This is a genomic window from Helicobacter pylori NCTC 11637 = CCUG 17874 = ATCC 43504 = JCM 12093 (genome assembly GCF_900478295.1).
Taxonomy (GTDB): domain Bacteria; phylum Campylobacterota; class Campylobacteria; order Campylobacterales; family Helicobacteraceae; genus Helicobacter; species Helicobacter pylori.
Genome location: NZ_LS483488.1, coordinates 57,672 through 115,342 on the forward strand (window position 1 = coordinate 57,672; position 57,671 = coordinate 115,342).

The 57,671-nt window shown below is 36.2% G+C and carries 43 protein-coding genes and 6 pseudogenes (2 of these 49 cut by a window edge); 32 read left to right on the plus strand and 17 right to left on the minus strand.

The window, feature by feature from the left end; translation table 11 throughout:
• The 12 genes from DQL14_RS00255 to ilvE all read left to right on the plus strand — a co-directional run.
• Nucleotides 1–698, plus strand: the 3' end of a protein-coding gene (locus DQL14_RS00255) for a tetratricopeptide repeat protein (protein WP_108169441.1). The gene continues 1,837 nt to the left of window position 1, outside the view; the window shows 698 of its 2,535 coding nt (coding positions 1,838–2,535); the start codon falls outside the window, past its left edge; it ends in the stop codon at nucleotides 696–698.
• On the plus strand, nucleotides 698–2,743 hold the full coding sequence (gene uvrD / locus DQL14_RS00260) for a DNA helicase UvrD (protein ID WP_162296836.1): 2,046 nt from the start codon (nucleotides 698–700) through the stop codon (nucleotides 2,741–2,743). The genes DQL14_RS00255 and uvrD overlap by 1 nt, the downstream gene beginning before the upstream one ends.
• Nucleotides 2,740–3,396, plus strand: a complete 657-nt coding sequence (gene flgA / locus DQL14_RS00265; protein WP_108169443.1) for a flagellar basal body P-ring formation chaperone FlgA — start codon at nucleotides 2,740–2,742, stop codon at nucleotides 3,394–3,396. The genes uvrD and flgA overlap by 4 nt, the downstream gene beginning before the upstream one ends.
• A gap of 9 nt (nucleotides 3,397–3,405) precedes the next feature.
• A complete protein-coding gene (locus tag DQL14_RS00270; RefSeq protein ID WP_000780122.1) occupies nucleotides 3,406–3,969 on the plus strand; it encodes a UbiX family flavin prenyltransferase in 564 nt (187 codons plus the stop codon).
• Nucleotides 3,969–4,442 (plus strand): pantetheine-phosphate adenylyltransferase, encoded by a 474-nt coding sequence (gene coaD / locus DQL14_RS00275; protein ID WP_108169444.1) that lies wholly within the window; start codon nucleotides 3,969–3,971, stop codon nucleotides 4,440–4,442. Before DQL14_RS00270 ends, coaD begins: the two co-directional genes overlap by 1 nt.
• A gap of 1 nt (nucleotide 4,443) precedes the next feature.
• Complete coding sequence (gene tmk / locus DQL14_RS00280) at nucleotides 4,444–5,019, plus strand: dTMP kinase (RefSeq protein WP_108169445.1); 576 nt, start codon at nucleotides 4,444–4,446, stop codon at nucleotides 5,017–5,019.
• The gene (locus DQL14_RS00285; protein ID WP_108169446.1) at nucleotides 5,007–5,582 is read left to right on the plus strand and encodes a ComF family protein; all 576 of its coding nucleotides are present in this window, start codon (nucleotides 5,007–5,009) and stop codon (nucleotides 5,580–5,582) included. Before tmk ends, DQL14_RS00285 begins: the two co-directional genes overlap by 13 nt.
• Nucleotides 5,583–5,614: 32 nt before the next feature.
• On the plus strand, nucleotides 5,615–7,654 hold the full coding sequence (locus tag DQL14_RS00290; protein ID WP_108169963.1) for an HsdM family class I SAM-dependent methyltransferase: 2,040 nt from the start codon (nucleotides 5,615–5,617) through the stop codon (nucleotides 7,652–7,654).
• The gene (locus tag DQL14_RS00295) at nucleotides 7,651–8,844 is read left to right on the plus strand and encodes a restriction endonuclease subunit S (RefSeq protein ID WP_108169447.1); all 1,194 of its coding nucleotides are present in this window, start codon (nucleotides 7,651–7,653) and stop codon (nucleotides 8,842–8,844) included. The genes DQL14_RS00290 and DQL14_RS00295 overlap by 4 nt, the downstream gene beginning before the upstream one ends.
• Before the next feature lie 65 nt (nucleotides 8,845–8,909).
• Complete coding sequence (gene polA / locus DQL14_RS00300) at nucleotides 8,910–11,585, plus strand: DNA polymerase I (RefSeq protein ID WP_108169448.1); 2,676 nt, start codon at nucleotides 8,910–8,912, stop codon at nucleotides 11,583–11,585.
• A 114-nt stretch (nucleotides 11,586–11,699) separates the two neighbouring features.
• Nucleotides 11,700–12,446, plus strand: coding sequence for an outer membrane protein (locus tag DQL14_RS00305; protein WP_108169449.1), 747 nt, complete (start codon nucleotides 11,700–11,702; stop codon nucleotides 12,444–12,446).
• Between the two features lie 47 nt (nucleotides 12,447–12,493).
• A complete protein-coding gene (gene ilvE, locus DQL14_RS00310) occupies nucleotides 12,494–13,516 on the plus strand; it encodes a branched-chain-amino-acid transaminase (protein WP_108169450.1) in 1,023 nt (340 codons plus the stop codon).
• Nucleotides 13,517–13,520: 4 nt separating this feature from the next.
• Here ilvE and DQL14_RS00315 read toward each other — a convergent pair whose 3' ends face one another.
• Nucleotides 13,521–14,216 carry an outer membrane protein gene (locus DQL14_RS00315; protein ID WP_108169451.1) on the minus strand — a complete coding sequence of 232 codons (696 nt, stop codon included), beginning with the start codon at nucleotides 14,214–14,216 and terminating at the stop codon, nucleotides 13,521–13,523.
• A 133-nt stretch (nucleotides 14,217–14,349) separates the two neighbouring features.
• On the opposite strand from DQL14_RS00315, the gene DQL14_RS00320 reads away from it, so the two are divergent.
• The 5 genes and pseudogenes from DQL14_RS00320 (at nucleotide 14,350) to DQL14_RS00340 (ending at nucleotide 18,355) form a co-directional block, all read left to right on the plus strand.
• Entirely contained in the window at nucleotides 14,350–15,483 is a 1,134-nt protein-coding gene (locus DQL14_RS00320) for an ABC transporter permease (protein WP_108169452.1), read from the plus strand.
• Nucleotides 15,483–16,269 (plus strand): annotated as a pseudogene (locus DQL14_RS00325) (ABC transporter ATP-binding protein). The gene DQL14_RS00320 and the pseudogene DQL14_RS00325 overlap by 1 nt, the downstream one beginning before the upstream one ends.
• A complete protein-coding gene (locus DQL14_RS00330) occupies nucleotides 16,254–17,069 on the plus strand; it encodes an MlaD family protein (protein WP_108169453.1) in 816 nt (271 codons plus the stop codon). Before DQL14_RS00325 ends, DQL14_RS00330 begins: the two are co-directional and overlap by 16 nt.
• Before the next feature lie 2 nt (nucleotides 17,070–17,071).
• On the plus strand, nucleotides 17,072–17,749 hold the full coding sequence (locus tag DQL14_RS00335; protein ID WP_108169454.1) for a hypothetical protein: 678 nt from the start codon (nucleotides 17,072–17,074) through the stop codon (nucleotides 17,747–17,749).
• A gap of 18 nt (nucleotides 17,750–17,767) precedes the next feature.
• Nucleotides 17,768–18,355, plus strand: a complete 588-nt coding sequence (locus DQL14_RS00340; protein ID WP_162296837.1) for an META domain-containing protein — start codon at nucleotides 17,768–17,770, stop codon at nucleotides 18,353–18,355.
• A gap of 180 nt (nucleotides 18,356–18,535) precedes the next feature.
• On the opposite strand, the gene DQL14_RS00345 is transcribed toward DQL14_RS00340, so the two are convergent.
• On the minus strand, nucleotides 18,536–19,588 hold the full coding sequence (locus DQL14_RS00345) for a cytochrome-c peroxidase (RefSeq protein WP_108169455.1): 1,053 nt from the start codon (nucleotides 19,586–19,588) through the stop codon (nucleotides 18,536–18,538).
• A gap of 147 nt (nucleotides 19,589–19,735) precedes the next feature.
• Between DQL14_RS00345 and dnaE the strand changes: the two genes are divergently transcribed.
• The 7 genes from dnaE to DQL14_RS00380 all read left to right on the plus strand — a co-directional run bounded on the left by dnaE (nucleotide 19,736) and on the right by DQL14_RS00380 (nucleotide 27,326).
• Nucleotides 19,736–23,371 carry a DNA polymerase III subunit alpha gene (dnaE, locus tag DQL14_RS00350; protein ID WP_108169456.1) on the plus strand — a complete coding sequence of 1,212 codons (3,636 nt, stop codon included), beginning with the start codon at nucleotides 19,736–19,738 and terminating at the stop codon, nucleotides 23,369–23,371.
• Nucleotides 23,353–24,141 carry a pseudouridine synthase gene (locus DQL14_RS00355; RefSeq protein WP_108169457.1) on the plus strand — a complete coding sequence of 263 codons (789 nt, stop codon included), beginning with the start codon at nucleotides 23,353–23,355 and terminating at the stop codon, nucleotides 24,139–24,141. Before dnaE ends, DQL14_RS00355 begins: the two co-directional genes overlap by 19 nt.
• 54 nt (nucleotides 24,142–24,195) lie before the next feature.
• Entirely contained in the window at nucleotides 24,196–24,510 is a 315-nt protein-coding gene (locus DQL14_RS00360) for a thioredoxin family protein (protein ID WP_000895147.1), read from the plus strand.
• Nucleotides 24,511–24,872: 362 nt separating this feature from the next.
• Nucleotides 24,873–25,505 (plus strand): penicillin-binding protein activator LpoB, encoded by a 633-nt coding sequence (gene lpoB, locus DQL14_RS00365; protein WP_000243401.1) that lies wholly within the window; start codon nucleotides 24,873–24,875, stop codon nucleotides 25,503–25,505.
• A gap of 23 nt (nucleotides 25,506–25,528) precedes the next feature.
• Nucleotides 25,529–26,056 (plus strand): LPP20 family lipoprotein, encoded by a 528-nt coding sequence (locus tag DQL14_RS00370; protein WP_000795968.1) that lies wholly within the window; start codon nucleotides 25,529–25,531, stop codon nucleotides 26,054–26,056.
• Nucleotides 26,057–26,063: 7 nt separating this feature from the next.
• On the plus strand, nucleotides 26,064–26,405 hold the full coding sequence (locus tag DQL14_RS00375; protein ID WP_000824768.1) for a hypothetical protein: 342 nt from the start codon (nucleotides 26,064–26,066) through the stop codon (nucleotides 26,403–26,405).
• Nucleotides 26,406–26,414: 9 nt separating this feature from the next.
• Complete coding sequence (locus tag DQL14_RS00380) at nucleotides 26,415–27,326, plus strand: LPP20 family lipoprotein (protein WP_039088095.1); 912 nt, start codon at nucleotides 26,415–26,417, stop codon at nucleotides 27,324–27,326.
• A 360-nt stretch (nucleotides 27,327–27,686) separates the two neighbouring features.
• Here the strand turns inward: DQL14_RS00380 and DQL14_RS00385 are convergent.
• Nucleotides 27,687–28,391, minus strand: a pseudogene (locus DQL14_RS00385) (restriction endonuclease subunit S); the annotation flags it as partial.
• A gap of 811 nt (nucleotides 28,392–29,202) precedes the next feature.
• Here DQL14_RS00385 and DQL14_RS00390 point away from each other — a divergent pair.
• Nucleotides 29,203–31,237 (plus strand): annotated as a pseudogene (locus DQL14_RS00390) (relaxase/mobilization nuclease domain-containing protein).
• A 1,154-nt stretch (nucleotides 31,238–32,391) separates the two neighbouring features.
• On the plus strand, nucleotides 32,392–33,459 hold the full coding sequence (locus DQL14_RS00395) for a tyrosine-type recombinase/integrase (protein WP_001120380.1): 1,068 nt from the start codon (nucleotides 32,392–32,394) through the stop codon (nucleotides 33,457–33,459).
• A 316-nt stretch (nucleotides 33,460–33,775) separates the two neighbouring features.
• Here DQL14_RS00395 and DQL14_RS00400 read toward each other — a convergent pair whose 3' ends face one another.
• From DQL14_RS00400 to DQL14_RS00410, 3 genes are all read right to left on the minus strand, one after another.
• Nucleotides 33,776–34,579: a nucleotidyl transferase AbiEii/AbiGii toxin family protein gene (locus DQL14_RS00400; RefSeq protein ID WP_108169461.1), complete on the minus strand. Its 804-nt coding sequence runs from the start codon at nucleotides 34,577–34,579 to the stop codon at nucleotides 33,776–33,778.
• Nucleotides 34,551–34,802 (minus strand): hypothetical protein, encoded by a 252-nt coding sequence (locus DQL14_RS00405; protein WP_000006537.1) that lies wholly within the window; start codon nucleotides 34,800–34,802, stop codon nucleotides 34,551–34,553. Before DQL14_RS00405 ends, DQL14_RS00400 begins: the two co-directional genes overlap by 29 nt.
• Before the next feature lie 131 nt (nucleotides 34,803–34,933).
• Nucleotides 34,934–35,614 carry a CAAX protease gene (locus DQL14_RS00410; RefSeq protein WP_108169462.1) on the minus strand — a complete coding sequence of 227 codons (681 nt, stop codon included), beginning with the start codon at nucleotides 35,612–35,614 and terminating at the stop codon, nucleotides 34,934–34,936.
• A gap of 220 nt (nucleotides 35,615–35,834) precedes the next feature.
• On the opposite strand from DQL14_RS00410, the pseudogene DQL14_RS00415 reads away from it, so the two are divergent.
• Nucleotides 35,835–36,864: pseudogene (locus tag DQL14_RS00415) on the plus strand (hypothetical protein).
• Nucleotides 36,865–36,868: 4 nt separating this feature from the next.
• Here the strand turns inward: DQL14_RS00415 and DQL14_RS00420 are convergent.
• Genes DQL14_RS00420 through DQL14_RS08470 form a run of 4 tightly spaced genes read right to left on the minus strand, consistent with a single transcriptional unit; the run spans nucleotide 36,869 to nucleotide 40,780 of the window.
• The gene (locus tag DQL14_RS00420; RefSeq protein ID WP_108169463.1) at nucleotides 36,869–37,498 is read right to left on the minus strand and encodes a hypothetical protein; all 630 of its coding nucleotides are present in this window, start codon (nucleotides 37,496–37,498) and stop codon (nucleotides 36,869–36,871) included.
• A gap of 16 nt (nucleotides 37,499–37,514) precedes the next feature.
• Nucleotides 37,515–39,563, minus strand: coding sequence for a hypothetical protein (locus DQL14_RS00425; RefSeq protein WP_108169464.1), 2,049 nt, complete (start codon nucleotides 39,561–39,563; stop codon nucleotides 37,515–37,517).
• Nucleotides 39,563–40,615: an ArdC family protein gene (locus DQL14_RS00430; RefSeq protein ID WP_108169465.1), complete on the minus strand. Its 1,053-nt coding sequence runs from the start codon at nucleotides 40,613–40,615 to the stop codon at nucleotides 39,563–39,565. The genes DQL14_RS00425 and DQL14_RS00430 overlap by 1 nt, the downstream gene beginning before the upstream one ends.
• On the minus strand, nucleotides 40,616–40,780 hold the full coding sequence (locus tag DQL14_RS08470; RefSeq protein WP_000189763.1) for a hypothetical protein: 165 nt from the start codon (nucleotides 40,778–40,780) through the stop codon (nucleotides 40,616–40,618). It abuts the gene before it with no gap.
• A 637-nt stretch (nucleotides 40,781–41,417) separates the two neighbouring features.
• Here DQL14_RS08470 and DQL14_RS00440 point away from each other — a divergent pair.
• Genes DQL14_RS00440 through DQL14_RS00450 form a run of 3 tightly spaced genes read left to right on the plus strand, consistent with a single transcriptional unit; the run spans nucleotide 41,418 to nucleotide 43,153 of the window.
• Nucleotides 41,418–42,086: a ParA family protein gene (locus DQL14_RS00440; RefSeq protein ID WP_108169466.1), complete on the plus strand. Its 669-nt coding sequence runs from the start codon at nucleotides 41,418–41,420 to the stop codon at nucleotides 42,084–42,086.
• A gap of 46 nt (nucleotides 42,087–42,132) precedes the next feature.
• The gene (locus DQL14_RS00445) at nucleotides 42,133–42,510 is read left to right on the plus strand and encodes a hypothetical protein (RefSeq protein WP_108169467.1); all 378 of its coding nucleotides are present in this window, start codon (nucleotides 42,133–42,135) and stop codon (nucleotides 42,508–42,510) included.
• The gene (locus tag DQL14_RS00450; protein WP_108169468.1) at nucleotides 42,488–43,153 is read left to right on the plus strand and encodes a hypothetical protein; all 666 of its coding nucleotides are present in this window, start codon (nucleotides 42,488–42,490) and stop codon (nucleotides 43,151–43,153) included. Before DQL14_RS00445 ends, DQL14_RS00450 begins: the two co-directional genes overlap by 23 nt.
• A gap of 72 nt (nucleotides 43,154–43,225) precedes the next feature.
• Here the strand turns inward: DQL14_RS00450 and DQL14_RS00455 are convergent, their stop codons facing one another.
• The 7 genes and pseudogenes from DQL14_RS00455 to DQL14_RS00485 all read right to left on the minus strand — a co-directional run bounded on the left by DQL14_RS00455 (nucleotide 43,226) and on the right by DQL14_RS00485 (nucleotide 56,129).
• A complete protein-coding gene (locus DQL14_RS00455; protein WP_108169469.1) occupies nucleotides 43,226–44,017 on the minus strand; it encodes a nucleotidyl transferase AbiEii/AbiGii toxin family protein in 792 nt (263 codons plus the stop codon).
• Nucleotides 43,987–44,457 (minus strand): hypothetical protein, encoded by a 471-nt coding sequence (locus tag DQL14_RS00460; protein WP_000965795.1) that lies wholly within the window; start codon nucleotides 44,455–44,457, stop codon nucleotides 43,987–43,989. The genes DQL14_RS00455 and DQL14_RS00460 overlap by 31 nt, the downstream gene beginning before the upstream one ends.
• Before the next feature lie 54 nt (nucleotides 44,458–44,511).
• Nucleotides 44,512–46,573: pseudogene (locus DQL14_RS00465) on the minus strand (type IA DNA topoisomerase).
• Nucleotides 46,574–46,585: 12 nt separating this feature from the next.
• Nucleotides 46,586–46,969, minus strand: a complete 384-nt coding sequence (locus DQL14_RS00470) for a hypothetical protein (protein ID WP_000410259.1) — start codon at nucleotides 46,967–46,969, stop codon at nucleotides 46,586–46,588.
• 68 nt (nucleotides 46,970–47,037) lie between these two features.
• A complete protein-coding gene (locus DQL14_RS00475; protein WP_108169470.1) occupies nucleotides 47,038–47,289 on the minus strand; it encodes a hypothetical protein in 252 nt (83 codons plus the stop codon).
• The gene (locus tag DQL14_RS00480; protein WP_000462384.1) at nucleotides 47,286–47,495 is read right to left on the minus strand and encodes a hypothetical protein; all 210 of its coding nucleotides are present in this window, start codon (nucleotides 47,493–47,495) and stop codon (nucleotides 47,286–47,288) included. Before DQL14_RS00480 ends, DQL14_RS00475 begins: the two co-directional genes overlap by 4 nt.
• A 120-nt stretch (nucleotides 47,496–47,615) precedes the next feature.
• A complete protein-coding gene (locus DQL14_RS00485) occupies nucleotides 47,616–56,129 on the minus strand; it encodes an SNF2-related protein (RefSeq protein ID WP_108169471.1) in 8,514 nt (2,837 codons plus the stop codon).
• Between the two features lie 154 nt (nucleotides 56,130–56,283).
• On the opposite strand from DQL14_RS00485, the gene DQL14_RS00490 reads away from it, so the two are divergent.
• Nucleotides 56,284–57,321: a hypothetical protein gene (locus tag DQL14_RS00490; protein ID WP_108169472.1), complete on the plus strand. Its 1,038-nt coding sequence runs from the start codon at nucleotides 56,284–56,286 to the stop codon at nucleotides 57,319–57,321.
• A pseudogene (locus DQL14_RS00495) lies at nucleotides 57,322–57,671 on the plus strand (hypothetical protein); it runs 1,045 nt beyond the window's last position.

The following is a 57,671-nucleotide window of genomic DNA, read 5'->3' on the forward strand; positions in this document are numbered from 1 at the left end:
TCGCTAAAGAGAGCAAGGATAAAAAATTGATGGTGCAATCTTTTGGGCATTTGAAAAAAATGCTCCCTAAAGATCTCATCTCTAATATTTTTTATGAAATCGTTTCGTATTATGATGCGAGCATCCGCCACACTTTAAGCATTTACACCCTTTTAGATTCGCGTAAAATCAGTTGGGATCAAACCATGCAAGGGCCCATTTTGGGGCGTCATTTCTACACTTACATGGGGTTTATGGTCAATGATTTGGATCATCAAGAAAGATTATTAGAGCAAAAAATCGCCAGTTTAGAAGAGGGCGAAGCCCCTAACGATTGGTTGGAAAATTTAGCGCTAGTGAGTTTGTTTCAAGGCCAGTATGAAAAAGCGAGCGCGTTGTATCAAAACTTAATTAGCGATCTTAAGGACAATGAGGTGCGCTTAAAAATCCTAGCGGGTTTGACTTATATCGCGCAAAGTAATTACAATAACGCCGCTTTATGGCTAGAGCTTGGGAAATTAGACGAACCGAATAATGAAAATATCCGTTACGCTTTAGGGTTGTTGTATCAAAGAAAAGGGGACTTGAAATCAGCATTAAACCATTTTTTAGCCATTAAAACCTCTGATTTTTCGTCGCCTTATTTTGATTTTGAAATTGATGCTAACCTTTTAAAAGAGCGTTTAAACCAAGAAGAAAAGGGCGAGTTTTTAGAATAATGGGTTTTGAAAAAAGCATTTTAGACAATTTGAACGGGGTGCAAAAAATCGCTGCAAGCCACATTCAAGGGCCATTGCTCATTTTAGCGGGAGCTGGGAGCGGTAAGACTAAGACTTTAACGAGCCGTTTAGCGTATTTGATTGGCGCTTGTGGCGTGCCTAGCGAGAACACTTTAACGCTCACTTTCACCAATAAAGCGAGTAAAGAAATGCAAGAAAGGGCTTTGAAATTGTTGAAAAACCAAGCCCTTATCCCCCCCTTGCTTTGCACTTTCCATCGTTTTGGTTTGCTGTTTTTAAGGCAACACATGAGCCTTTTAAAAAGAGCATGCGATTTTTCGGTGCTAGATAGCGATGAAGTCAAAACGCTGTGCAAACAGCTCAAAATTTCAAACTTTAGAGCCAATATTTCTCAAATCAAAAACGGCATGATGGATTTGAGCGTGCAAGATAGCGAATGCTATAAAGCGTATGAGCTTTATCAAAACGCGCTTAAAAAAGACAATTTAGTGGATTTTGACGACTTGCTTTGTTTAAGCCTTAAGATTTTACAAGATAATGAAAAACTCGCCAAAGAGACTAGCGAACGCTACCATTACATTATGGTAGATGAATATCAAGACACGAACGCCTTGCAATTGGAATTTTTAAAACAATTGAGTTGCACGCATCATAATTTGTGCGTGGTGGGCGATGACGATCAGAGCATTTATGGTTTTAGGGGGTCTGATATTTCTAATATTTTAAATTTTTCCAAGCATTTTAAAGGGGCTAAAATAGTGAAATTAGAGACCAACTACCGCTCCAGCGCTGAGATTTTAGCGTGTGCTAATTCTTTGATTAGCCATAACCAACACCGCCATATTAAAACGCTTCAAAGTTTCAAAGGCTCGCATAAAAGCGTGATTTGTAAAGAATATTTGACGCAAAAAGAAGAGAGTTTGGATGTGGCTTATCAAATCAAAGCCCTTTTAAAGAAGGGCGAAAATTTAGAAAATATCGCTATTTTGTATCGCTTAAACGGGCTTAGCCGCAGCATTGAAGAGAGCTTGAACGCTTTGAATATCCCCTATAGGCTCATTGGAGCGGTGAGTTTTTATGAAAGAGCCGAGGTTAAAGACGCTTTGGCGTTCATGCATTTAGTGGCTAAAAAAGACGATCGCTTTTTTATCAAGCGCGTTTTAAACAAGCCCCCAAGAGGCCTTGGCAAGATCACTCAAGAATGGATTTTTTCTCTTTTAGATGAAGAGGATTTGAATTTAGAAGAGGCGTTAAAACTTGGGGCGTTTAAAGACAAATTAAACCCTAAAAACGAATACGCTTTGAACAAATTTATCGCTATGATAGGGCGTTTGAGGGAGGCTTTTGAAATTTCAGTAGAGGAGTTTTGCGCTCGGTTTTTAGAAGAGACTAACCTTTTAAAAAGCTATGAAAAAGAAGACAATTACGAAGAAAGAGAGGGCTTTGTTAAAGAGCTTTTAAGTTTAGTGAAAGAGCATTTTAAAACTAACCCCACGCATTCTTTACTGGATTTTTTGAATGAAAGCGTTCTGGATGCCCATAATACAGAAAACGCGCAAAAAGTGAGTTGCATGAGCGTGCATATGAGTAAGGGGTTAGAGTTTAAGCATGTGTTTGTGATCGGGTTAGAAGAGGGGTTTTTCCCGCATAGGGGGTTCAATCAAGAAAGCGATTTAGAAGAAGAAAGGCGCTTGGCTTACGTAGCGATCACTAGGGCTAAAGAAGGATTGCAGCTCTCTTATGTGAAAGAGCGTTCGTATTTTGGGAGGAAAATTTCTTGCTCGCCCTCTGTGTTTTTAGAAGAAGCCAAGCTGCTCAATCAAGACAACCCCCCTAAACAGGATCACCAAAAAGACGCGCCCATTAAAGTGGGGGACTTGATTAAGCATAAGATTTTTGGCACCGGGAGGGTTTTAGGCGTAGAAAAAGGCTTGAGCGGTGTGTGCTTGAAAATCAATTGCGGAGGGAATGTCTATGATAAAATCTCAGAAAAATTTGTAGAAAAAGTGGATAACGAGTTTTGAAAATTTTAATCCTTTTTTTGATAAGTTTAAACGCGCTCTTCGCCCTAGATTTGAACGCGCTTAAAACAGAGATTAAAGAAACTTACCTTAAAGAATACAAAGACTTGAAATTAGAAATTGAAACCATTAATTTAGAAATCCCAGAGCGTTTTTCTCACGCTTCCATTTTAAGCTATGAATTGAGCGCTTCTAACAAGCTTAAAAAAGATGGGGTCGTGTTTTTAAGGTTGGAAAATGAGCCTAATTTACGCCTACCGGTGCGTTATAGCGTGATAGGCAGCATGCAGGCTTTTAAAAGCATAGAGGCGATTAAAAAAGACGAAAACATCACCGCTAACAACACTCAAAAAGAGCGCATTCCTTTTGGCGTGCTTTCTAACCCCTTATTAGAGGGTGCGATTGATAGAGTGAGCGCGAAAAATTTTATCCCCCCTGACACGCTTTTAAGCGTGGATAAAACCCAAGCTTTAATCATCGTGCGTAAAAACGACATTATCACTGGGGTGTATGAAGAGGGGCAAATCAGCATAGAAATAAGCCTAAAAGCCCTAGAAAATGGCGCGCTTAATCAAATCATTCAAGCCAAAAATTTAGAAAGCAATAAAATCTTAAAAGCAAAAGTGTTGAGCGGCTCTAAAGCGCAAATCTTATAAAGGATATTCATGAAATTAGTTTTAGGCATCAGCGGAGCGAGCGGGATACCCCTAGCCTTGCGGTTTTTAGAGAAATTACCTAAAGAAATTGAAGTTTTTGTCGTGGCGTCTAAAAACGCGCATGTCGTGGCGTTAGAAGAATCTAACATTAACCTTAAAAACGCCATGAAGGATTTACGGCCTAGTGGTACTTTTTTCAACGAGCAAGACATTCATGCGAGCATCGCTTCAGGGAGTTATGGTATCCATAAAATGGCGATCATTCCAGCGAGCATGGACATGGTGGCTAAAATCGCGCATGGCTTTGGAGGGGATTTGATTTCTAGGAGCGCGTCTGTGATGCTTAAAGAAAAGCGCCCCTTACTCATTGCCCCTAGAGAAATGCCTTTAAGCGCTATCATGTTGGAAAATTTGCTCAAACTCGCCCATTCTAATGCGATCATTGCGCCGCCGGTGATGACTTATTACACCCAGAGCAAGACTTTAGAAGCGATGCAAGATTTTTTAGTGGGGAAGTGGTTTGACAGCTTAGGGATAGAAAATGACTTATACCCACGATGGGGAATGAACTGATGCAAAAAATCGGCATTTACCCAGGCACTTTTGATCCGGTCACTAACGGGCATATAGACATTATCCATCGATCCAGCGAATTGTTTGAAAAGCTCATTGTCGCTGTGGCGCATTCAAGCGCTAAAAACCCCATGTTTAGTTTAGATGAGCGCTTAAAAATGATGCAACTCGCCACTAAAAGTTTTACAAATGTAGAATGCGTGGCGTTTGAAGGGCTGTTAGCCAACTTGGCTAAAGAGTATCATTGTAAGGTGTTAGTTAGGGGCTTAAGGGTGGTGAGCGATTTTGAATACGAATTGCAAATGGGTTATGCGAACAAATCCTTAAACCACGAATTAGAGACCTTGTATTTCATGCCCACTTTACAAAACGCTTTCATAAGCTCTTCTATCGTGCGATCCATTATCGCGCATAAGGGCGATGCGAGCCATTTAGTGCCTAAAGAAATTTATCCTTTTATTTCAAAGGCTTAAAATGTATGTGGTGTTAGAAGGCGTTGATGGCGCGGGCAAAAGCACTCAAATAGGATTATTAAAAGACCGGTTTAAAAACGCCCTTTTTACCAAAGAGCCAGGGGGGACGAGAATGGGCGAGAGTTTAAGGCGTATCGCTTTAAATGAAAACATCAGCGAATTAGCCCGAGCGTTTTTATTCTTAAGCGATAGGGCTGAGCATATAGAAAGCGTGATCAAACCGGCATTGAAAGAAAAAAGACTCATTATTAGTGATAGGAGTTTGATTTCTGGCATGGCTTATAGCGAGTTTTCAAGCTTAGAATTAAACCTGCTCGCTACTCAAAGCGTCTTGCCTGAAAAAATCATTCTTTTAGTGATAGACAAAGAGGGTTTAAAACAGCGCTTAAGCCTTAAAAGTTTAGACAAAATAGAAAACCAAGGCACAGAAAAATTGCTCACCATCCAGCAAAAGCTCAAAACCCACGCTTATGCGTTAAGAGAAAAATTCGGGTGCGAAGTTTTGGAATTAGACGCTCAAAAAAGCGCTAAAAACTTGCACGAAAAAATCGTAGCCTTTATTGAATGCGTTGTTTGACTTGTTTGAAGCTTTCTTTTAAGCCCCTTTGTCCAAATTGCTTGAACGATTTGCCCTTAAGCTTAAAAGTAAGGGTTTTAGAGGGCGTGAGCGTGTATAGTTTTTACGCTTATAGCGAAATAGAAGAGCTCATTAAAAGCAAATACGCGCTGATTGGCTCTCGCATTTTGCCCTTGCTTTCTCAAAAAGCCGGTGCGGAATTTGTGAAAATCCTGCAAGAACAAGGTTTGAATATTCCCTTTTATGGCATCGCCATTGATGATAAAATCAAATCCTTTTACTCGCATTCCGCCGCGCTTTTAAAAGGCTTTTGTCAAGGCAATTTAAAGCCCACTTATGGGACTTTAAGGGCTAATAATGCTGTTTCGTATGCCGGGAAAAGCCTGGAATTTCGCGCCAACAACCCACGGGATTTCACTTTCAAAGGCGATGAGAATTTAGATTATTTTTTATTAGATGACATTATCACCACCGGCACCACCCTAAAAGAAGCCCTAAAATACCTTAAAACCCTAAACATCAAAGCCCACTTTGCGATCGCGCTTTGCAGCGCGGATGAATGAGTTATAATTTTATTTTTAAAAAGGATAAAACCATGCAAGCTTTTCGGTTAGAAGATGATGTTGATGACTATGTTAAAAAAGAATTGATTAATTTAGGGCTTATGAAAAATAAGGATTTTAACGTTAAAAGCCAAATGAGTCCTAGCCTTAAAAGCGCCCTTTTGAATGCGAGTAAAACTAAAGACAAAACTTCTTATGGCGAGCCAGATTTCAGCTTAGAAAAATACACGCACCCTAAAAATAAAGGAAGCGTTATCCCTATAATCATAGAAAACAAACTCTACGCTAAAAATTTGAAAAAGCTCAAAAACAGCACGCTTGCAAACGATGATCATTCCATTTCAAAATTCGCCGTGAATGGGGCTTTACATTACGCTCAAAATATCCTAAGAGACAAAGAAAAATATAAAGAATGTATCGCCATAGGCATAGCCGGCGATGATGAAGAAAACCTTTTGATAGAAGTGTATTATGTTTTTGCAAGCGGGATCAATTCGCACAAGCTCACTAGCGCTAAAAACCTGCATTTTTTAGAAAATCAAGAATCGTTTAACGCTTTTTATAAAGAATGCACGCTCACTGAAGAAGAAAAGCATTTTATCTTAATCAAAACCAAAGCCGAGTTGAACGAAACCGCTAAAAAACTCAACCGCCTGATGCATAACCACAACATCACCGCGCCTCAGCGCGTGCTATACGTGAGCGGCATGCTTTTATCCATGCAAGAAATTAAGGGCAAAAAAGGGGGCTTAAAACCAAGCGATTTAAAAGGCGAAATAACCGACACTAGCCGTGATGGCGTTTTAGTGTTTAACCAAATTAGCGAATTTTTAAAAACCAAAAACTTGAGCGAAGAAAAACGAGAATTAATGCTCGCCAGTTTTAAAGAAATCAGTAAAGACCCGCAGCGCGATAAAGAAACGAGCCTGGATAAAGCCATAAGCATGCTTTTAGAAAAAGATTCAAGCATCACCAAGCAAATTTTTACCTTTCTTTATGAATTTGTCCATAAGCCCATTAATGAAAGCGACAATACCGGTCATTTAGACATCATGGGCGAACTTTATAGCGAATTTTTAAAATACGCTTTAGGGGATGGTAAGGAATTAGGCATTGTTTTAACCCCGCCTTATGTAACTAAAATGATGAGTGAGCTTTTAGGGGTTAATGCGAAATCCTTTGTGATGGATTTAGCCGCAGGGAGCGCGGGATTTTTAATTTCTTCTATGGTGCTAATGATTGAAGACATTGAAAAAACCTATGGTAAAAACACCACTAAAGCGAATGAAAAAATCAAAGACGCAAAAACCACGCAGCTTTTAGGCGTGGAGCTTAACGCTGAAATGTTTTCGTTAGCCACCACGAACATGATTTTAAGAGGCGATGGCTCAAGCTTGATCATCAAAGGCAACACTTTTGAAACCAATAAAAAGATTTATGAAGATTTTAAACCCAATATCCTTTTATTAAACCCTCCTTTTAGCTACGAAGAAAACGGCATGCCTTTTATCAAGCTTGGATTAGAGTATATGCAAAAAGGCGCTTTAGGAGCGATCATTATCCAAGATAGCGCAGGGAGCGGGCAAGCGTTAAAATCCAATGTTGAAATTTTAAAAAAACATTCGCTTTTAGCGAGCGTTAAAATGCCCACCGATTTATTCATGCCTCAAGCCGGAGTGCAAACAAGCGTCTATATTTTTAAAGCTCATGAGCCGCACGATTATGAAAGGCCCGTTAAATTCATAGACTTTAGAAACGACGGCTTCAAACGCACCAAAAGAGGCTTGAATGAAACCTCTAACCCCACCAAACGCTATGAAGAAATCATTAAAATTTACAAAGCCGGCTTAAACGCTAAGGTTTCTAAAGAGCTGTGGGGCGATTTAGAAACAATCTATATTGAAGACTTTATCGCTAAGCCGCACGAAAACAAGCATGCTAAAGACTTTAATTTTGAAGCGCACCAAAAGAATGAGACTAAACCCGAATTAGAGGATTTTAAAAGAACGATAGCCGATTACCTTTCTTATGAAGTGGGCTTGATTTTAAAAAACCAAACGCCCCCAAAGTGATTGGCCCCCTTAATAGCCAACTCAACGCTATTAAGTGGGGCGAGTTCAGATTGGGGGATTTGTTTGAAGCGAGTAACGGCGATTTTGATATTCAAAAACGCCACATCAATCATAAGGGCGAATTTGTCATCACCGCAGGGCTTAGCAATAATGGCGTTTTAGGGCAAAGCGATATAAAAGCAAAAGTTTTTGAAAGCCACACCATTACTATTGACATGTTTGGTTGCGCGTTTTATCGCAGTTTTGCTTATAAAATGGTAACACATGCTAGGGTATTTTCTCTCAAACCTAAATTTGAAATCAGCCATAAAATCGGCTTGTTTTTATCCACGCTATTTTTTGGTTACCCTAAAAAATTCGTCTATGAAAACATGTGTTCATGGGCAAAAATTAAAAACGATAAGGTCATTCTACCCCTAAAACCCACCGCTAACGCTCAAACCCTTGAGAATATTGATTTTGATTTCATGGAAAAATTCATAGCCGAACTTGAGCAGTGTCGGCTCGCCGAACTTCAGGCTTATTTAAAAGCTACAGGGCTAGAAAACACCACCCTTTCTAGCGATGAAGAAAACGCCCTTAATGTTTTCAATAATTCTATTGGGGGTAATACCCCATGCGGCTTAACATGGCAAAGCTTCAAAATTGTAGATATTTTTGAAGTCAAAAACACAAGAAATATTTTAGCAAGGGATGTTGTCAAAGATAGTGGGACAACCCCCTACTTGTGTGCTAGTAAAGAGAATAATGCTGTAAATTCTTATATTAATTACAACGCGGATTTTTTGGATAGGGGCAATTGTATTTTTATTGGTGGTAAAACTTTTGTTGTTACATATCAACAAAAAGACTTTTATTCAAACGATAGCCATAATTTAGCTTTGTATCTTAAAGACACACATTCAAAAACCAAACTTAACCAACTATTTATTATTACTTGCATTTATAAAGCTTTAAATAATAAATATTCTTGGGGTGATAGCATAAGTAACGCAAAGATACAAAATGATAGCATTCTACTCCCCACCAACCAACATGGTAAAATTGATTTTCATTTCATGCGCACCCTCATCAACGCCCTGATGAAGCAAACCATTCAGGGCGTGGCTCAATACTGCGACGCTAAAATACAGGCCACAAAAGAGATTATCAGACAAGAAACACCCATTCAAAAAGACTCGTTGTTTTGAAAGAGATGAGGTCCAGCTTGTGTTACAATAAACTTAAAATTTGCTTGATTGAAGAGGGTTGAACCATGGAGCAGCCAGTCATTAGAGAGGGGACTTTAGCGTTAATTGATACCTTTGCGTATTTGTTTAGAAGCTATTACATGAGCGCTAAAAATAAGCCTTTAACCAACGATAAGGGCTTTCCTACAGGGCTTTTAACGGGGCTTGTGGGCATGGTTAAAAAATTTTATAAAGACAGAAAAAACATGCCTTTTATCGTGTTCGCTCTAGAAAGCCAGACTAAAACTAAAAGAGCTGAAAAATTGGGCGAATACAAACAAAACCGCAAAGACGCCCCTAAAGAGATGCTTTTACAAATCCCTATCGCCTTAGAATGGTTGCAAAAAATGGGTTTTACTTGCGTGGAAGTGAATGGGTTTGAAGCTGATGATGTTATCGCCACTCTAGCCACGCTAAGCCCTTATAAAACCCGCATTTATTCTAAAGATAAGGATTTTAACCAGCTTTTGAGCGATAAAATCGCACTTTTTGATGGCAAAACGGAATTTTTGGCGAAAGATTGCGTGGAAAAATACGGGATTTTGCCGAGTCAATTCACGGATTATCAGGGCATTGTGGGGGATAGCAGCGATAATTACAAGGGGGTTAAAGGCATTGGGAGCAAGAACGCTAAGGAATTGTTGCAGCGATTAGGGAGCTTGGAAAAAATCTATGAAAATTTAGACTTGGCGAAAAATTTACTCAGCCCTAAAATGTATCAAGCCTTGATACAAGACAAAGCAAGCGCGTTTTTAAGCAAAGAATTAGCCACTTTAGAAAGAGGATGCATTAAAGAATTTGATTTTTTAAGTTGCGCTTTTCCTAGCGAAAACCCCTTATTGAAAATCAAAGATGAATTGAAAGAATATGGTTTCATTTCTACCTTAAGGGATTTAGAAAATTCCCCTACGCCTTTAATTTTAGAAAACACGCCCGCATTAGAAAACGCCTCCGCATTAGACGGCGCCCCTAAAAAATCGTGCTTAATCGTTTTGGAAAGCGTCGCGCTTTTGAGCGCGTTTTTAGAAAAGTTAGAAAAAACTAACGCTAGGATTTTTGCGCGTTTGGTGCTGAATAAAGAAAAAAAAGTTTTGGCCCTAGCGTTTTTATTACAAGATCAAGGCTATTTTTTACCCCTAGAAGAGGCGTTATTTTCGCCTTTTTCTTTAGAATTTTTGCAAAACGCTTTTTTTAAAATGTTACAGCATGCGCAAATCATTGGGCATGATTTAAAGCCCTTATTGAGCTTTTTAAAAGCCAAATACCAGGTGTCTTTAGAAAACATCCGCATCCAAGACACTCAAATTTTAGCGTTTTTAAAAAATCCGGAAAAAGTGGGGTTTGATGAAGTTTTAAAGGAATATTTAAAAGAAGAATTAATCCCGCATGAAAAAATCAAAGATTTTAAGATTAAAGCGGAGAAATTAGAACTTTTAAGCGTGGAATTAAGCGCTTTAAAGCGTTTGTGCGAATACTTTGAAAAAGGGGGGCTAGAAGAGAATTTGCTTATTTTGGCTAGAGAGATTGAAACGCCGTTTGTGAAAGTTTTAATGGATATGGAATTTCAAGGCTTTAAAATTGATGCGCCTTATTTCAAGCGCTTAGAGCAGGAGTTTAAAGATGAATTAAAAGTTTTAGAGCGCCAAATTTTGGATCTAATCGGCGTGGATTTTAACCTCAATTCGCCTAAGCAACTTGGCGAGATTTTGTATGAAAAATTAGAGCTTCCTAAAAATAAAAGCCATTCTACTGATGAAAAAAGCTTGTTAAAAATCCTAGACAAGCACCCAAGTATCCCTTTGATTTTAGAATACAGGGAATTGAATAAGCTTTTTAACACTTACACCACCCCCTTATTGCGCTTAAAAGACAAAGACGATAAAATCCATACCACTTTCATCCAAACCGGCACAGCTACCGGGCGTTTAAGCTCGCATTCGCCTAATTTGCAAAATATCCCAGTGCGATCGCCTAAAGGCTTACTCATTCGTAAGGGCTTTATCGCTAGCTCTAAAGAATATTGTTTATTAGGAGTGGATTATTCGCAGATTGAATTGCGCTTATTAGCCCATTTCAGCCAGGATAAGGATTTAATGGAGGCGTTTTTAAAGGGGCGAGACATCCATTTAGAAACTTCTAAGGCGTTGTTTGGAGAAGATTTGGCTAAAGAAAAACGATCCATCGCTAAAAGCATTAATTTTGGGCTGGTGTATGGCATGGGGAGTAAGAAATTGAGCGAAACTTTAAACATTTCTTTAAATGAGGCTAAAAGCTACATAGAAGCGTATTTCAAGCGATTCCCTAGCATCAAAGATTATTTAAACCGCATGAAAGAAGAGATTTTAAAAACTTCTAAAGCCTTCACTTTGCTTGGGCGTTATCGGGTGTTTGATTTTACCGGCGCAAATGACTATATCAAGGGCAATTATTTGCGAGAGGGCGTGAATGCGATTTTTCAAGGGAGTGCCAGCGATTTATTGAAATTAGGCATGCTCAAAGTGAGCGAGCGTTTCAAAAATAACCCTTCGGTGAGGCTGCTTTTGCAAGTGCATGACGAATTGATTTTTGAAATTGAAGAAAAAAACGCATTAGAGTTGCAGCAAGAAATCCAACGCATTCTTAATAATGAAGTGTATCCTTTGAGGGTGCCACTAGAAACGAGCGCGTTTGTGGCGAATCGTTGGAATGAACTAAAAGGTTAGTTTTTTAATTGAGTTTAAGAAAAAATATATTATTATTTCTTTATAAGTAATACTTAGCTATTTTAAGCTAATATAATATAGAGCGATTATCAAAAAATAAAGGGAAAAGACTGAATGTTGAAAAGAATTATATTATTAGGGGCTTTGGGTGTTTTAGCGAACGCTGAAGAGAGCGCGGCTTTTGTGGGAGTCAATTACCAGGTGAGCATGATACAAAATCAGACTAAAATGGTGAATGACAACGGCTTGCAAAAGCCTTTGATAAAGTTCCCGCCTTATGCAGGAGCGGGTTTTGAAGTGGGCTATAAACAATTTTTTGGCAAGAAAAAATGGTTTGGTGCGCGTTATTATGGGTTTTTTGACTACGCGCACAACCGCTTTGGCGTGATGAAAAAGGGTATCCCGGTGGGCGAGAGCGGGTTTATTTACAATAGTTTTAGTTTTGGAGGGAACACTTTAATGGAAAGGGATTCCTATCAAGGGCAATACTATGTCAATTTATTCACTTATGGTGTGGGGCTAGATACGCTGTGGAATTTTGTGAATAAAGAAAACATGGTTTTTGGTTTTGTGGTAGGAATCCAATTAGCTGGGGATAGTTGGGCAACGAGCATCAGTAAAGAGATCGCCAGCTATGCAAAACACCACAGCAATTCCAGTTATAGCCCGGCCAATTTCCAGTTTTTATGGAAGTTTGGGGTCCGCACCCATATCGCTAAACACAATAGCCTAGAATTAGGGATTAAAGTGCCTACGATCACGCACCGGCTTTTCTCTCTTACCAACGAAAAGGGATACACCTTACAGGCTGATGTGCGCCGAGTTTATGCGTTTCAAATCAGTTACTTGAGGGATTTTTAACCCCTTTTTAGATACAATCGCACCTAAAATCAATTTAAAGGTGTGAAATGGTGAATTTAGAAAATTTAGACTGGAAAAATTTAGGCTTTAGCTACATTAAAACGGATTTTCGCTTCATCGCTACTTATAAAAACGGCTCTTGGTCGCATGGCGGATTGGTGAGCGAAAATGTGCTACAAATCAGCGAAGGCTCGCCGGTCTTGCACTACGGGCAGGCTTGTTTTGAAGGCTTGAAGGCTTACCGCTCTCAAAAGGGGAAGGCTTTACTTTTTCGCCCTTTAGAAAACGCCAAACGCTTGCAAACTTCATGCGAAAGACTGCTCATGCCCAAAGTGAGCGAAGAGCTGTTTTTAAGGGCATGCGCTGAAGTAGTCAAAGCGAATCAAAAATGGCTCGCTCCTTATAAAAGCGGGGCGAGTTTGTATTTGCGCCCTTTTGTCATAGGCGTAGGGGATAATTTGGGGGTGAAGCCGGCTAATGAATACCTTTTTATCGTGTTTTGCGCGCCTGTGGGGGCGTATTTTAAGGGGGGTATAGAAAAAGGAGGGGCTAGGTTTATCACTACGATTTTTGATAGGGCCGCGCCTAAAGGCACCGGAGGGGTGAAAGTGGGGGGGAATTACGCTGCAAGCCTGTTAGCCCATAAAATAGCCACAGAGCAGGGCTATGATGATTGCATTTATTTAGATCCTGCCACGCACACTAAAATTGAAGAAGTGGGGGCGGCGAATTTTTTTGGCATAACGCATGATGATGCCTTTATCACCCCGCATTCGCCAAGCATTCTGCCAAGCATTACCAAAAAAAGCTTGATGGTTTTGGCTAAAGAGTATTTGAATCTCAACATAGAAGAGAGGGAAATCCTAATGGATGAGTTGGGCGCGTTTAAAGAAGCTGGAGCGTGCGGGACAGCTGCGATCATTACGCCCATTAAAGAAATCGCGCACAATAACAAGTCTTATTTTTTTGAAACGCCGGGCAATATTACTAAACAACTCTATGATTTGCTTTTATCCATCCAGCAAGGCGAACAAGAAGCCCCCAAAGATTGGATTTTTGAAGTTTGCTAAAAGGTTAAAATTTATAGCTGTATGCCGCATAAAATAAGGGCGAAGTCTCAAAGCGTTTGGAGCTAGAAAGCAATCTGGCGGTGGGTAAGATTTTAAACCCTAATTCAATGCGGTGTCTTAAAAAAAGCGTGAGCATAACCCCTCCATTAATCGCTAAACCCCCTGAAACCACCGAATGTTTAAAAAATTTGAAATTTTGCTTGTCCGTATAAACGACTAAAGCCCCCCTAGCTCCTCCAAACGCCCCCAAATAATGCTTATAACTCCCTAAAGGAAATTCCATAATCACATCCAAACCCACCGCAAGCATGGTAAAAAAAGAGTTGGTAGGATCTTTATGGCTTTGGTAATTCACTTTTCCTGACCCAAGATCCCATGCAAAAACCCCCCTAATCCCGATGTATTTTTTAAAAAAACTTTGCACGCCGGTTTTTAAATTGAGCGTTGCGATCCAATCTTTCATTTCTTGGCCTTGATAGTCCTTAATGGCCTCTACAGCGCCAAACCCTCCTAAAAAATACCACCCGCTTTTTTTACGAGTGAGCTTTTGGCGGTTAATGATGCTTCTATAGAGCTTTTCATGGGCTTCTTGGTAATTTTTTTTAGGGGTTTTATCGTGCAAAATAGGCATTGCATCAAGGGGAAAGACAGCAAAACCCCCCATTAAGAAAACACAAAAAAAAATGATTTTTTTAAACATTTTAAAAATAATTAATCCTTTATTAAACAGAATATTGTTTAACCTTTTGTTTTATCATTGTGTTAAAATAGTCGTTTTAACAAACAAAATTTTGTTAATAGATTTTACCTAATCTGAGAGAGAATATATTTTAATGAAGACAGAGAAACAAAAATTTTTAGAGATGCGTAAAGATGGGGCGAACTCTGTGCTGATTTTAAGAGGGGATTGGGATTTTAAAACGAGCGTGTTTCGTTTAGATGAGTTGAAAAAAAATTTATTAGATCATCAAGGGTCTTTAAAAGTGGATTTTTCAGAGTGTCAAAAAGTGGATTTTGTTTTTGGCATGTTTTTATTTGATTTAATTAAGGAGCGTTCTTTAAACATTGAATTGTGCAATGTGAGCGAGAATAACGCATGCGCTTTGAAAGTGGTTAAAGACTGGCTTGAAAAAGAAGAGGATTTAGAGTCTAAAAAAGCGGGCAAACACTACGAACTTTTGATCACTAAATTGGGTAAGAGCATCGTAGAGACTTACAACACCTTTTTAAACGCGTTCAATTTTTGCGGCATGATTTTATTTTACTTCATTAAAAGCGTTTTCAACCCCAAACGCTTTTGCATCACTCCTTTGCTCTATCACATCAATGAATCCGGGTTTAAGGTTTTGCCAGTGAGTATTTTAACGGTGTTTATCGTGGGGTTTGCCGTTGCTTTACAAGGGGCTTTACAATTACAAGACATGGGCGCACCTTTGATGTCGGTGGAAATGACGGCTAAACTCGCTTTAAGAGAGATCGGCCCTTTTATTTTAACCCTTGTGGTGGCTGGGAGGAGTGCGAGCAGTTTTACCGCGCAAATTGGGGTGATGAAGATCACTGAAGAATTAGACGCGATGAAAACCATGGGCTTTAACCCTTTTGAATTTTTAGTGTTGCCTAGGGTGTTAGCCTTAGTGATTGTTTTGCCTCTATTGGTGTTTATTGCCGATGCGTTCGCCATTCTTGGGGGCATGTTTGCGATTAAATACCAATTGGATCTAGGCTTCCCAAGCTATATAGACAGATTCCATGACACAGTGGGCTGGAATCATTTTTTGGTAGGGATTGTCAAAGCCCCTTTTTGGGGGTTTGCGATTGCGATGGTGGGGTGCATGCGCGGGTTTGAAGTCAAGGGGGATACTGAGAGCATTGGACGCTTGACCACTATTAGTGTCGTGAACGCGTTGTTTTGGATCATTTTCTTAGACGCTGTTTTTTCTATTATCTTTTCTAAGTTGAACATATAATGAACGCTACTAACAATCAAGTCTTAATTGAAGTGAAGGATCTCCATAGCGCTTTTGGGAGCACCATTATTCACAGGGGCGTGAGTTTTAGCGTGCATAAGGGCGAAGTGATGGCGATTTTAGGGGGTTCAGGGAGCGGTAAAAGCACGCTTTTAAGGTGCATGATCTTACTCAATCGCCCTACAAAGGGGGAAGTGTTGCTTTTTGGGGAAGATATATGGAAACTCAAAGAAACAGAGCAGCAAAAGATTTTTAACCGCTGTGGGATTTGCTTCCAGTTTGGCGCGCTCTATAGCTCTTTAACCGTTTTAGAAAATGTGGGCGTCATGCTAGAGCAATACGGCGCTTATTCTAAAAAAAATTGTTGAAGAAATTTCTAAAATGTGGATTGAAAAAGTGGGTTTGCCCCCTAGGGCTTACCACCTTTACCCCTATGAATTGAGCGGGGGGATGAAAAAGCGCGTGGGTATAGCAAGGGCTATGGCGACTAACCCAGAGATCTTATTTTTAGACGAGCCAACAAGTGGACTAGATCCTTATAGTGCGGGCAAATTTGATGAATTGATTATGACGCTCAAAGAGAGCTTGCAGCTTACGGTGGTGATGATTACGCATGATTTAGACTCCGTGCATGATTGCGTGGATCGATTCATCATGCTCAAAGACGGGCTATTAGAGTTTAATGGGGATTTAAAAGATTTTATTAAAAAAGCTCAAACTCAAGGGCTAGATGAGGGCAATTTATTCAATTCAACACGAGGAGAGAAATTTTGGAAAGGCATGTGAATTACACTTTAATCGGCGGGCTCTTCTTTTTATGCTTGGTTTGCATGGTGGGTTTTATTTTATGGCTAGGCCATTTGGGATTAGATGATGGGAAGTATTATGAATACGTGGTCTATACGGACAAAGACTTGGGAGGCATTGCGACCAACTCGCCTGTTAATTACAAAGGGATTCAAGTGGGTAATGTCATCAAAGTGGGTTTTGCAAAGGATAAAGTGGGGGTGGTCCGTTTGGATTTGATGATTAAATCCAGCGTTAAGATCCGCAAAGACTCCAAAGTGGCGGTTTCTTCTAGGGGGCTTATGGGGTTAAAATTTTTAGCCTTAGAGCAAAGCCACAATGAAGAATTTTATGGCAGTGGCGATAAAGGGGAGCGGATTTTGATCTTTAAAGAAGGGCTTATGGATCGCTTGAGCGTGGATGCTAATCAAGTGATGCAAGAAGTGATGAGAGCGATTAAAAACGTGAATAGGATTTTAGACGATGAAAATGTGGAAAAATTCAAGCACATTCTCGCCTCAGTAGATGATCTCATCGCTAACTTGGATTCAAGAAAGACGCAATTTGACGCCTTGATTGGCAACGCTAACAATCTTGTTTCTAATGTCAATAATGTGGCTTTAGATGTGGATAAACGCATCAAACAGGGGCAATACGACTTTAAGGCGATGTTCACTCCCTTGATCATGCAAGCGCAGTTGAGCTTAAGAAACATTGATAATTTTGTGGAAAAAGGCTCTGCTTTGATAGATAAATTTGACGCTAACCCCTATAAAACGATTTTTGGAGAAAGGAAATAATCATGAGAGCTACGGCGGTAAAAATCTTTTCACTCTCATCAGCATTAGCGTTGTTGCTTCAGGGTTGCTTGAGCATCAATTTAAAACAAATGCTACCAGAGATCAGAACTTATGATTTGAATGCGAGTTCTTTTGAAATCACGCAATGCCCTAAACCTTTGACTGAAGTGAGGCTCATTAGTATTTTGAGCGCGGATTTATTCAACACTAAAGAGATCGTGTTTAAAGCCCAAGACGGGCAGATCACGCATGGGAAGCACCAAAAATGGATAGACTTGCCTCGCAACATGTTAAAAACCATGTTCATGCAAGAAGCGCAAAAAGCATGCTTAGGCGTGGCTTTGCCCCCTTATGGTGCAGGCGCGCCCACTTATGCGGTTCGTTTTACGATTTTATCGTTTTCTCTTTTAGAAAAAGAAAATTCTACCTATAGGGCGGAATTTGCGCTAGGCTATGATATTAGCGTGAAAGGCGATTCGCATTCTGGGGTGATCATTAAGCATGAAAATATTTCTAGCTTGGAAAATAAAACGACCAAAACGAGTAAAAATGGCAATCAAGATTTTCAAGAAAGCGCGATACAATCCCTCCAACATGTAAGCATGCAAGCGATGCAAGAAGCGATTTCTTTGATTAAAAAAGCCATTGAAGCGCAAAGCGTAAGCCCGTTAAAAAAATAAAACATCAGGAGGAATTGTTTGAACTTGCGATTGGCTGGAGCAAGCGTTTTAACGGCTTGTGTCTTTTCGGGGTGTTTTTTTTTAAAAATGTTTGATAAAAAACTTTCTAGCAATGATTGGCATATCCAAAAAGTAGAAATGAACCATCAAGTGTATGATATTGAAACCATGCTCGCTGATAGCGCTTTTAGAGAGCATGAAGAAGAGCAAGATTCCTCTCTAAATACCGCTTTACCTGAAGATAAAGCAGCGCTTGAAGCCAAAGAGCAGGAGCAAAAGGAAAAAAGAAAACACTGGTATGAGCTTTTCAAAAAGAAGCCAAAGCCTAAAAGCTCTATGGGAGAGTTTGTGTTTGACCAAAAAGAAAATCGTATTTATGGGAAAGGCTATTGCAACCGGTATTTTGCCAGCTATGTATGGCAGGGCGATAAGCACATTGGGATTGAAGATAGCGGGATTTCAAGAAAAGTGTGTAGAGATGAGCATTTGATGGCGTTTGAATTGGAATTTATGGAGAATTTTAAGGGTAATTTTACGGTAACTAAGGGCAAGGACACGCTCATTTTAGACAACCAAAAAATGAAAATTTATTTGAAAACGCCTTGAGTGGGTTTTTGATTTCAACAATCTAAAACCACTAAATTAGGGATTAAAAAGAAAATTTTAAGTGCTTTTTAAGAGATTACCGCTTGGCTTTTCGCGAGCTTTTTGATTATTGATCGCAAAAGATGCTTTGAGCGTTTTTAGATTTAGCACCAAAAGCCCCCCTAAAAGGACTTTTTAAAATCAAAAAGAGGGTTTAGGGGTTTTGTCTGTCATTACAGGGAGTTCTGGATAGAGTATTTTAGGTTTTTTACCCTTTAAGGCTTCAAAGAAGGTTTCAATTTTTTTCGCTTCTTCATCGCTGATTTCAATGCCTAACTGGATAGAGCCCATTTCTTTAATCGCATCCTTGACATCCCAAAATTGCCCGTTATGGAAATAGGGCATCGTTTCGGTGATATTCCTTAAAGTAGGCACTTTCACAAGCCCGTTTTTATCGCCTTTGAAATCGCCCACATTAGCGAATTTATAAGGTTTGACCACCCCAAAAGGCTGCATCGTTCCCCCAAGATTGATGCCGTTATGGCAAGCCACACAGCCTTTAGAAATGAATAAATTCAGCCCTTCTTTTTCGGCTTTACTGAGCGCTTTAGGATTGCCTCTTAAAAAATCATCATAACGGCTTGGGGTGATGAGCGTGGCTTCAAACATAGCGATACTATCAGCGATCAATTTAAAATCAATTTTGACTTTAGAGCCATAAGCTTTTCTAAAGAGCTTGACATAGCCTGGCATGGAATTGATTTTTTCTACCACCACTTTAGGATCAGCCCCCATTTCAAAAGAAGACTGGATGGGTCCTTGTGCTTGTTCGTTTAAATGCGTAACCCTCCCATCCCAAAACTGCACATCGTTAAACACAGAGTTATACACCGTTGGGGAGCTTAAAAGGTGGGGGTTTTTCTTCCATTGAGAACCTATAGCGCTTGGGACTAAATCCACCCCGCCTAAGCCCAGATTATGGCATGTATTGCAAGACACAAGATAGGAAGTGGAAATCCTAGGGTCAAAATAGAGCATTTTGCCTAATTCCACTTGAGCGGAGGTCATGATCTCGCTGTTTTTGGTGCCAATACCCACATCTCTGGTTTTTTTGATCTGGTATTCTTTGAGCGCTTTGCCCATAGGCATAGGCTCTAATTGGCTTTCCCTAGCTTTCTTGATCAAATCCATATCGTTTAAAGCATGAGTGCAAGAAAAAGCCAAGCAAACGCCCAATAAAACGGATTTTTTCATGATGAACTCCTAAAATAGCATTAAAAATAATAAAAACTTTCTTATTATAACCACCATTTTAAAATAATTTACCACTAAATGAATTGATAAAGAGTTTTTTAAAGAGCGATAGGTATAATGGCATTAAATCCAAATAGGGGTTATACAATGAAAGAGAATAAAGCCTTCACGCATTTGCACTTGCACACGGAATATTCGCTTTTAGACGGAGCGAACAAGATTAAAATCCTAGCCAAACGCGTTAAAGAATTGGGCATGAAAAGCGTGAGCGTAACTGATCATGGGAACATGTTTGGAGCGATTGATTTTTATACGAGCATGAAAAAAGAAGGCATTAAGCCTATCATCGGCATGGAAGCGTATATCCATAATGATGACAACCTTTCTAGCAAAGAAACCAAGCAACGCTTCCATTTATGCCTGTTCGCTAAAAACCAAGAGGGCTATGAAAATTTGATGTTCTTAAGCTCTATGGCGTATTTAGAAGGGTTTTATTATTTCCCGCGCATCAATAAAAAACTTCTAAAAGAGCATTCTAAAGGCATTATCGCTTCTAGCGCGTGCTTGCAAGGGGAAGTCAATTACCATTTGAATACCAATAATGAGAGAAACCGCAAGTATGGGGCTAAAGGCTATGATGAAGCTAAAAGAATCGCTTGCGAATACCAAGAGATTTTTGAAGACGATTTTTATTTAGAGATCATGCGCCATGGCATTTTAGATCAGCGATTCATTGATGAGCAAGTCATTAAAATGTCTTTAGAAACGGGGTTAAAAATCATTGCCACCAACGACACCCACTACACCATGCCTAATGACGCCAAGGCTCAAGAAGTGGCGATGTGCGTAGCGATGGGTAAAACCCTAAACGATAAGGGGCGCTTGAAACACTCCGTGCATGAGTTTTACATTAAATCCCCCGAAGAAATGGCAAAGCTCTTTGCAGATATTCCAGAAGCTTTAGAAAACACCCAAGAAATCGCTGATAAATGCGTTTTAGAGATTGATTTAAAAGACGATAAAAAGAACCCCCCAACCCCCCCAAGTTTCAAATTCACTAAAGCTTACGCTCAAAATGAGGGGTTGGATTTTGAAGATGACGCTTCTTATTTCGCTCATAAGGCCAGAGAGGGCTTGAAAGAGCGCTTAATTTTAGTGTCAAAAGAAAAGCATGATCAATACAAAGAGCGGCTAGAAAAAGAAATTGAAGTCATCACGAACATGAAATTCCCAGGGTATATGCTGATTGTGTGGGATTTTATCCGTTACGCTAAAGAAATGGGCATTCCTGTAGGGCCTGGTAGGGGGAGTGCGGCCGGGAGTTTGGTGGCTTTTGCTTTAAAAATCACGGATATTGACCCTTTGAAATACGATTTGCTCTTTGAAAGGTTTTTAAACCCTGAAAGAGTCAGCATGCCTGATATTGATACGGATTTTTGCCAGCGCCGGCGTAAGGAAATCATAGAATACATGATTGAAAAATACGGCAAATACAATGTGGCTCAAGTCATCACCTTTAATAAGATGTTGGCTAAAGGCGTGATCAGAGATGTCGCAAGGGTTTTGGACATGCCCTATAAAGAAGCCGATGATTTTGCCAAACTCATACCCAACCGCTTAGGCATCACGCTTAAGGGCTATGAAAAAAATGGCGAGTTCATAGAGGGGGCGTGGGAATTAGAGCCTAAAATCAAGGAATTAGTAGAGAGTAATGAATTAGCCAAACAAGTGTGGGAGTATTCGCTCAATTTAGAGAATTTAAACCGCAACGCAGGCGTGCATGCCGCAGCCTTAGTGGTGGATAGCCAAAAAGAGTTGTGGCACAAAACCCCCTTGTTTGCCTCTGAAAAGACCGGCGGTATCGTTACGCAATATTCCATGAAGTATTTAGAGCCGGTGGATTTGATCAAGTTTGACTTCTTGGGGCTTAAAACCTTGACCGTGATTGATGATGCGCTTAAAATCATTAAAACGCAACACAACATTGATGTGGATTTTTTAGCGTTGGATATGGACGATCCGAAAGTGTATAAAACGATCCAAAGCGGGGATACGGTGGGGATATTCCAAATTGAATCCGGAATGTTTCAGGGGCTTAACAAGCGCTTAAGGCCTTCAAGCTTTGAAGACATTATCGCCATTATTGCGCTAGGGAGACCGGGGCCTATGGAATCAGGCATGGTAGATGATTTTGTCAATAGAAAGCATGGCATTGAGCCTATCGCTTATGCGTTTAAAGAATTAGAGCCGATTTTAAAGCCCACTTACGGCACGATCGTCTATCAAGAGCAGGTGATGCAAATCGTGCAAACTATTGGCGGTTTTAGTTTGGGTGAAGCGGATCTCATCCGCCGCGCTATGGGGAAAAAAGACGCTCAGATCATGGCGGACAATAAAGCTAAGTTTGTAGAAGGCGCTAAAAATTTAGGGCATGATGGCCAAAAGGCGGCTAATTTGTGGGATTTGATCGTTAAATTTGCCGGCTATGGTTTCAACAAATCGCATTCGGCCGCTTATGCGATGATCACTTTCCAAACGGCGTATTTAAAGACTTATTACAAGCATGAGTTCATGGCAGCGATGCTCACTAGCGAATCCAATAAAATCGAATCCGTGGCGCGCTATATTGATGAGGTCAGGGCTTTAGAAATTGAAGTGATGCCCCCACACATCAATTCTTCCATGCAAGATTTCAGCGTGGCGGAGTTTAAAAATCAAAAGGGCGAGTTAGAAAAGAAAATCGTGTTTGGTTTGGGAGCGGTTAAAGGGGTTGGAGGTGAGCCGATTAAAAACATCATTGAAGAAAGGGCTAAAGGGGATTATAAGAGTTTGGAAGATTTTATTTCACGGGTGGATTTTTCTAAACTCACTAAAAAATCTTTAGAGCCATTAGTGAAATCAGGGAGCTTGGATAATTTAGGCTACACTAGAAAAACCATGCTCGCTAACTTGGATCTGATCTGTGATGCGGGGCGCGCTAAAGACAAGGCTAATGAAATGATGCAAGGGGGTAACTCCCTTTTTGGAGCCATGGAAGGCGGGACAAAAGAGCAGGTTATTTTGGATATGGTTGATTTGGGCGAACATGACGCTAAAACGCTTTTAGAATGCGAATACGAGACTTTAGGCATCCATGTTTCAGGCAATCCCTTAGACGAGTTTAAAGAAGAAATTAAGGGCTTTAAAAATTTAGTCAAAAGCATTGATATTGAAGAATTAGAAATCGGCTCGCAAGCTTATTTGCTGGGCAAAATCATGGAAGTCAAAAAGAAAATTGGCAAACGAAGCGGTAAGCCTTATGGCACAGCGGACATTTTGGACAGATACGGCAAGTTTGAGCTCATGCTGTTTGAAAAGCAATTGAGCGCTTTAGAAGAGTTGGATATTAATAAGCCTTTAGTGTTTAAATGCAAGATTGAAGAGCAAGAAGAGGTGGCGCGATTAAGGCTTTTTGAAATCTTGGATCTAGAGAGCGCTAGGGAGGTTAAAATCCCTAAAGCCCGCTATAAAGACCCTGAAAAGCAAAAAGAAGAGGTGCGCGAAATCCCCCCCATGGAAATACTCGCTTCCAGCTCTTGCTCTTTAGCGATCGTGTTAGAAAACGATGTGAAAAAAGAGTTTTTAAGACAAATCAAAGAGAGCGCTTTAAAACACCAGGGCAAACGCCCCTTGTATTTGATCATCAAAGATAAGGATAAGCAATTCAAAATCCAAAGCGATTTAATGGTAAATGAAAAGATTAAGGACGATTTTAAGGGGTTAGAGTGGAGGGATTTAGCTTGAGGATCAACCAGTTTTTAGCCCACTACACCAAGCACTCAAGAAGAGAGGCTGAAAAATTGGTTTTAGAGGGGCGGGTGAAAATCAACCATGAGCATGCCAAACTCACTAGCGTGGTTAAAGAAAACGACAGGGTGTTTTTAGACAAGCGACTCATCAAGCCTTTAAAAAACAAAAAATTCAGCGTGCTGGTCTATCACAAGCCAAAGGGCGAATTAGTGAGTAAAACCGATCCCTTAAAACGGCGCGTGATTTATGAAAGCTTGGAGAAAAAATACGCCCATTTCGCGCCGGTGGGGCGTTTGGATTTTGCGAGCGAGGGGGTGCTATTATTGAGTGATAGTAAGGCGGTGGTGAGCGCTTTAATGCATGCGAATTTAGAAAAAGAGTATCTCATTAAAATTCAAGGCTTTGTTACAAGAGAGATGGAAAACGCCATGCAAGAGGGCTTGAAATTAGAAAACGCTACTAAGGGAGCGCACCAAAAAACCCCCATTAAAAGCATGGAATTTGCCCCCTTTATTGGTTATGAAATCATCAAAAACCATGCCAAATACTCCAAAATTAGAGTCGTTATCAATGAGGGGAAAAACAGAGAATTGAGGCGTTTTTTTGCGTTTTTTAACGCTGGGGTGTTGGATTTAAGGCGCGTTCGTTATGGTTTTGTGAATTTGAATGCCTTGCCGGTAGGGAAAATGCGGTTTTTAAACCGCCAAGAATACAATGAGTTGCATGCGTTTATGGCTAATAGGGCTAATACTAAAGGGGATTAGCGCTTGAGTTATGCTATACTTCAAAGTTGGGGGAAATAAAAATTAAGGATTATCATGTTAGAAGTGATTAACGGGAAGAATTACGCAGAAAAAATCGCTCATCAAGCGGTAGTGGTCAATGTGGGGGCGAGTTGGTGCCCAGATTGCAGGAAGATTGAGCCGATTATGGAAAATTTAGCCAAAACTTACAAAGGCAAGGTGGAATTTTTTAAGGTTTCTTTTGATGAAAGCCAGGATCTCAAAGAGAGTTTAGGCATCCGCAAGATCCCTACTTTGATTTTTTACAAAAACGCCAAAGAAGTGGGTGAAAGGCTTGTAGAACCTAGCTCTCAAAAACCGATTGAAGACGCTCTAAAAGCGTTATTATAAAAGACGCTTAAAGAGCCTTGTTATTAAAATAAGAACCCATAGAAATCTTTTTTAGCCCCTTTTTTGATAAAGGGGTTAACTTCAAATAGCTTTTATATTGTCTCTTTATCATAAAAATCGTTTTTTATCGTTTTTAAATAAGCATGTTTGTTAAAAAAGTTTCTTTAATTAAGCTAAAAATGAGCGAATTTGTGGTACTAATGCTTGCAGTGTGAAATTTGTAGGGCTAGAACTTGTAAAATGTGAAAAAAAAGACGCATAAAATGCTAAAATCCGCAAAAACACTGTGTGTTTAGATTAGAAGTTTAAAATTAGGAACGGAAGTATCTGTTTTAAATTTTGAATAGGGAGTTTCTATCACTATGGTATTGAAAACAAAATTAAAAATTATAAGCTCGGTGATTTTGAGCACTTTATTGTGGGTGGGTTGCTCAAGCGAGATGGCGACTTATCAAAATGTGAATGATGCCACTAAAAATACGACTGCAAGCATTAATAGCACGGATTTATTGCTAACCGCTAACGCGATGTTAGATTCCATGTTTAGCGACCCTAATTTTGAGCAACTCAAGGGCAAGCATTTGATTGAAGTTTCAGATGTGATTAACGACACCACGCAACCCAATTTGGACATGAATCTTTTGACGACTGAAATTGCGCGGCAGTTGCGGTTGCGATCTAATGGGAGGTTCAATATCACAAGGGCGAGCGGAGGGAGTGGCATTGCAGCGGACAGCCGAATGGTGAAGCAGCGCGAAAAAGAACGAGAGAGTGAAGAGTATAATCAAGACACCACTGTAGAAAAAGGCACTTTAAAAGCCGCTGATTTATCTTTAAGTGGTAAAGTATCTAGTATCGCAGCCTCTATTAGTAGTTCTAGGCAGCGCTTGGACTATGACTTCACCCTAAGCCTTACCAACAGGAAAACGGGTGAAGAGGTATGGAGCGATGTTAAGCCTATTGTGAAGAACGCTAGCAATAAGCGTATGTTTTAAATTTATATTTGAAAGGATGAGAGATGAAAAATCAAGTTAAAAAAATTTTAGGGATGAGTGTGATAGCAGCGATGGTGATCGTAGGTTGTAGTCATGCCCCAAAATCAGGTATCAGTAAAAGCAATAAGGCTTACAAAGAAGCGACTAAAGGCGCTCCTGATTGGGTAGTAGGGGATTTAGAAAAAGTGGCGAAGTATGAAAAATATTCAGGGGTCTTTTTAGGAAGGGCTGAAGATTTGATCACCAATAATGATGTGGATTATTCTACTAACCAGGCTACAGCGAAGGCTAGGGCTAATTTAGCGGCGAATTTAAAATCCACTTTACAAAAAGATTTGGAAAATGAAAAAACCAGAACGGTAGACGCTTCTGGTAAAAGGTCCATAAGCGGCACTGATACTGAAAAAATTTCTCAATTAGTGGATAAGGAATTGATCGCTTCTAAAATGCTTGCCCGCTATGTCGGTAAAGATAGGGTTTTTGTTTTAGTGGGCTTGGATAAGCAAATTGTGGATAAAGTGCGCGAAGAGTTGGGCATGGTTAAAAAGTAGGGTTTTAATGAAACGCCTTGCTATTGCGCTTGTTTTGGTGTTGGGAGTGGCGTGGGGGAAGTCCTTGCCTAAGTGGGCAAAAGATTGCTCAAAAGAAGTGCAGATTGAAAAGACCCAAACCAAAGACGAAAAAATTTTAGTGTGTGGGGTGAGCGATATATTGCTTTCAGATATGGACTATAGCTTGTCCTCAGCCAGACAAAACGCCTTAGAGAAAGTGATGGAAGCTTTCAAGGGGGATAAAATAGAGATTAAGGCTAGTGAGCTAAAGGCCACTTTTATTGATACGGATAAAGTTTATGTGCTTCTAAGAATCACTAAGAAGCATGTCGCTTTAATGAACGAGTAAGGATTAATAATGAAAAAGATTATTCTTGCATGCCTTATGGCTTTTGTGGGTGCTAATTTAAGCGCGGAGCCTAAGTGGTATGGCAAGGCCTATAACAAAACAAACACCCAAAAAGGCTATCTTTATGGGAGTGGTTCAGCCACTTCTAAAGAGGCTTCTAAACAAAAAGCGTTAGCGGATTTAGTGGCGTCTATTAGCGTGGTGGTTAATTCCCAAATCCATATCCAAAAAAGTCGTGTGGATAATAAGTTAAAATCCAGTGATTCGCAAACGATTAACTTAAAGACCGATGACTTGGAATTGAATAATGTAGAAATTGTCAATCAAGAAGCGCAAAAAGGGATCTACTACACCAGAGTAAGGATCAATCAAAACTTGTTTTTGCAGGGTTTAAGGGATAAGTATAACGCTCTTTATGGGCAGTTTTCCACCTTAATGCCTAAGGTTTGTAAAGGGGTTTTTTTACAGCAATCCAAGAGCATGGGGGATTTATTGGCTAAAGCGATGCCTATAGAAAGGATTTTAAAAGCGTATTCTGTTCCGGTGGGTTCGTTAGAAAATTATGAAAAAATCTATTATCAAAACGCTTTCAAACCTAAAGTGCAAATCACTTTTGATAACAACAGCGATACAGAGATTAAAAACGCTCTCATAAGCGCTTATGCCAGAGTGCTAACCCCTAGCGATGAAGAAAAACTCTATCAAATCAAAAATGAAGTTTTCACAGACAGCGCTAATGGCACCACACGCATTAGAGTGGTTGTTAGCGCGAGCGATTGTCAAGGCACGCCCGTATTGAATAGAAGCCTTGAAGTGGATGAAAAGAATAAGAATTTTGCTATCACGCGCTTGCAATCTTTGCTTTATAAAGAACTGAAAGATTATGCCAATAAAGAAGGGCAAGGCAATACGGGGTTATAAGCAGGATATTAATCTTGCTTGCACTTTTGGTTATTGATTCAGTTTGGTAGCGTTATCATTTTGTTTGGCGTGGCGTTTTCGCACCCATTAAAATAACTCTCTAAAGGTTTGTGGCTTTTGTTCTCGCCAAATAAACTAAATATCATTCAATACTCTTTATCCCACAAGCTCATCTAAAACCACACCCGCTAAAAACTAAAATTAACAAAAACTAAAATCTTTTTTAAGAGCCTACACGAGCGAGCAAAAAGAATGACAATCAATAAAAACGAATTTTACAACAATTTTAACAACTTGGGTGCTCTCACAATCTATTACGCTTTGCATGGATTGCATAAAGAACCTCTCTTAATACAATCTTTATTTTTTTAAAACCCTGATTTTAGCGCTCATTAAATCGTGGTTTAAAGCTTTTTTGATGTTTTCAAATTGGCGTTTTTTGTTTTTAAGGCTAATGATCTCATTATCCAAACCGCTTAAAATGTTAGCGATAGCGATTTGTTCGTTTAGGGGGGGTAAAGAAAGACAAACATTATTAAAACCACTCTTTGATAAATTGTATCGTGTTGAACCTTGCGCTAAATTTTCAAAAGCTTTTCTGCCTATTTCGCTATTAATTAAGTATGATAAAAACAAGTCATCAACTGCCTTGTCAAATATTCTAAAACCAAAACAAAAACTATTCAAAAAAACTTGGTCTATATCATCTAAAAGCACGGCACACATGCCTACTTCTTTTGGAGTTTCTGAAGAAGTATTAAAAAATAAATCATATTTTTTAAAGGAATTTTGTTTTTCATTTGGGTATATTTTTACATTTTCTAGTATAGAAGTATCTATTATAACATTATTTAAAACATTCAAAAATGTAATATATTTAGCATTGCCATTGATAAAATCTTGCTTTGTTTTTCCTACTAATCCGCTTATAGTTATTCCTATATCCCCAAGCCTCACTCTTTGCCAAGCTTGATTGAAGCCTTTTAAGCGTTTTCTTTGGCTCAATAGTTCAAAGCTTAAAGCTTTTTTAACGCTTTCTTTTTTAAGTATGTAAGTTTTAAGTGTTCTCTAAGTTTCAATCTAAGTCAATTAAAAAAATCATTGAAAATGTAGCATAAATTTTTTAAACAAAAGCTTAAAGAATAATTTCATTCCTTTAATATTGATTGTGAGTTCTTATGAAATGGGCTGGTAGTTCTTATATGAGTTGCTAGAGTTTTAATGGTGTTTTGCTCCTAGTTCTTAATCATACAAGCAACCTAGTTCATATCATTAGAGCAGATAAGTTCTTAATCTATTTTCCCCTTAGTTATTTGCTTAATGTGAGCTATTAGGTTCTAACTTGTGGATTTTAGTTTTTATCGTGTAGCCCTTAGTTCCCTAATTGTTGCCTACAAGTTCTTTCAATAAAAATCTCTAAGTTTTTATAGCGTTTCTAACAAGCCCTTGCCTAAAAAATTGAGTAATGGGGTTAAAGCTTTTGAATGAAATTTTTCTCTCTTACTAGATTAAAAATTTAATTCATCTATCAAAGCACTTTTTAAAAACTTTTTAGGCAAAAAGTTAGCAAAAACCCTTATTTTTTAAAAATCTAGCTCTAAGTCCCTTGAATACGAAGTTTTAATCATATGTGTACGCACACATGGTGTTATCCTGCACCTTTTTAATTTAGTTCTAATTTCAATTCTTTGTGCTATGCTATAAAGAATTGAAAAATCGCTAGATTTAAAATCAAAAGTCTAGCTCTTAAATTAGCGTTAGCTTGAATAAAATTTGGGCGTTTTAAATGCCTTGTTAGTAAGGGAAAGAAGTTTAGCTTGAAAGTGTGCGAATTAGATAAAAATTTAGCAATGTTGTTAAGTCTTAAAGGGTTTGTATGCTAGATAGGGCTATATTAGATACTAAGCTAGATAGTCGTCCTATTGACTTATCTTTCTTAGATGATATTTTAAAGCATATGCAAAAGCCTAGATTTAGTGATAGCGATAAAGTAGATAAAAGATTGCTCATTAAGTTCAATCAATTTAACCCTAACTCAAAGTTTATTAAATCTAATCTAGTTGGCACAAAAACAGCTAGTCCTGTGCTTATTAAAAACATAGGGCAAATGAAACGCTCCCACTTAGAAAATGCCCTAAATTATGCTTTAGAAAATAGCGAAACAGCTTACAATGAAATGTTTTTAGAATGCGATAAGCAATTCATCTTAGAGAGTTGGCTCAATGACTTTGATTTGACTAAAGATTATAACGAGACTATGCACTTAGTTTTTTCTATCAAAAATAAGCCAGATGAAGAGACAATGCAAGGGCTTTTACATTCTACTTGGGAGAGCTTAAAAATAAGATTGCCTGAATACAAGTTTGCCCTTGTGCCACACGCTCATCAAGACCATGCCCATATCCATTGTTTTATCAATAAGACTAATCAGCTCACACGAAGAAGACTGCGTTTTAAGGGGCATGAAGATTGTAAAGAATTTTTTAATGAATTAAGAAGTGAGTTTGCTTATAGGTTGAATGACCACTTATTGAGCGAAGAATACTTGTGTGTCAATGAGCCAAAACTTAAAGAGCTAGACAATATCAAACAACAATTACAAGACTTGGAAAAAGAAGAAAAAGCCTTAGAACAAATCAAATCCCCACAAGATGAGTGGGACTTAAACAAGGCTTTACAAAGCGAGTATTTACAAGAACTCAAATATAAAAACAAAGCAAAAGCCCTAGACATTCAAAATAACCACAGCACCCCTTTAAAACAAAAGATTTCTGAATTTAAAATCGCTCTGTTTAATCACAAAGACACAAGCGATGATGAAAAAGAACAGCTAGATATTGACAGGATAGATAAGAGAAAACCAGTAAGCGAACACTTAAAAAACACTAACAAACACGAGCTATACGAACTCTTAGGCTTTTATCAAAAAGAATTAGATAAAAAACAAAACCATTCAGCCTTTAAGAATTTTGCTATTCTCAATGGTTTAGACAGAGACTTTGAAAGAGAGACTAATGGCTATTCTGTTTTAAAGAAAAAAGAAATGCTTTTAAATAAGCTTGAACACCTAGACAAACGCCTTTTAGATAAAAACTCACACTTACTATTAGCCCAGCTAAGAAATGAAGTTAAAACCAAGCAAAACACCCAATACAACACTCTAACTAATCCTATTTTTTTAGCCAAAGCCTTAGAACTTTCTAAAGATAAACGCCCCACTCTCAAAACTTTTAAAAACGCTTATTTTAGTGCTAGAAAATATCAATTCATGCTAGAGAGCTTTAAAACTAAGCAAAATGACCCCACTTACAAGCTTAATGATAACACTTATGAGCTAGTGAGTAAGCAACTACAAGACTATCAAAACACCATGCTTTTATTAGCCAAAGAGAGATTACTTTTTTTAGAACAAGATTTAAAACAAAAAGAAGAAGAGTTTGAAAGAGCCAAAGAACATTATGTGAAATTTTTAAAACATTATAGAGAAACTTCATTGTCTCCAAAAGAAAAACAAGGCTTTCTCAAACAAATTAAACAATTTTCTAAAATTTCTAAGGATATTCTCTATACTTGTAATGAAATCATAGGAGCTAATAGGTTTTTAACCCACTATGACAACCTAAACCTTGAAAAAGTCCTAGAACACGCTTAAAGATACTAAGCTAGAGCAAAAAGAAATTCAAGCTATCACAAAAGAGCCTAATAACGATGAGCCTTGGATTGAGTTTGGTAAAAAAGAACAAGCTAGAGCTAAAGCACACTATCAAGCTATGCTAGAAAAAGAAAAAGCTAAAGAATTAGCTAAACAACAAGCTAACACCTTGCACTCTAATGAGCTTGATGATGACCCTAAAGATCATGTTGGATTAAAACAAAATGACAACACAAACTTTAAAGGGCGTAATAGATAATGCTCTCAAGCGATGATTGCCTTTAATGTTCTTAATAAAGAATATACCCTTTGATTAAAGGGGTTTATTCTTGTTCTTTTCACAAATTAGCTTATTTAAACAGATATACAAATAAAGCACTCTAAAATGCCCCACAATCAAAATAAAGCCATAAGATAAGACAAACTATTAACCTAAAAACAAAAACGCTTTAAAACGCCTTGTAGAGCTTAAATTTTTCTTAAGTAGCACGCAAAAATTTAAAACTTTAAAGTTTTCTTAAACATAATCATCAAGCAAGTTTAAACCTAACCCTTGAACCTACTATCAAATCAAACTTAACTCTTTTAATACTAAGAGCTAGAAACAAACCTTAACACTACACACTCTAAACAAAAACCTTTCTAATCCTAAATGCTAATGAGACAAACCGCTTACAACCTAACTTAAATAACACAAGCCTTGACTAATCATTCCTCCCACAACTAACATGTCATTGATAGGTAATTCCTATTTTTCTTTTATTTTGATTTTGTTCTTATTTTTACTAATAAAAGAAATTAAAAACTTTCCTTAAACTAAACCTAGCCACAACTAACCTTATGGCTCTTTCAGTCAGTTTGTCTCTTTTAATCAAAAGTTCTTTTTTTTATTTTTCTTTTTTTTCCTTTAGCAAGTTCCTAGTTGTCTAATTTAATCAAGTTTTTTAAAAAAAAGAAATCCCCCTCATGACATGATATTTACTAATAACATGTTTGCTCAATAGGTTAGGAAAGAAAGGTAAACCTTTCTTTCCCTTAATATTTTTATAACTATACGGAACTTAAGTTCCGCTTTCATATCTAATACCCATAAACACGCACTTCTTAACCTTAAAAAGCGCTTAAAGCTTACTTTCAAAAACTATTTAATCGTTGATAAATTCAATTTTTGTATTTAGTGAGTAATGCAAATAACTATGAATTTGATTATTTACTTTTAAGGGGGCGAAATTTTGCTTTTATGCATTAGTTAAAAGCGGAACTTTTTAGAGATTTAGATTTAAAGGCGGAATTTCAAATCTCTAAGGAGCCATGCAAAATTTTTAAAAATACCGCTTTTAGAACCTAACAAACTAAAAAACATAAAACTCTCATTCTTTAAGATTTCTTTTTATATTTTAATAAGGGAGCAATATGCCACATAACAAACTCACTAAATCTCAGAGAGAACTCTTTTGTAATCTCAAAGCCTTTTTATACACTAAGGCTAAAAACTTCACGCCCATTCAAGATGTGAAGGATATGGCTTTAATCCTAGACACACAAGATAAAATCTTAAAATGTCATAATATAGAGCAATTAAAACAACTCTGTCATATTCTTTATAATCAAGGCATTAAACACACTATAATGATGCAAGGCTTGTTTTTATTCTTTAACTATTTTAAAGATAATCTCAAATTAAGAAGTTTTAGAATGCTTAGCGAAGAGCAAGTGATTAACTTTCTCTTTGAACTCGCTCAAAATAGAAAACCCAGCTCTATGGCTAAGTATGTGATGTATTTAAGACAATTCTTTGATTATTTGGATAGAAAAAGGCGTTATAGCTTTGATTTTACGCTTAAAAACCTAGCCTTTGCTAAGACCAAAGAAAGCTTACCCAGACATTTAAACGATAAAGACTTAAAGAGTTTTTTAAAAACACTCTTAGACTATAAGCCAGCTACAAGCTTTGAAAAACGCAATAAGTGTATTCTACTTATTGTAATACTTGGGGGACTTAGAAAATGCGAAGTGTTAAACATAGAATTAAAACACATTCAAGTAGAAGAGCAAAACTACTCTATTTTAATTCAAGGTAAAGGTAGAAAAGAGAGAAAAGCTTATATTAAAAAGAGTTTGTTAGAACCAAGCTTGAATGCTTGGCTTAGTGATGAATATAGACTAAAATATTTTAATGGGGCATATCTTTTTAAAAAAGACAAACAAAAAGCACAAAATTCTTTAACGCTTTATAACTTTATCCCCTTAATCTTTAAACTAGCTCAAATCAAACACTATAAGCAATATGGCACAGGCTTACATCTATTTAGGCATAGTTTTGCAACACTCATTTATCAAGAAACCCAAGACTTAGTTTTAACTTCAAGGGCGTTAGGGCATAGCTCCTTACTCTCTACTAAGATTTATATTCATACCACACAAGAGCATAACAAGAAAGTGGCTCTTGTGTTTGATAGTTTGATAGAGAACAAGAAGTAAGGTGGTTAAAATTGATTAGGTAGTTTAGTGTAATTAGTTTAAATAATCTTATTAAGATAAATAATCTAGCATTAGATAGTTTTAATTAACTATTTAATGTTTTATTGCTAATTAAAAATGATTAGTTTTATAAGGGTTGTTAAAATCATTGAGATTTTATATAGTTAGCTTAAATTACAAAATATTCTAAAAATAATGTAATTATAGATTATTGTTACTCATTAATAATATATTTGATTAACAATACAAATAACTAAATTCTATTAAATACTGATAGATTAACTAAAGCTATTAAATACCTACTTAACAAGATTATTTATCGTCTACGCTTAGGTGTGGGGGTGTATTCATTGGAATTGTCTAAATCATCTGCGTTGTCATGGGAATTTGAGTAAGTCGCTGTTTTAATTTGGTCTATTTTGTCTATTAAAAAATCATAAGCACTTAAAGAAAGGTCTTTATAATGTGAAATGGGTTCTACCATATCTATTTCTATGCTATAACGCTTTTTATCTAACTCTTGCAAAGAATTTTGAAGAGTTAGTAAGTCTTGCTTAGTTATTTTTTGAGAACTTAAAAGCTTGTCAAATAAATTATTGTCATTATGCAAAGCCACTGCTATATCAAAAATATCTCTTGTTTTATTATCAGTTTTTCTAAAAGTAATCTTTTTAGCGATAATATTTTCTAAACTTTCTATATGAATATCAAAAGCAAAAATCTTTTTAGAATTATCTACATATCCCTCATTACTAGCATAATCCACTAAAACATCTATTTTAATGTTGTCTTTATTCGTTACGCCTATATGATTATGTTGGTCTATGTATCTTGTGCTATCAAAATGACTGCAATTATCTATCCATAATTTAGGGCTAAAAAATCCCAAACATTGAGCATCATTGACAAACAAATCAATATCAAAGCTTAATCTATGCTGGAAGTAATACATGCTCAAAGCTGTGCCTCCTCCAAACTTAATACTACTAGGATTAAGCCCTAAATTCAAAGCATTTTTAATAATGGGATAAAATTGTTCTAGGGCTTGAATTTGAGCTTGAAAGTTGTTTTTGATAAAACTAAGGCTCTTTTCATTGATAGGGATTGATAGAAAGGACATGTAAAATATTCTCCATAGGAATGTGATAGTCTTGTGAAAACCATTCTATTTCTTGCTCTAGTGCCTCTGTTTGAATTGTGCCTATAATATACTTGTCAGTATTGCTTAGATTAGTTGTTTTTTTATCCATAAAAAGCCCTATAAGATACTCTAAACTCACATGCTTATCTTTATTGCCAATAGAGTTATTGATTGTAGCTAATAACATAGGAGCAAATGACATTTTTATTCTCCCTAAATTGATTTGATTGTAGTTTAGCAAATTTTGTGTTGGTTTTGGTTTGACTTATAATGATTGTTTAGCTATAATACGCCTACATTCGTAGGGCTGACCGAAGCCCACTTTCTTATAGCTTATAGACTACTTAGTTTTTCCAAGTCTTTGTTTCCAACACTTTTGATTAAATCATCTAAAAATGAAACAATTTTGTTAGGCATGATACCAAAGTTAAAACTTTTACTTGTAGGCTTTTCTAATTCTCTGATAAAGCGTGTTGTAATGCGTGGGCGGTTGTTTGCCCTTAGCTTTAGTAAATTTTCCCAATGATACGCACGATTTCTAATTGTCCATAGTAAGTTTAAAGCAATATAGGCTTTAGCATAATTAGAAAGATGTTGTTTTCTACCCTTAATAAGCAAAGTATCCTTATTATCTTTGTAATAAGCCTTAAGACTATAGGCTCTCAAATCTAATGCTACCCCCTCTAATTTGTAAAAAAAGATAAGCTTAATCACCGCTTCTAAAGACATTTTAGACAAGACCAAAGAATGCGTGATTTCTTTTTTCTTGTCTTTCAATTCTTCTATTAAGGGGATTAAAGAAACTTCATCAAACACCCACTCATTCCCTTTAATTTGAGTTAGGCAATAATCTAGTGCGTTGCGTAAGTAAATCTCTAAATTAGAGATTTTAGGTGTGATTAGACTAATGAGCTTTAAATTTTCTTTGTATTGCTCTAGGTTGTCATAAGTCTCTAGTCTGTCTTTGGATAGAATGAGCGTAATATCGTTTTTGAAATCTTGTAAATCTTGCATAGTGTCTCTTAAAATAATTGTTAAACCAAATTATAACACAAACAAAATTAGTTATAAAAGATTGTTATTGCTTGTTAAGATAATATATAGTGAGTAATTAAAATAACCAAATTCTGCTAAATACATACAAAATAACTTAATATTTAATTGTTATTAGTATTTCTTTAAATTTCTATGTTATAATGATTACAATTCAAGTTAAGTTAAAAGGAATAGAAAAATGATTAAATTAAATGGTTTGAATAAAACTTTAAAAACAAGCTTATTAGCTGGGGTTTTACTAGGTGCTACTGCTCCCTTAATGGCAAAGCCTTTATTAAGCGATGAAGACTTATTGAAACGAGTAAGACTACACAATATCAAAGAAGATACGCTGACTAGCTGTAATGCTAAGGTGGACGGCTCTCAATACTTGAATAGTGGTTGGAATTTATCTAAAGAATTTCCGCAAGAATATAGAGAAAAGATTTTTGAATGCGTAGAAGAAGAAAAACATAAACAAGCCCTTAATTTAATCAATAAAGAAGACACTAAAGATAAAGAAGAACTTGCAAAAAAAATCAAAGAAATTAAAGAAAAAGCTAAAGTTTTAAGGCAAAAATTTATGGCTTTTGAAATGAAAGAACACTCTAAAGAATTCCCAAATAAAAAGCAACTTCAAACCATGCTTGAGAACGCTTTTGATAATGGAGCTGAAAGTTTTATTGATGATTGGCACGAACGCTTTGGGGGTATAAGTAGAGAGAATACTTATAAAGCACTTGGCATTAAAGAATATAGTGATGAAGGAAAGATATTAGCCTTTGGCGAAAGAAGTTATATTAGACAAAAGTTATATTAGACAATATAAAAAAGATTTTGAAGAAAGCACTTATGATACTAGACAAACCTTATCTGCTATGGCTAATATGAGTGGCGAAAACGATTATAAAATTACTTGGTTAAAACCCAAATATCAGCTCCATAGTTCAAATAATATTAAACCCTTAATGTCAAACACAGAGTTGTTAAATATGATAGAGCTAACCAATATCAAAAAAGAATATGTTATGGGCTGTAATATGGAAATAGATGGTTCTAAATATCCCATTCATAAAGATTGGGGATTTTTTGGTAAGGCAAAAGTCCCAGAAACTTGGAGAAATAAGATTTGGGAATGTATTAAGAATAAAGTAAAGTCCTATGACAACACTACCACTAAAATAGGAATAGTTTGGAAAAAAAATACTTATTCTATCTCTCATCACTAAACCCTTAATCCCATATACTAAAAATGGGAAAACCAAATTGGTCAAATTTAACATTAGGGTTTTGAAAGTATATTCTAGCTCTTTCTCTTTCGTTTATTCTTTTTTGCGTTAATTGTTTGTCTATATGGTTTTCTTCTTTCCCAAAGCCATCATTATTTTGCCTAAAATAATCATCTGCCATAATCTCGCTTTGCATTGCCATTGTTTGATTTAAAAAGAGCATTTGATTGGTAATTTCTTTTAAATATTTTAGAGTAAGTAATTTAATCCTTTGATTGAAATTTGCGTAGGCTTGGCTTTGAGCGTCTTTATTGGGGGCTTTGGTTAAATCAAGTGTGAGCGTTTGGATTTCTTGTTCTAATTCGTTATCTAAGCGAGTTGTCCTAAATACATTTTTAATAGGGTCGCATTTACCTGTCTCTTTATTTTCTGTGCAATAAGGTATCCCTTGCTTATTATGGTTAGCTGTAGGGTCAGTTACACCAAACTCAGTTTGTAGGACATCAAGTCTTTTTAGAAATGGGTCAAGTTTCTTTTTTAACTGCCTATTATCATTAACCTTTTTCTTTACTCTAAGCAAAAATCTTCGTTTTTGCTCTTCTGAGCTAAGGCAAGGCAGTGAGATTAGGGATATAACTCATAGGATTTTCCTAACGCCTTCTGCTCTTAGAAAGCGTATTTTGTGTGTAGCCATAATCTATTATAGTTGGCATTTCTTTTTTCACTTCTTTTTGAGCGTTATTTTGCTCTTTAGCTAATTCTTTAGCTTTTTCTTTTTCTAGCATAGCTTGATAGTGTGCTTTAGCTCTAGCTTGTTCTTTTTTACCAAACTCAATCCAAGGCTCATCGCTGTTATTACTCTGTGCTTTCTCTTGGATTTCTTCTTTTTGGCGTTCTTGTAAGCATTTGTGAGCTTTAGAGTCATAATCTAGCCATGGTTCATCAGGATGCAAGGTTTTTTTTGGCTCTTGCTTAGATTGTGGCTCTTTTGCTTGAGTAGTGCCATTTTGCTCTATAGCTTGGTTTTGTTTTGTGTTTTCTTGTTGTGTAGCGGTGCTATTAGTTTGAGCGTTAGTAGTCTCTTGTCTTGGCTCATTTTGTGAGTTTTTAGGTTGCTCTGAATTTTTATTAGCCTTATTTTGCTCTTTAATAGCATTTACCCCCACACTTTGAGTGGCGCTATCTAAATTTTTGAGTGTTTTTGCTTGTTGCTTGTCTAAATGCTTTCGCATCACTTCATACACTCTATTATCCATAGGCTCTAAGCTATCTTTAGATTTAGCTAAATAATCTTTTAAGACTTCGTGGTGTTCTTTTTCTAATTGGTGTCCCAAGATAGACTTAACGCTTAATTGCAAGCCCTTATCTTGCATGTGCTTATTACCATGCGCTTGTTCTAAGCAATCCTTAATCAAATTGATATGCTCTTTAGTGAGCTTGGTTGGCTCTTTTTGGCTTACCACTAATAAGACTTTCAATTCATCTTCATTCATGTGGTTTTTAGCGTAATTTAAAAAGCTCTCTTTAAAATCAAGCTTAGTCTTAATGCGTTTTTGCTTAATATCAAGCTCAGTTTGTTTAAAGAAACTATGCAAACTAGCGTATTTGTCTTTAAGGTCTATATCATTGCTAGGTGTTTTCTTTTCTTGCTCTTTTTGTGCGTATTCGCCTTGTTCTTGTGTGTTAGGCTCTTTTTCATTAAGCTTATTGCTTTCTTCTAAAGCAATAGAAGCGATTTTACTTGTAGTATTTTCTCCTGTAGGTCTTAGCAATTCAAGCTCATTAGGATTTAAAAAAGTGATAACTTCGTTTGTTTCATCTCTTATAACTTGCAAACTCTCTAAAAGTGTTGCACTTTCATTATCCAAACCTTGCTTGGTATTATTATCTCTTAATGTCTCTAATTCTAAGCCTTGCTGGTTTAAAAGCTCTTTTTCTTGATCTTGAAAAACTTGTTGCTCATAGAGAGTATCAGGGTTTTGGCTCTCATAATATTGCTCTAGGGCTTTATTTTCGCCCTCTAGGGCGTATCTTTCTAGCTCTTCTTTTTCAAGCTTATTTTCATGCTCTGCAATACTAATTTCTCCAGCTCTTTGAATTTGATTTTCTTCATAATCTTGTAGTGCCTTACTTTCAAGCTCAGCCTCTTCTCTTTCAAGCTCTTGTTGTTCTAACTTGGCACTAACTCGTGCAATGCCATCATCTTCATTCATTTGTATGTATTGCTCTTGTTGGTATTCATAATACTCATCTTCGCTCATTTCTAAAAAGCTTTTTTCTTCTGTAAGCTCTACTTCATTTTCGCTAGAATTTTGTATCTCATGTTTATTAGCATTTTGTGTCTCAACAATCACTTTTTCTAAACTTTCTACAAACTCGCTTGGATTATCATTAGAGATAGATTGCTCTTCATTGATTTCTTGTTGGAACGCATTAAAAAAATCGCTTACATTTTCATTGTCTTTTGTATTAGAGATTTCATTTTTCATGCTCTCAATGACTTCTAGCATAGAAGAAATGTCATCTTTTAAGCCCTCTTGGCTTAAAGACTTGATTTCTTGTTCTAAAATGCCTAAAAAATTGGTGGGGTCATTTTTAGAATTTTTAACTTCATCTAAAAAACTCTCTAAAAAAGCGTCCTTTCCATCATCACTCCAAGCTTTCCACGCCTTTAAAAATCCATTGATAAAATCTTGCATTATCTGCCCCTGCCTTTAGATTGAGTAGGCACTACTTCATCATTAGCAAAGTAGTGGTCATACTTTTGTTGCTCTGCTCCTTTATTAAGAGTTTGTTGCAACATCGCTAACATTTGGGGATTGTTTTGAGCCATTTCAAGCATTTTAGAAAACTCTGCCATATTCATTTCATTGTTGTTTGGCTCTTTAGTGTTGTTTTCTTTGGCATTGTTGTCTGTATTAGGTGCAATTTGTTGCTGTGGTTCTTGATAGATTTTGTGTTGCTTTCTTTTTTCATGATGGGTTGCCCCATATTGATTGACATAATCTAGCACTTTGTTATACTGCTTTTCATTCAAATGCTTGGATAAATCATAAATCACCAAATTTTGATTATTCATAGAGAAAGTATTGCTAATGTATTGTGTTCTTAAAGTTTTAGGGTCTAATTCTTTAAGCTTAGTTTTGTCTAGCGTTTGAAAAACATTGACATTGTAGAGATTTTTAATCTCTAAAGTCGGCTCTATGTCTATCTTTTCTTTTTTAAATTCGTAAAAGGGCGTTTTGCCATCTTGCATATACTTGATATTGCCCTCTTTGTCTCTTTGAGGAACTTTTTCATTCTCATAAATCACTTCGCCATTAGAATAATGCTTAAGATTGCCCTCTTTGTCTTTAAGGGGGATTAAATTACCCTGTTCATCTCTTGCTTTAACATAGTGCATTTCATAATCTCTAATATAAGCAATACTTGCCTTATCATAAAAGCCATTAGGATTATTTTTACTCTTAGTGTTGTTTTTAATATGCTCCACTTCTTTAGGGTTTGCCCCAAGTTTTAAGGCATCATCTAAACCTACCCAAACATTACTCTCATAGCCATTCTCATGTTGCTTGGCATCTAAAATAAGAGAATTTAAGCCATTATAGGCATTGCCAGCATTACCATTATAAGCTCTATTATTTGGCTTAAACTCTAATCCAGATTCTAAACTTTTAGCAATTTCGCTCGCTAAAAACCTAGCAAAAACCTCTTTTTGCTCTTTAATATCCATTTCATTCCACGCTTTCATTTAATGCTCCTTGTTTTTATTGACTTCATTTTCTAAGGAATGTTCTAACTCTATTTTTGTTTCTTGTTCGCTTTTAGGCTCTACTCCCATTTGCATAAACTCTATCATTTGCCATTCATTCATAGGGTATTTTCCCTCTTTAAGTTCTAAAAAATCTTGTGTCATTTTTTCTGTCCTTGTTTTTAAAAAATCTTTTTAGAATGCCATTAAAATTACAAGGAAATCAAGGTCTTGACTTATTTACTTTTTCAAAGTGTGTGCGTACACATATGCCACTTTTTAAGCTATTTTTAAGCAAAAAACACAAGTGTGTACGCACACATTTTTTAGTCTCAAACCATGCAACCCCCTAAAATGCGTAACTTAATCTAAAAGTAAATGAAAAGTAAATAAACCTAAAAATTTAATGAAAAAAAGTTAAAATTTAAGCTAATCTTAAGCTAAAATGATAGTTTTTTGCTCCTTTTTAATGTTTAAAAAAACTTTTTTTAAAAATGAAAAAGACAAATTAAACCTTAGAATTTCTTGAGAAAGTTCGCTTAAAATGCTTTAAATTTAATTGATAATTTAATTTCTTAATAGTTTAATGATATAAGCTAAATAAGAATAAATTCTTTTAACATTGTAATATTAAATTAAATACTAAATACTCTTTAAATAACATAGTTTTATTATCCATTACTAAGTTTAATTATTTACTATGTTTATATAAACAATCTTAAACAATCAAATTGTTTAAAGTTAATTCAAAATCTATATAATTGTGATATACTTTTAAAACAACTAAAATAAGGAAAATAACATGACCATTTGCATTGCTAATGAAAAGGGTGGCAGTGGTAAAAGCACGCTTTGTTTAAACTTAGCCGTGCAATTACTCAAAGACAATAAAGAAGTGGTTGTTTTAGATACAGATAGCCAAAAGTCTATGGAAACTTTTGCTGCAATTCGTGCTGAAAAAGAACGCCCCACTTTTAGCTTATTTAATCGTAGTAGTGGCTTTAGCGATACTTTAAAGCAAATGGTATCTAAGTATGAAAATATCCTTATTGATACTAAGGGGGAATACAGCAAAGAAACCCAAAAAGCTATGCTTTTAAGTGATATTGTGCTAGTGCCAACAACTCCTAGCCAATTAGACACTGAAGTCTTAGCTAATATGCTAGAAAGAATTGAGCAACTCCAAGAGCTTAATGAAAATCTAAGAGCCTTAATTGTCATCAATAGAATGCCTACTATTCCTACCCTTAAAGAAAGACAAGCCTTAATAGAGTTTATTAAAGAAAATAACCCTAGCAATAGGATTACACTTTTAGAAAGCTCTTTGAGTGAGCGCATTGTTTATAAGCGCAGTGTAAGCGAAGGCTTAGGGGTCATAGAATACAGCGATAAAAAGGCTATCAATGAGTGGGTTAATTTTTATAACGAATTAAAAAGCCATTTAGAAAAAGAGAAAATACATGCGGTTTAGAAGAGTTAAAAAGCACAAAAATAAACACAATAAGGAGCACACAAGTATGGATTTACAACAAATTGATGAGCTAGAAAAGAAGTTTGAAGAACAAGAAGAACAAGCCCAAGATACCTCCCTAAAACAAGAGCCTAGCACAAAGGAAGTAAAAATCCCTAAAAAAAGGGGGCGTAAAAAAAGTTTGTTAGATGAAGATAAGAAAAAGAGCTTTAACATTACCTTTAGTCCTTGTATGATAAAAGAACTTGATGAATTTTTGCTAGAATTTGGCTCATTTAAAGAGACACGAAGCACTTTTATTGAAGAAGCGCTTATTAGGCATTTAAAACACAGAAAAAACACCCAAGAGCAAAAGCTTTTAAAGCAACTAGAAAGATTACAAAACAAAGAAAAGGGCAATAATGAAAACAATGAACTTGAATGAATTTTTTACGCATAAGACAATCTATAAAGACACCCCTTTAAAGTTTAAGGATACACTAGAACAAGAAATCAGCCAAGCTGGTTTAGTAGAGAAGTTAATCTTAGCTAATATCTTAGCCAATATGGTGTTTGCTAAGATAAGCAATGAGAATGCCCCTAAAATTCTTATTTCACGCTTGATGTGTAAGTTTAGTCCTATTGATTATGAAAGCACTATTCCTAGTGATTTTAAGCCTATAGATGAAGAAGAATATGAAGATGATTTAGAATGGCTAAATGAAGAAAAAGAAGATAGGCTCTTTAATTACTATCTATTTTTAAATGGTATTAAAGAAAGTGATGTAGAAGAAGTGTTTAATGAAAGTGTAGAAATCTATGATGAGTGCTTAATAGAAATCGCTCAAAATGTCCTTAAAGATAAATTTTCTTATGACATTGACTTATTGCAAGTTTTAGTAAAAGGTTATGCTAAAGAGATTAGAGAATTTTTGAGTTATAAACTTGCAAAAAAAATCAAAGACTTTAAAGACAAAGACACCGCACTTTATATCAGCTTAGGAAAAGACTATGACAAAGAAAAAGAGCCATTTTCTAAAAAATTGCAACAATGTTTTAAAGAGATTTTAGAGAGCAAGGGTATTTAAGTAGTTTTAAATAGAATTAAATTAACAAGACAAAACAACTAAAAACTATCAAATACCCACTCAATAAGGTTACTATCGCCTACGCTTAGGTGTGTAGGTGTTTTCATTAGAATTGTCTAGGTTATTATCATTATTGCTATAGCCTTGTTGCTCTTGCAAGGCATTAAGGGAATGAGATTGTTTTTCAAGTTTTTTATGTATTAGTTGAGCCATTACCCCTAATTCTAGGGCTGTTTCTTCTAAGTCCATAATTTGATTTAATAAAGCATCTAGTTTTACATCTACTAAATAATCGCTCACTAATTTATCAGGGTCTTTGCTAAAATCTTTTAAGCGACTTGCTAAATCTAAGTTAAAATGTTCTTCATAATGCTTGGCTAAAAAATGCAAATCAAATAAATCTCTAGCTTTAGTTCTTGTATGCTCCCCATCAAAGCAAGCACAGAGTTTGTTATCAATAATACGCTCTATTTTAGCAATTCGCATTCCCTCAATCACATTGACTTCGCTCTCTTTTGGTGCGTCTCTATAAGATATTTCTAATTTTAAAGTTTGTTCTTCTTTATTGTCTTTGGTAGCATAACGCACCACACTATCAGTGTCTTTTTTAATATGAATATCATTTAAGATAATGCCATTAGGAATAGTACTCTTTACTCTGCCTAAGAGATTGATTTTTTTATGACAATCAAAGTCTAAATCTTCTGAAAAACGATTTAAGCCATAGCCTAGATACAAAGCTGTTCCGCCTTTTAATACCATAGGGGTGTCGGCTAGATTTTTAACAATGGCTCTCATCAGTTTTTCATGATTAAGAGCTTGTTCGCTTAAACTCACTCTATAATGGGGTTTCTTGCTATCCATTTATCCAAATTCTCTCTTTCTTGCTTGTTTAATTTGGGTTTCATCACTTCTATAAGCGCATAGACACTCTCTTTATCTTCAATACTAGGAAACCATTCATCTAGCATAACAACCCCTAGCTTTCCAGTTTGCAATACAGAAACATAGAGACAATCTACACAAGCTCTTGGATGCTCTGCAATATAAGTGGGAGTATGTTTAGGGTAATAGCCCATTTTATTGAGCCTTGCTGTGCCATCTATAATGCCTAGATTGCCTAGTAGTTTATTAGTATTATGAGCTTGTTTTTCACCATAGATATAAACCCCTATATCATCAAACGCATTCTCCATTAAAGTATAGCTACTATGCCAATCTCCTGTGCCTTGTGGGCTATGGATATTTAAAGCCACAATAGAGCTAACATAGACTTCTTTTGAAGTGGGTGGAATATAAAGCATGCTAAACTCCCTCATTAGTTTTAATTAGGTTCTAGTTTAGCAAAATTTCACTTACTACTTCTTATGATACTCATTGATAAAATCCCCACACACTTTCATACTATATTTAAATCCTTTGGGGAGCTTGACATTATGCTTTTTAGCTAACATCTCAGCAAAGCTAATTTGTTTAGGCGTAGCGGGTCTATTTTCATCATTATTAGAGCTACTAGCCTTTTTGTTGTTTTTCTTAAAAAACTCATGCTCTTTAATGTATCGGTCTAAAAACGCCTTAGCCACTCTGTTGTCTTCTTTGTAGTTTTTAAACTCTTCGCTTAAATTTAATTGCAAATCTCTTAAAATATTTTCTATATAAGTGATTTGTCCTTCACTGCTAGGTTTTATCTCATCATCATTTCTTTCTAGCTTTTCAATCTTAGGGCATTTAGAATTTAAATTGCTGATAAAATCCACATAAGAGCTTTTATTTTCTACAATCTCATCTAGCACTTCTTCCATTTGTTTAGTATAGGTCAAATCAATAATGAATTGATAAGCATTTTCAAACACTTCTACCACTCTTTTACCCTTATGTGTAGGCGTAATAATGTGTTTTTTATCTTGGCTAATGCTGATATATTCTCTTTTTACAAGCGTAGGCAAATAGCTCGCATAAGTGCTAGGTCTGCCTATGCCTTTATTTTCTAAAAGCTTGACAAAATCTGCCTTCTTTATAAGCACTTGGGGCATTTCTTTTAATGGTGGCTAAAACTAAGTCATTTAGACTTAACACATCATCAATTTTTAGATTAAATTGTGCGTTTTGTTCTTTTTCTTTATTGTCTTTATCATCATTACTTTCATCATTTTCTAGCTCTTTTTTAGAAAACATTGCTAAAAATCCAGCACTTTTTAAACCCTTTACAGAACATTTAAAATACTCGTTTTTGATTTTAAAGAGCAAATCTTGCTTGTCATAAATGGCATTCTTGCCTTGACTTTCAATAGTCCTTTCAAAAATGAGTTGATAGAGTTTTAAAGCGTCTTGATTAGTAATATTAGCATTATAGACTATGCTTTCTAAATCTTCAGTAGTATGGGGGTGTGTGATGCGAATTGCTTCATGGGCTTCTGCTTGGCTTTGCTTGCCAGCCTTGTATTCTCTTTTTAAATACAAGTCCTTATAAATAGGTGCATAAAAGCTCTCTGTCTCATCTAAAAACTCCACGCTCAAACTTTCCGCATCTGTCCTAATGTAAGTAATCAGTCCAGCCTCAAAGAGACTTTGAGCTAAAGATTGCACTTCAGCGATACCTAAACCTAACTCAGAACTCGCTCTTTCTAAAAGCGTAGAAGTGATAAAGGGCTTTTTAGGTTTAGTCTCTACAACAGAGTTTTTTAAATCTTTTAAAAGACAAGCTTTATTATCCTTTAAGCTCTCAAAGAGTTTTAAAGCCCCTTCTTTATCATTGAATTTAATCTCTTCGCCCTTTTCATCACAATGCTTAATGATGACTTCTCTATTAGCACTATCGTTAATCTTAGCTTGAATTTGATAGCTTACTTTCTCATTTTCAGGTAAAGCCTTAAATTTTTCAATCTCTCTGTCTCTATCTACAATGAGTTTTAAACAAGGGGTTTGCACTCGCCCAGCACTACTACCTTTCATTTGTCCTAAAGCCTTACCTAAATAAGGGGATAGCGTAAAACCTAAGAGCATATCTGCAACTCGTCTTGCTAAAGCGCTTTGATACATTTGCTTATTGGTGTTTTCAAATAAAATGGCGTTTTGTAAGCCCTTGTTAATCCCACTTGGTGTGATTTCAAAAAACTCCGCCCTATAAATAGAACTAGCTACATTTTTGATTTTTTGATAAAACATATAGCCTATAGCATAACCCTCTCTATCAGGGTCAGTGGCGATATAAACCTTTTTGTTTTTACACGCCTCTATCATCTCAAAAATATGTTTTTTCTTTTTTTGGTCATAATCAAAAGTCGGCTTAAAGCCATTACTTTCATCATAGCTTTTAAGTTGCATAAAATGCCCTATGGTAGCAAAGACCTTAGCTCCTGTGATTTCTCTAATCTTAGCTACCTTATTAGGACTTTCAATAATGATGACGCTGTTATTCATTTGATTGCTCCTTTAAAATGGGATTTTATTAGGATTTATCGTCTCTTCCAACTCAAGCACAGAAAGATAAACTAAACTTCTTAGGGCATTAAAATCTTCGCATTTAACATCACCGCAAAAAATAGGCATTTTAGGTATTACTTTGGATTTAAAAATCCCATTAAAAAAATCTCTAACTAAAAAGGTTAAAAGTTCTTCTGTGTAGCCAATCATTTCGCCATCAAATTTGGTTTTTTTGGTTAATTCAAACATCATTTTTACGATTTCAACCCATGCTTTAAACATAATCTCAAATTGCTCTTTAAACAAATCTTCATTATCAATAATCAACATTTTAAAAAGCTCGTTTGAATGTTGTTGTAAATCTTTCTTTAAAACTTCGCTTTCTTTTTCCAATTTCTTAATTAACTCCATTTTTTCGTTAGCCTATTTGCTACGCTTTATTTCTGTATTGCTCATTGTTATTACTCCTTAAGTTTTGATTTTCTATAACTCTCTGTAAGATGTGGTAGCAATTCCCCCTTAATATCCATAATGATAGGTTTATGCGCCATTTCAAGAATACTAGGAATTTTAATATTACAATTACAGCGTTGTAATTTCTCTTTTAATCTCTTATTCTTATCTTTTAATTTAAGATATTGCCTTAATCCATAGGCATACCAAAGAATTAGCAAGATTAGTGCTAAAAATCCCATTAAAACATCGTAATTCATTGCTTTAACTCCTTAATTGATTTTTGTTCTAAGATTTCTAATCTCTTTTTGCACTCGCTTACATCATCAAGCAAGCTTTCTAATAATTCGCTATGCTTATTCATAAAATCTTCTTGAGATTGTTTGGTGCTATTTAGGGCTTTATACAAGTAGATAGAATTGATAATATAAAGCCCTAAGAATAGAAAAAATCCTAATTCAAACATTGTTTTCCCCTTATTTAAACTTAGCTAATCGTTTCACTAGCTTGACTACTCGCATAATAAGGCGTAAATCACGCCACTTAATGCCATTTAAAAAACTAAAGAGTTTGTTAGACTGCTTTCTCATCTTCTACCCCTTGATTTAGTAATTTCCACTTCTTGTTCGTTCTTGTAGTAATCAACATTATTAGTGGTTGCAACTTCCTTAGAATAGATAATTTCAGCTCCTTTTTCTATTTCTTTTTCAATCACTTGTTCTGTAGCTAGCTCTATTTCATCATGGCTCTTTGTGTTCCCCTTAACCCCTTGCTCTTTACTCTCATCCACTAAACTCGCTCTTTTTTCAGCGTTCATTTTCTCTAAGACTTCTTTAGATTTAGGGTTGAACACAGGCTTATAATCTCTGTCTTTGCTCATTTTAGCTAAATCATCTATTAAAGTTTTATGATCCCATTTTAACGCTTGCAAGTATTCTAGTCGTGGGTAAGAAGGTTTTTGCTCCACTAATCTTGTGTATTTAGCGATATTTTCTTGAGTGGTTTCAATGGAGTTTTCTAATTCCTTGATTTTTTCAGGGAGTTTAGTGATAGCGTTATCCAATCTCTTTAAAAACCCATCAAATTTGATCTCAGCGCAGAAATTATAAGAGCTAAACAGTTGGTTAGTATCGTTTTTATAAACCATATTGCTAGGGCTATAGGCAATATTGGGATTGTCTTTAGGGCTTAAACTAAATTCCACTTGATACTTAGTTTTATAAGCGTTCACCACAAAGCCCTTGTATTCTAAAAGCTTACAATCTCTTTCCTCATTGAAAAACAAGTCGTTCAAATTGCTTGCAAATTGCTTTTTAATAGCGTCTAGCTTTTCTTTATTTTGTTCGGCTATTTGCTTGTTTTGTTCTTTGAGTTTTTTGTGCGTTAATTCTTCACTCATAGAGGCATTTTCTTTTAAAGGCTCTACTTCTTTAACTTTGATAAGCTCATAATCCTTACTCTCTTCATTTTTCAAATCATAGAGCTTGATCTCTGTATGAGTGGGGATTATTATGGAGCTTTGAAGCGTTTCTAAATCTTTCAATTCCTGTTTGAGATAATCTAATTTAGAAGAGTTGTTTTTCAAATTCTCTTCATTGAAATAATTTTCTTTATGGAAAGCTTTGTATTTAGCCTCTTCGCTTTTAATCTCCGCTCTTAATTTGACTTCTTCAATAATTAAGGGATTGCCTGTCGCTTCTGCTTTCATCTCACTCGCATTAGAACTCCCCATATTAAAGTCTTCTAATTCATTCAAGCCTAATTTGTGCGCGTTTCTAAATTGCTCTATGCCTTTAGATTTAGTCTCTATGATTTGCCACATACGGCTATCATAAGTTTTTTCAGTGGCGTAGCGATAGATTTTCATTCTAAAATTTTCAGGATCGTTTTGGTGCAAAATATTGCCTTGTCTTATCCCACGCCCTTCCATTTGCAACAATTCATCAGGTCTCCATGGGCAATCTAATTCATGCATAGCGACTAATCTTTCTTGCATATTAGTGCCTACTCCCATTTTAGCGGGACTGCCCAATAATACCCTGACTCCGCCACGATTGAGCTTTTTAAACAAATCCTGCTTTTGCTCTTCGGTTTTAGCGTCATGGATGAAAGCGATTTCATTTTGTGGGATACCCATTTGGACTAAATGCCTCAAAACATCGCTATAAACATCAAACGAACAGCCTTTAGCTATCTCTTCATCTAAATTGACGCTTTTAGCCCCTTTCTCTTTGAGTTCGTTCTCTAATTCTTTCTTGCTAGGAGCGATAAGATTGCCATTTTCATCATAACTAGACAAGCTCTCTAAAAGTTCTTGAGTTTCATCTAGGGGATTTTTGTTTTCGGTTTCGTGAGCGTTATCTAGCGCTTCTAAACTCACTTTTTGGCTATGGGTTTTGGGTGTGGATAGCCCTATGAAACCAAGTTGTGTGCCTTTAGTGGCATGAGTTTCTAAATAATTCTCATAGATATTTTTTGCCATAGCATAGCTTTTAGAAAATTCTTTTTCTACTTTAGCGTTAGGGTCAATCAAGCGGTAATCCAAAGCCACTTTTCTAGCGTCTGTGGTGCAAGAAAGGATATTGTCTTGCCCTTTTTGGCTTTTCTTGCCCTCGCATTTTTGCATCCTATCAATGATAGAGCCTTCATTATATTTGCCATTTTCATCAGCCACGCCAATAAATTGAGCCACTTCTTCGCTTCTTTTCACCACCACATTGATAGGTTTATCCCCATACACTTTAGGCACAAAGTGGGGGTTATGCTTTAAAATATCATCATTAGAGACAATGTCCGCAAAAGCTCTATACATGGCACTTAAGCCTTGCACATCGCTAAATTTAGAAAAGCGATTGACCATTTTATAACTTTGAGCGGAAGTGTCTAATTCAAAATCATTCACCACTTCCCCATAAGTCTTAGCCCAATCATCAAAGAATTCTAACCCTCTTTCTTTTAACACATCAGGGGTTAGGTAGCGTTGCAAGTGATACATTTCACTCAAGGAATTAGCTATAGGCGTGCCGGTTAAAAACATGATTTTCTTATCGTTTTGATGCAAGTAGCGCGTTTTAATAAACAAATCTCTAGTGCGATTAGAGCCTTGTTGGTTACCAAGCCCTGCAATTTTTTCCATAGAAGTTTCAAAGGCTAGATTTTTGAATAAGTGGGCTTCATCCACAATCAAATTGTCAATCCCCATTTGACTAATATCAATATGAGAGCCTTGTTTTTCTAAAATCGCATCGTATTTAGCGCGGATTTTATCCAGTTTGTTTTTAAAGGCTCTTTCATTGGGTTTTTTAGTTTCTCTAGGGTTATTTTTATAAGCCAGTTCTTGCCTTTCAAAGTTTTTTTCGGCATTCACTAGCTCTTCTTCTTTCAATTCTTCTATGATTCCTCTAGGGTTAGACAACAATTCCAAATGGGTGTGCGCGATAATCACAGCGTCATAATTGTTGTTAGCGATTTGATTGAATAAAAGTTCTCTTTCTTTTTCAGTGGTGTCCTTGCTATCAACAACTAACACGTTAGCGTTAGGGTAGGCCTTATAAAATTCATCGCCCCATTGCTTGGTCAAATGGTTAGGCACGGCAATGAGCGTTTTATTCACTAATCCCATGCGTTTTTGTTCCATGCAACTGGCTATAGTGCACAAAGTCTTGCCTGCTCCAACCTGATGGTCTAAACACACCGCCCTGTCTTGGATGGTTCTAAAAATAGCGTTCTTTTGGTGGGGGCGCAAGCTGATATACTGGTTAAAGCCCTCTAGTTCTAATTGCGAGCCATCATAGGTTTTTAAAACAGAGTTATTGAAAGTGTCATTATAGATTTGCTCTAAATGGGTTCTTCTTGTATAATCTTTATAAATCCAGTCTTTAAAAGCTTCTTTCAATTCTTCTGCTTTTTGTCTGGCGAGATTGCTTTGCTCTTCATCAGTGATAAAGATTTCTTTTTTAGGGTCATTAGGATCAACTTGGGCGTATTTAACGCTCAAATCCTTGTTGTTTAAGACTTTATTTAAAAGGCTTTCAAAAGGCGCTTTATAAGAATGCGCTTTGTCTTTATGCCTGATGCCATAAAGCTCGTTTAGTTCATTACTTCTAATAGAAACTTCATAAGCGCCGCTTAGGTGTTCTACTTTGATGTCTTCTTTGAGATTGCCTAGTTGGTAATCTGTCATTTTATCGCCGTATTGCTTTTCATAATGGTTAGCGCTCAATTCTATTAAAAACTCTTCTAAATACTGAGTGGGTATCCAAGGACTGTTGATATTAGCCATGATTTCAGTGGCTTTCAAATCTTTAGGGATAATCAGCTCTAAATCTTTCACATTAGCCTCTAATCTCTCCACGCCTTGATTGATGGCTTCTTTAACTTCTTTGAGTTTTCTTTTCACGTTGCCGCTCAAATAATCGTTCGCTAAAATATAGCCGCCATTATCCTTGTGGTCTTTATAAATCAGTTTTTGCTCTAAAAGTTCTTTAATCGTGGTTTCTAAGCTTTGGGTTGTGAAATGATCTCTAATGAAATGCAAGTCCAAACACCCTTTTTGGTTGATGCTTGCAATTAATGCCTCTTTAGCGTTAGTGATAATAAGTTCTTTTTTAGGGTTTAAAGTCCTTTCAAAAAAGATTTGAGCTTTTTTAGCTTGAGCTTGCCTTGGCTCTATGTTTTGCATTTTAGCGCTTCTAGGGGTGATTTCTTTTTCAAAGTCTTTTTCTAATCCTAAGACTTTAGCGCCATACAAATCTTGTTTGATGTCCTTACGATTTTTATTCTCATTGAGATAGCCAAATTTCTTGACAAATTCATCATAAACAAGATTGAGCCTAACTCTTTTACTTTCTAGCTCTAAATCAGAGCTTAAGGGGTTTAATTCCGCGCTCGTTAAATCATTCAAAGCGTCTTTAATTTTAAAAAAGGCTTTTAATCGTGAATCTTGGACTTTAGAGTTGATTTTAGTGGGCTTTAAAAAGATACCCATTTCATTATTTTGTTCTAGTTGGAAATAAAGATTATCCCACTTGACTAATTCCCCCCTTTCTAAATTTTTGATTAGCTTTTGAACTTCTTGATAGCGTTCGTTATTGGCATCAATGATGAGAGCGTCTGTTTTAAGGGTAGTCTTATGGTATTTATAAACATCTTTAGGCAATTTTTCTATCGCTTGATTGAGAGCTTGGGATAAATCTAAGCTTTTATCTTCTAAAGCTTGCAACTCGTATTTGTAAATTTGTTCGCCATTTGTTTCAAAGCTATAGCGGGTTTTTTCCAAACTCAAATGCCCTAGAATGTTTTCAGGGTGGTGGGTGAAGTATTCATTCAGGGTTTGTTCGTTGAGATTGATATTGTTCTTTCCAACTTTATCCATGAAGTCTTTGATGATCTCATAGTCTTGTTCTTTATAGCCAAAGTTAGCGGTGTCTATTTTTTCATACCAGCGTTGCAATTTTTCTTGTTTGAAACCAAAATGGCTTGCAATCGCATTGACAATCTTAAGTTGATCGCTAGGGATAAAACTATCAAAGCGGTTGTTTTGTAAGGCAAAAAGGGTGTCATCATCCAAGCTATCAATGATCTTGTCATAATAAGGCATAGCTTTAGTGAAGCTTTGATTGGTTGTTTTTTCAACGCCTTTTTTAAAAAACACAATGTCGCTAGTTACTTCTGCTCCTGTGCCTTTAAACACGCTATTAGGCAATCTTATCGCTCCTAAAAAAGTGGCGTTTTTTGCGATGTGTTCTCTCATTTTAGGGTTTTTAGCATCCATAAACCAAGAACTCACCACAAACGCTCCTATACCATCATCTTTCAATTCTTTGATAGCTTTCCCTAAAAAGTAATTATGAATACTCTCGTTACTCAATTCTTTGTCATTGGAGCTATAGATTTTATGATTGCCATAAGGAGGGTTGCCAATAAACGCATCGTAGTCTTGATAGAATTGGTGGTTTTCTAAAGCGGTGTTTTGGATGACTTGATTAGGATAGAGGAATTTAGAAATACTAGCGCTAATAGGATCTAATTCTGTTCCCATAAAGCGGTAATTCTTATCGCTTGGCGCATGAGCGATGAATTTGCCTGTGCCTAAACTGGGTTCAAAGATTTCTTTTTGATGGTTGTCGTTATTGAACCCTAATTGATCTAAAGCCTGATAAATGCTATCAATAACTAATTTAGGGGTGTAGTAAGCGTCTCTTGCGCTCAAATAAGCTGTTCTGAATTCATCTTTAGTGAGTAAGGCGTTTAATTCTTTAAATTCCTCAGGGTGTTGAGCCTTTTTAAAGTAGCTTTCTAACCCACCCCATCCGCTAAATTGCGCTAGGATTTCTTGCTCTTTTAAAGTGGCGTAATAATCGCCTTTTAAGATCTCTTGTTTGGCTTGCAATTCTTTTAAAAGCTCAATGGCTTTAATGTTAGCCTTGTAGCGAGTTTTAGATCCCTTAATTAAAACTTCTTCGCTCGGTTTAAAATCTATTTTAGGATTAAGGGGGATAGCTGGCGTAATTGGTGTTTCTTGTTTTGTCGTGGTTGGCGCGTTTTCTTGCGTGTCTTGCTCTTGCGCGATTTGTTCTTGCGCGTTATTCAACTCTACGCTATTGTCTGTTATTTTTCTCTCTTGTGTGGGATTTAATCCTACGCTATTAGAAATAGCGTTTAAATCAATGGCTTGACTATCCAGTGCATTGAATGCGTTTAGCGTTTCATTCGTTGTTTCAATGGATTTTTTAAGGCGATTTTCTAAAATCTCTAAGACTTTTTTAGGGCTGATTCTTAATTGGAATTTGTCATAAAAGATTTTAGTCGTAGGGTCTTTAAGGAGCTGTGCCCCCACAAGGCTATCTTTTAAAGGCTCGTTGTTTTGAATGGCTTCTAAGAGCCTGGATCTAAAGTCAGGCTCACTCGCTATGGTGTTGTTTCTAATAGCGTTAAGCAGGCTTTCTAAATGGTCTAAATTTGATAAAAGTCCTCTCTTTTGATCCCTGTTTTCTTCAAGGTTTCCAAGTCCATTTGGTGTGCTGAGTCCTGCATGATGTAATCGGCTTTGAGCAAGTGGTAATACTGATTGATTTGAGCTTCCTTGAGCAATTCCATATCGCTCACTCCTTGCGCCCTCTTGATTTGCGCTTCCATCCTGTCTAGGGCTTTTATCTCCATTTTCGTTTGCTCTATCACTGCGTCTATCAAGCTCATTATCGCTCCTTTTTCTTTGGTTTTCATGGTCTGTGGGAAATAATGAGCCCATCTGTCCATGATCAAAAAGGCGTAAGCGTCCAGTCTGTCCTGGCTGTTCTCTAGAGAGAGAAAGCCCCAAATCTCTGGAGCTATTTTGTTGATGAGATGGGGATTGCGGTGTCTGTGGTATTCCTCTCTCATCATTGGGATTATCCCCCTTTTCTTCGCTTCTTGTTCCATTTTCCATTCGGCTTGCTTGGCTTGATGCTCCATTGCTATTTGCTCTTGCATCCGCTCTTGCTGATACTCCATCTCCTCTAGATACATGTTCATGTATTCTATCTCGCTCTCTATGGGATTTTTCTGAAACTGCCTGTTGGTCGCTAGATCTATAAACTCCTCTTGTTCCTCCCTGCTCTCTAGGCTCAGTAAATAAACTAGAGTCTTGGTGCGAAAGATCTTCATCACTCGATCGCTCCACTCCCTCTTGCTGTCCTCTAGGTTCGCTTCTGCGGTGAATTTCTTGCGGAATTCCTGCTCTAGCTCTGCTCGGCTCATCTGCGCGATTTGTTTTTTCTTTTCCATTTGGTTCTCCTAAATTCTGTTGCTCTAATTCTAAATCAGCAACGCTTAAATTTGGATGATTATTATCATTATTTTGAATAATATTGTTAGAAGTATTAGTCTCTATTGTATTTTTAATAGGGTTATTGTTATTTGCACTAGATTTTTGTTGCTCATTACCACCCTCTTTAGCTTGAATGATTGCTTCATTCAAGCTTACCAATTTGTTATAACGCTCCTTATAAGCTTTTTCAAAATTGTTGGTGTCTCTTAAAATTTCTTTAAAAGGCTTGATTTCTCTTTTATTCCCATCACCATTAACATAAACGCTTTCATAGTATTTTTGCAATTCAATTTTTGCTTGAGCGATTTCTTTTAAACTTAAAAGAGCGCTTCTCAAAGAATAATCTCTGTTTTCTTGTATAGCGCTTTGCTCTTCTTTAGTCCAGCCTAAAATAAAACCATTATTAAAGAAAAATTGCTTAATCTTATTAGCGTTATCTGCGCTGAGATGGTTTTCTTTGAGTTTATCTTCATTGATAAGCCTATGCATTTTCCAAGCAAAAGACGCATAATCATCTTTATCTATCCAAGAATAATAATCTGTTGCTGAAAGCAATTGTTGCTCTAGGATTAAAGTATGCGCTTCTTTAGCTAATTCAAATTCTAGTTTTTTGACTTCTTCATTGTCGTTAGTGTTCAGTTTGGCATTTTCATTGTTTATTGATTCAAAAGGCAGTTTGTCATAGAGCTTGAAACACTCAGCGCTAGAAATACTAGGGATTATTTCTCTTACCAATCCACCATCTTTTGTTCTTTCTACTTCTTGATAAATATCTTTAAGGTGGTCGTATTCTTTAGAGATTTCATTGCCATTTTCTAAGGTTTTCTTATGCGTTTCACTATGGTGGGTCAATTGGATTTCTAAACCTTGTTCTTTCAATTCTTCTAAGCTGTTTGTGTGGGTTAGAATTTCAATTTCTTTTGAAAAAAACTCTTTGTTGTTTATAGTGTCAATCAGATCGTATCTTTTAGTGATGCGCCTTTCAAACCCTTGCTTATTCGCTTCATAAATACGAGAACTTTCTTTTATCTGACCATTGGCAAAGAAATTGACATCTTCTTTACTATTATCCTTATATATTCGTTTTTCAAAGCTTAAATACTTTGCCCATTCAATAGGATTTCTAGAAATCATGCTTGCTCTATTGATTTGCGTTTTCACGACATAAGGGAGTGGATCTTGTATTTCATTGGCCTTGTCTGATTCTTCAATAGGATTGTTTGTTGCAATATCGCTATTATCTAAGATGCTAAACAAATTCGGTTGTGGGTTTTTAGCTTTCTTTTTTTGCATGTGTAGTCCTTTAGAGTAGGTTTTTACAATTAAGGCATAAGTTTAGTAACTAAAACATACGGATTTTTAGAATAAAAATCTTTAAAAAACCCGTATTGTTTAGTTTTTAAAAATATGGTTATATTTAAAAAATTTTTATTTTTAGGGGTTTTATATGAACCAAAATACAGAGCAAGTATCACAAAACAAGGGATTAAATGAGTTTGAAAGAGCTAGGATTTATTACACAAAAAAAGTTGCAGACAATCTCTTGTTTATAGCAAACCCAAGCAATAAAGTGGAAGCGCCTTATAAAAGTGGTGCTAAATTAGAAAAGATAGGTATTAGTAAAGATGATTACAAACAAAGCATAGCTCAAAATAGCCGTAATTTTTGCGCTTACTCAGGCGCTCCTTATAACAATGTAAATGATCTTAACCTTGATTTAGAGAAGGCTATACATAATTATAATTCAAGCGCGTGGATAGGACTTAGCGACGCTGCAATTAAACTAGAGATAGGGAAACTCGCCAATGAAGAACCACAAAAAGCCAATGAATTTAAAAACGCTTTAAGAGAAATTAAAAACAATGAGCCTTGCGTGGAAGTTATGTTCATCAAACACTCAAAAGATAAAATTCTAAGAAATGAAAACAACGAAATTATTTATGCAAAGAACAATCAAGGCGAATACATTCTAAATGCTAAGGGCGAAAAGATCCCCTTGTATGAAACTCAAGAAAAAACCAACTCAATGGGTGAGACTTATTTTGAAAGGGTGCAAGAAAAATGCGAACCTTATGTAAAAATTGAAAAGTTATATAATTTAGAAGTGTTTTCTAAATATTTAAGCGAACAACAAATGGATAATTTCGTTGAAAACCTAAAACCCCTTAATAACGCTCATTTTGAGAAATCTACAAACGCCATGATAAGACTAGAACATGATAAAGATTATCCTATGGAAAAACGAGCCACTTCTAATCTTGTATTAAAAGATGTCAAAGATAGGATTTTAAACGATATAGATAAAAACAATGCTTTTAGTGATGAACAAAAAAGCGCTTATAAAAACAATATTGATAAATTGTTTGAAACTATCAATGACTATTGCATGATTAAAAACGAAAAATACCAACAAATCTTTTTTGAAAATCAAAAACAAAACCAAACACAAAAGCAAGTAGATCCATACTCTACAATGGAGTTTTAAATGTTATTTGATAGTTTATTTTCCATCAATGAGCAACAAAAAGCAAAAGCTTGGAGTGATTTTTTTAAAGAGCTAAAAAAAGATATGAAAGAAATTTATAATAAATTTGGAGGCAATACAGAATGGACAACTTTTTTAACTAGGTTTTCTAATGATTTAAGCCGTGCGTCTAATTATGCGGAATTTGAAACTTTACAATCTGTCTATTCTAAAGAGCTTGAAGAGTTACAACAAACAATCACGACAGACAAAACGCAGCAGCAACTTTTAGAACAAGATAATATTGATTTTGAATTACAAAGTGCTTTACAAAATGACTTAAAAGATTTAGAACATTTAAGTGATAATAA

Bases quoted from the DNA above. Each gene is read 5' to 3' on its own strand.
- DQL14_RS00450 (WP_108169468.1), top strand. From the start codon at position 42,488: ATGAAAACAATGAACTTGAATGAATTTTTTACGCATAAGACAATCTAT.
- DQL14_RS00305 (WP_108169449.1), top strand. From the start codon at position 11,700: ATGTTGAAAAGAATTATATTATTAGGGGCTTTGGGTGTTTTAGCGAAC.
- DQL14_RS00270 (WP_000780122.1), top strand. From the start codon at position 3,406: ATGAAATTAGTTTTAGGCATCAGCGGAGCGAGCGGGATACCCCTAGCC.
- uvrD (WP_162296836.1), top strand. From the start codon at position 698: ATGGGTTTTGAAAAAAGCATTTTAGACAATTTGAACGGGGTGCAAAAA.
- dnaE (WP_108169456.1), top strand. From the start codon at position 19,736: ATGAAAGAGAATAAAGCCTTCACGCATTTGCACTTGCACACGGAATAT.
- DQL14_RS00460 (WP_000965795.1), bottom strand. From the start codon at position 44,457: ATGCTTTATATTCCACCCACTTCAAAAGAAGTCTATGTTAGCTCTATT.
- DQL14_RS00380 (WP_039088095.1), top strand. From the start codon at position 26,415: ATGAAAAAGATTATTCTTGCATGCCTTATGGCTTTTGTGGGTGCTAAT.
- DQL14_RS00475 (WP_108169470.1), bottom strand. From the start codon at position 47,289: ATGAATTACGATGTTTTAATGGGATTTTTAGCACTAATCTTGCTAATT.
- DQL14_RS08470 (WP_000189763.1), bottom strand. From the start codon at position 40,780: ATGACACAAGATTTTTTAGAACTTAAAGAGGGAAAATACCCTATGAAT.
- DQL14_RS00370 (WP_000795968.1), top strand. From the start codon at position 25,529: ATGAAAAATCAAGTTAAAAAAATTTTAGGGATGAGTGTGATAGCAGCG.
- tmk (WP_108169445.1), top strand. From the start codon at position 4,444: ATGTATGTGGTGTTAGAAGGCGTTGATGGCGCGGGCAAAAGCACTCAA.
- lpoB (WP_000243401.1), top strand. From the start codon at position 24,873: ATGGTATTGAAAACAAAATTAAAAATTATAAGCTCGGTGATTTTGAGC.
- DQL14_RS00405 (WP_000006537.1), bottom strand. From the start codon at position 34,802: ATGTCATTTGCTCCTATGTTATTAGCTACAATCAATAACTCTATTGGC.
- DQL14_RS00315 (WP_108169451.1), bottom strand. From the start codon at position 14,216: ATGTTTAAAAAAATCATTTTTTTTTGTGTTTTCTTAATGGGGGGTTTT.
- DQL14_RS00345 (WP_108169455.1), bottom strand. From the start codon at position 19,588: ATGAAAAAATCCGTTTTATTGGGCGTTTGCTTGGCTTTTTCTTGCACT.
- DQL14_RS00410 (WP_108169462.1), bottom strand. From the start codon at position 35,614: ATGCAAGATTTACAAGATTTCAAAAACGATATTACGCTCATTCTATCC.
- DQL14_RS00290 (WP_108169963.1), top strand. From the start codon at position 5,615: ATGCAAGCTTTTCGGTTAGAAGATGATGTTGATGACTATGTTAAAAAA.
- DQL14_RS00375 (WP_000824768.1), top strand. From the start codon at position 26,064: ATGAAACGCCTTGCTATTGCGCTTGTTTTGGTGTTGGGAGTGGCGTGG.
- DQL14_RS00440 (WP_108169466.1), top strand. From the start codon at position 41,418: ATGACCATTTGCATTGCTAATGAAAAGGGTGGCAGTGGTAAAAGCACG.
- DQL14_RS00485 (WP_108169471.1), bottom strand. From the start codon at position 56,129: ATGCAAAAAAAGAAAGCTAAAAACCCACAACCGAATTTGTTTAGCATC.
- DQL14_RS00360 (WP_000895147.1), top strand. From the start codon at position 24,196: ATGTTAGAAGTGATTAACGGGAAGAATTACGCAGAAAAAATCGCTCAT.
- coaD (WP_108169444.1), top strand. From the start codon at position 3,969: ATGCAAAAAATCGGCATTTACCCAGGCACTTTTGATCCGGTCACTAAC.
- DQL14_RS00395 (WP_001120380.1), top strand. From the start codon at position 32,392: ATGCCACATAACAAACTCACTAAATCTCAGAGAGAACTCTTTTGTAAT.
- DQL14_RS00490 (WP_108169472.1), top strand. From the start codon at position 56,284: ATGAACCAAAATACAGAGCAAGTATCACAAAACAAGGGATTAAATGAG.
- DQL14_RS00335 (WP_108169454.1), top strand. From the start codon at position 17,072: ATGAGAGCTACGGCGGTAAAAATCTTTTCACTCTCATCAGCATTAGCG.
- DQL14_RS00425 (WP_108169464.1), bottom strand. From the start codon at position 39,563: ATGCAAGATTTTATCAATGGATTTTTAAAGGCGTGGAAAGCTTGGAGT.
- DQL14_RS00400 (WP_108169461.1), bottom strand. From the start codon at position 34,579: ATGTCCTTTCTATCAATCCCTATCAATGAAAAGAGCCTTAGTTTTATC.
- ilvE (WP_108169450.1), top strand. From the start codon at position 12,494: ATGGTGAATTTAGAAAATTTAGACTGGAAAAATTTAGGCTTTAGCTAC.
- DQL14_RS00445 (WP_108169467.1), top strand. From the start codon at position 42,133: ATGGATTTACAACAAATTGATGAGCTAGAAAAGAAGTTTGAAGAACAA.
- DQL14_RS00320 (WP_108169452.1), top strand. From the start codon at position 14,350: ATGAAGACAGAGAAACAAAAATTTTTAGAGATGCGTAAAGATGGGGCG.
- DQL14_RS00480 (WP_000462384.1), bottom strand. From the start codon at position 47,495: ATGTTTGAATTAGGATTTTTTCTATTCTTAGGGCTTTATATTATCAAT.
- polA (WP_108169448.1), top strand. From the start codon at position 8,910: ATGGAGCAGCCAGTCATTAGAGAGGGGACTTTAGCGTTAATTGATACC.
- DQL14_RS00455 (WP_108169469.1), bottom strand. From the start codon at position 44,017: ATGGATAGCAAGAAACCCCATTATAGAGTGAGTTTAAGCGAACAAGCT.
- DQL14_RS00430 (WP_108169465.1), bottom strand. From the start codon at position 40,615: ATGAAAGCGTGGAATGAAATGGATATTAAAGAGCAAAAAGAGGTTTTT.
- DQL14_RS00285 (WP_108169446.1), top strand. From the start codon at position 5,007: ATGCGTTGTTTGACTTGTTTGAAGCTTTCTTTTAAGCCCCTTTGTCCA.